The sequence below is a fragment of the Luteimonas campi genome, assembly GCF_051162505.1.
GTDB lineage: Bacteria > Pseudomonadota > Gammaproteobacteria > Xanthomonadales > Xanthomonadaceae > Luteimonas.
The window spans coordinates 8,842-65,012 of sequence record NZ_JBNWEM010000001.1 but is presented as its reverse complement, the minus strand read 5'-3'; the positions used below and the strand labels follow the sequence as shown (position 1 = coordinate 65,012).

Genomic DNA, 56,171 nt, shown 5'->3' with positions numbered 1-56,171 from the left:
CACCCTGGTTCTGCGCCAGCCGCTGCAGCGCGGCGATCATCTTCTCGCGGCCGGCCAAGGCAGCACCACCGGCGTCGGCGCGGAACTCGCGATGGCGCGAGAACCACATCGCGATCATGCTGGCGAACAGGCCGAACACCATGTCCAGCACGAACACCACCGCGAAATAGCCCAGCCCGCCACCGCCGTTGTCGCGGCCGCCGCTGAGGTAGCCGTCCACCACCCGGCCGACCACGCGCGCCAGCACGATCACGAAGGTATTGAGCACGCCCTGCAGCAGGGCCATGGTCACCATGTCGCCATTGGCCACGTGGGCCACCTCGTGGGCGAGCACGGCCTCGGCCTCGTCCTTGTCCATCGAGCGCAGCAGGCCGGTCGACACCGCGACCAGGGCGTTGTTGCGGTTGGCGCCGGTGGCGAAGGCATTGATCTCGGGGGCGTCGTAGATCGCGACCTCGGGCATGCCGATGCCGGCGGCCTGGGCCTGCCGCGCGACGGTGTCCACCAGCCAGCGCTCGACCTCGTTGCGCGGCTGCTCGATCACGTGCGCGCCACTGAAGCGCTTGGCGGTCCACTTCGACATGAACAGCGAGATCAGCGAGCCGCCGAAGCCGAACAGTGCGGCCATGATCAGCAGGCCGCCGAAGGTGGACGGGTTCACGCCGAGGATCGACATGACGATGCTGACCAGGGCCAGCACCGCGAGGTTGGTAAGCAGGAACAGGGTGATGCGCTTGAACATGGAGTGTCTTCCGGAGGCCGGCGTCATCGGGCGCCGGTCGTGGGGATCGATTATGGTTCACCACCCTGAATTTCAAGTCATCGACTCGCACGGCCCCGCGCCTGTTCAGCCATGTCCGACCGCATCGCCTACCGGGGCCGGTTCGCGCCCTCGCCCACCGGCCCGCTGCACCTGGGCTCGCTGGTCGCCGCCCTGGGCAGCTGGCTGATGGCGCGCCGCGCGGGCGGACAGTGGCTGGTGCGGATCGAGGACCTCGATCCACCGCGCGAAGTGGCCGGCGCGGCCGATGCGCAGCTGCGCACGCTCGCTGGCTTCGGCCTGCGCAGCGACGGGGCGGTCCGGCAGCGCGATCGCGAGCCGGCCTACCGGGCGGCGCTGGAGCGGCTCCTGGCCAGCGGTGACGCTTTCGCCTGCCACTGCAGCCGCGCGGCGCTGGCGGATAGCGGCGGCATCCACCGCGCCTGCATCCCGGGCGCACGCCGCGACCACCCGGCGATCCGCCTGCGCGTGCCGGCGGGCACCGTGATCGGTTTCCACGACGCGGTCCATGGACGCATCGAGCAGGACCTGGCCGCCAGCGTCGGCGATGTCGTACTGCGCCGCGCCGATGGCCTCTGGGCCTACCAGCTGGCCGTCGTGGTCGACGATGCCGACCAGGGCATCGCCGAGGTGGTGCGGGGCGCCGACCTGCTCGATTCCACCCCGCGCCAGATCCTGCTGCAGCAACGCCTGGGGCTGCCCACCCCGCGCTACCTGCACCTGCCCCTGGTGCTGGACGACAGCGGACAGAAACTGTCCAAGTCCCTCGCGGCACTGGCCGTCGACGCCACCGCGCCGATGGGGCCGCTGCACGTGGCCTGGCGCATCCTCGGCCAGGCGCCGCTGGCGAACGACGCTGCAACGCCCGGCGAGTTCCTGGCCCTGGCCGCGGCCGCGTTCGACCCCGGGCGCATTCCCCGCGGGCCGGTCCCGCTTCGCGCCGCGATGCACAACACCACTGTCGTCTGCCGCGACTAGACTGGAGCCGGTGCCGCAACGGCGGCGGAAGAGGACGAGACGACATGACCACGCGCGTGGCTCTGGTGACCGGCGGGACGGGGGGAATTGGCACGGCGATCTGCAAGAAGCTTGCGGACCAGGGCCACAAGGTGGCGACCAATTACCGCAGCGAGGAGAAGGCCCGCGCCTGGCAATCGCAGATGCAGGCCGAGGGTTACGACTTCACCCTGGTCAAGGGCGACGTCACGTCCCCGGAGGACGCGGCGGAGATGGTCCGCCAGGTGGAGGAGAAGCTGGGCCCGATCGAGATCCTGGTCAACAACGCCGGCATCACCCGCGACGGCACCTTCCACAAGATGAAGGCCGAGCAGTGGACCGATGTGATCAACACCAACCTCAATTCGGTGTTCAACGTCACCCGCCCGGTGATCGACGGCATGCGCGAGCGCAAGTGGGGCCGCATCATCCAGATCAGTTCGATCAACGGCCTCAAGGGCCAGTACGGCCAGGCCAACTACGCCGCGGCCAAGGCCGGCATGCACGGCTTCACCATTTCGCTGGCGCGCGAGAACGCCAAGCTCGGGATCACCGTCAACACGGTTTCGCCCGGCTATGTGGCCACCGACATGGTGATGGCGGTGCCGGAGGAAGTGCGCGCCAAGATCGCGGCCGACATCCCCACCGGCCGGCTGGGCAAGCCCGAAGAGATCGCCTACGCGGTGTCGTTCCTGGTCGACGAGCAGGCCGCCTGGATCACCGGCTCCAACCTGGACATCAACGGCGGCCACCACATGGGCTGGTGACCGCCGGCCGCCCCACCCCCGCGAAAGGCCGGCCCGTGCCGGCCTTTCCTTCGATCCCATCCCCGCGTCCCGTCCCGCCCGGCGGTCCGCCTGCGCGGCCGGCAGGGGCCCGCGGCCTCGGCTTGCAAGCCGTGCTGCGCTGCGCCATGCTGCGAGGCATCATCCTTCGAGCAGTTGCTCCATGGCCTCGACCCGGATCATCAAGAAATATCCCAACCGTCGTCTCTACGACACCGAGATCTCGAGCTACATCACGATCGAGGATGTGCGCCAGCTGATCGTCGACGGCGAGGAGTTCGAGGTCCGCGACGCCAAGTCCGGCGAGGACCTCACCCGGTCGGTGCTGCTGCAGATCATCGCCGAGCACGAGTCCGACGGCGAGCCGGTGCTGTCCACCCAGTTGCTGAGCCAGATCATCCGGTTCTACGGCGATTCGATGCAGGGGTTCATGGGCAGCTACCTCGAACGCTCGATGCAGGTCTTCCTCGACCAGCAGCAGCAGTTCCGCCAGCAGATGGGCGGCATGCTGGGCCAGACGCCCTGGGCGATGATGAACCAGCTCACCGAGCGCAACATGGAAATGTGGAAGGAATTCCAGAAGAACCTGATCGGCGGCGGCGCCGGCCAGAAGCCTGATCCGGAGCGCCGCGGCCGCTGACCGCGCACTCCCGCGGCGCGCACCGCGCCGCCTCCGCTCCCCGCTCCCCACCCGGATATTCCATGGACAATCGCGTCGCCGTCGTGACCGGCGGCATCGGCGGGCTCGGCTCGGCGATCTGCCTCGAGCTCGCCCGCGCCGGGCGGCGCGTCGTTGCCGCCGACCTGGGCACCGACCCTGCGCGCATCGCACGCTTCGAACAGCAGGTCTCCGGCTTCGACATCCGTTTCGCGGCGCTCGACGTGTCGGATTTCGACGCCTGCGCGGCGTTCGTGGCCGAGGTCGAGCAGGCGCATGGCGCGCTCGACATCCTGGTCAATGCCGCAGGGATCACCCGCGACACCACACTGCGCAAGATGGAGCGGGCGCAGTGGGATGCGGTGCTGTCGGTCAACCTCGACAGCGTCTTCAACCTGTGCCGGCATGTGGTCGAAGGGATGATGTCTCGCGGCTTCGGCCGGATCGTCAACATCAGTTCGGTCAACGGCCAGACCGGCCAGTTCGGCCAGACCAACTATTCCGCCGCCAAGGCCGGCATGCACGGTTTCACGATGGCGCTGGCTCGCGAAGTGGCGCGCAAGGGCGTGACCGTGAATTCGGTCTCGCCGGGCTACTGCGAGACGGCGCTGGTGGCGGCCATTCCCGAAGAGATCCGCCGCGACATCGTCGACCGCGTGCCGGTCGGCCGGCTCGGCCGGCCGGAAGAGATCGCGCGCACGGTGGCCTTCCTCAGCGACGATGCGGCCGGCTACATCACCGGCACCAACATCCCGGTCAACGGCGGCCTGTACATGGGGTTCTGACAGGCTGCGGCGCGCCGCGCCGTTCCCGCGGAAACACCGGCCCGGGCCGGCGGCACGAAGACCGTCAGCGCTGGCCTGCGCCCTGGGCAGCGCTGCAGAAGCGCTGGCGGTACTCCAGCGCCTTGGGCATCAGCGACTGCAGGTTGGCGATGCGGGTGCCCGGATTGGGATGCGTGGACGAGAACTCCGGCGGCGCCTGGCCGCCGCTCGCCTCGCCCATGCGCTCCCACAGCGGAACGGCCTCCTGTGGATCGAAACATGCGGCTGCGGCCAGCATCAGCCCGACCTCGTCCGCCTGGGTCTCGTGCTTGCGCGCGTAAGGCAGCAGGTAGCCGTAGCCCATCGCGGCCATGATCATCTGCTGCTGCTGCGGATCCATGCCGCTCATCGCGCCAGCCATCTGCCCCACCTGGCTGAGCTTCTGCTGGGCCATGCGCTGGGCCCCGTGCCGCAGCAGGGCGTGGGCGATCTCGTGCCCCATGACCACGGCCATCGCGTTCTCGTTCTGCGCCACCGGTACCAGGCCGGTATAGACCGCCATCTTGCCGCCGGGCAGGCAGAAGGCGTTGGCCTGGTCGGACTCGATGACGTTGACCTCCCACTGGAAGCTCTGGGAGAAGGTCGGGGCCGGCTGCCCGTTCTCCGCGGCGAGCGCGGCCTCCACCTCCGGCACCTTGTCCACCAGCCGGCGGGCGATGTCCTGGACCTGGCGGGCGATCTGCGAGTCCGCCGCGACCGGCCGCTCCTGGGCCAGGATCTCCTGGTAGGCCTGCAGTCCCAGCGCCTTCTCATCCTCGATCGACAGGCTGCGGTCGATCAGCACCGATTCGCCGGTGACCGCGTCCACCGACTGGTTGGAAAACCAGTAATAGGCGCCGTAGCCGGCGAACAGCAGCAGGATGATGAAGCGGGGGTTGATGCCGCGCCTGCCCGCGCCCGGCTGCTGCCGGTGGCGCCCACCAAACGGATCGCGTCGCATCGTCTACTCCTCCTCCCCTCGGAACCAGCCCTTAAAGATCGCGCACCACGCGGAAGCCGAGCCGCGCGTTGGTCGTGTCCACCGACGCCGGCGCGCGCCAGGCCGAACGCGTCTGCGCGGGTGAGCTGGCCCAGGAACCGCCGCGGATCACCTGGTCGCGGCAACCGGGGTTGATCCAGGCCGAACCATCTCCCGGCGCCCGCCGGTAGCCATCATGCCAGCAGTCGGCCACCCATTCGCTGACGTTGCCCGACAGGTCGTGAAGGCCCCATGGATTGGCTTCCATGCTGCCGACCGGCGCCGGACCCCAGTAGCCGTCGCCGTAGCCGGCGAAGGCATTGGTCCACGTGCGGCCGGCCGGGGAGCGGTCCAGCGCCCCGGTGGTGTTGGCCGCGCGCGGAGGTGGCTCGCCCTCGCCCCAGGGGAAGCGCGCGCGGTTGCCGGCCCGCAGCGCGTACTCGAATTCCGCCTCGCTGGGCAGGCGGTAGCGCCGCCCGGTCTGCGCGGACAGCCAGTCCACGTAGGCCTGGGCATCGCGCGCGCTCACGTGCACCACCGGCAGGCCGTCGTCGGCCGGACGGCCGAGGTAGTCGGTATGCCAGTCGGCGCCGCTGCTGCGCACGAAGTTGTTGCTGCGCTCGTCGTAGACCATGGAGAAGCCGCGCCGCGAAGCGCGCGTGCGATGGCCGGTGGCCGCGATGAAGCGTCGGTACTGGCCCACGGTGATCTCGCGGATCGACATGCCGAAGCCGCGCGCGAAGCGGATCGGATGGGCGGGCCGCTCATAGTCGCTGGCCTCGCGCTCGCCCTCCGGCGCGCCCATGGTGAACGCCCCATGCGGCACCACCGCCATCTGCGGGCCGCGACCGCCGGTCTGCAGCGCATCGGTGAACACCTGGCCGGGGGCGTACAGGCCGTAGTGCACGGCCAGGTCGATGCGCTCGCGCAGTTCCGCCGCGGCGGGATCGCCCGGACGCGCGATGCGCAGCAGTTCGGCCAGGTGGCGGCGGGCCAGGTCGATGCCGCCGAAACGGGGCAAGGCCTCGATGCCGAGGTCGCGCAGGCGGGCGATGCGCGTGGCGCGCATGCCGGCGACCCGCTCGCGCGCATCGGCCACGGTCTCGAGCCCGTCGTCGGGCCGCACTTCGGTGGCGTGGGCGAGCCAGCGCGCCGCGAGGTCGAAGTCGGCCGCGAGGGCGGCGTCTTCGGCGCGCCGGATCAGCGCGCTTTCCACCGCCGCCAGGCCCTGCCGGGCCCGCGGCTGCCCCGGCACCAGGTCGAGCGCGGCGCGGAATGCGGCCAGGGCGCCTCCTCCGTCCTCGCCCAGTTCGCCGACCGCCAGCGCCCGTTCCCCGGCCTGGTTGAAGGCGGACACGCGCTCGGCCAGGTCGACGCCGGCGAGGAATTCCTGCACGGACCCGTCCTGCGGATCGATCGCGCGCAGGATGGTGGCCAGCTCCAGCGCCTCGCCCAGCGCGGCATCGTCATCGCCCGCGCGCGCCAGCGACGCGGCGCCCGCCTGCAGCAACTGGCGCTGCGCGCGCCGCAGCCCGGCCTCGGCGAAGGCGCTGTGTTCGGGCAACGTCGACAGGGCCAGGTAGATGGGCACCGCGGCATCGGCATCCTCGTACAGCCGCCCTTCGGAGAGCGCTGCACTGGCGCGGGCGCGCAGTTCGTCCGGGTCGGTGCCTGCGAGGTCCACGGCCGGAGCGCGCCAGGTGAGGTCGGCCGCGCCGCTCTCGTCGCCGCTGATGGTGACGTTGCCGCTGGCGACCTCGGCCGCGGCAACCGGGACCTCGGAACTCGCCTCGTCGCGTGCACAGCCGGCGCACAGCGCTGCGCCGAACACGCACGCGATCCAGGCCCAGCGCAATCGGGACTCGCTCGACGACATCCGCGCCAGATTAAGCGATCGGAGCAGGCGGCGCGAAGGCGCCGCCGTCGCGCATTCCCGCCCGGGACACTTCCGCCATTGCCACGTCCGCCCGCGCGCCGTTAGGCTGCCGACCCATGTCGTCTTCGCCTCATTGGGTCACCGACCCCGCCGTCCTCCGCACGCATCTCGCCTCCGCCACCGCGCGCGTGGGCGTCGATACCGAGTTCATCCGCGAACGTACCTACTGGCCGCAGCTGTCGCTGGTGCAGGTGGCGATCGAGGTGCCGGACGCGCCGGAGCCGCGGATCCTGCTGCTGGACATGCTCGCCGAGGGCATGACCCAGGCGCTGGCGCCGCTGCTGTCCGACCGTTCCGTGCTCAAGATCATGCACAGCGCCAGCGAGGACCTGGTGGCGCTGCGGCAGGCCTGCGGCGTGGTGCCCGACCCCCTGTTCGATACCCAGATCGCCGCCTCGCTGGCGGGCATCGGCGCGGGCGTCGGCTACCAGCGGCTGGTGCAGGAGCTGCTGGGCATCGCCGTGGACAAGGGCGAGACCCGGTCGGACTGGATGAAGCGACCGCTCTCGCCGTCGCAGCTGGCCTATGCGGCCGAGGACGTGCGCCACCTGTTCGCCATGCACGATGCCCTCGACGCCAGGCTGCGGTCGCTGGGACGCGCGGACTGGTTCGCCGAGGACTGCGCGCGGATGCTGGACGGCGCGCGCCGCGACGAGGTCGAGCGCTGGCCGCACCTGACCCTGCGCAGCGCCCAGTTCCTCGACACGGACGGACAGCATCGCCTGCTGCGCCTGCTGCGCTGGCGCGAACAGCAGGCCAGGCACAGCGACCGCCCGCGCAACTGGGTGCTGGACAACGAACTGGCTGCCGCGCTCGCCCGCGACGCGCCGCGCGACGCGGCCGCGCTCGAGCGCCTGTTCGCCGCCCATCCCAAGGCGCCGCGCAAGCTGGCCGATGCGGTGCTGGCCGCCCTGTGGACGCCGCTGGAGGACGAGGCCGATGCGCCGGCGCCACGCACCAGCGAGCGCGACCGCAAGGCCCTGCGCCGCCTGCAGGACGCGGTGGCCGTGCGCAGCACCGAGCTGGGCCTGCCCGACGGCGTCCTCGCCTCGCGTCGCTGGCTGGAAACGCTGCTCGACGGCGAGGACTGGCCGGGCATGCTCTCGGGCTGGCGCCGCGCCGAACTCGAACCGGCCCTTTCGCCGCTGCTGGCCGTTGGCAGCGAGGCGGCGGCGCCGCTATAATGCGCCGCTCGTGGGGCCATAGCTCAGCTGGGAGAGCGCGTCGTTCGCAATGACGAGGTCGGGAGTTCGATCCTCCCTGGCTCCACCAATCGATTCAAGGACAAGGACAAGGCCGGGAAACCGGCCTTTTTCTTTGGTTCTTCTCCCAAGTGAGGGGATGTTGGGCGTCGTTGGAGCGTTCCGATCGGGGCTCCCGACGGACGCCGCGCCCTGCCGGCCGGGGATCGCTCTCCGCTCGGACGGGGCATCCTGCCCCGACTCGCGCGCAGAACATCCCTGTTTTGCTTGCCGCGATCCCCGGCCGGCAGGGCGCGGCTCACCGCTGCTGTTCGTTCGGTGCTCCGGCAGCTGGAAGTGTCCTGCTGATCGAAGCCGCGACAGAGACAGGCCCAGGGCCGTCCCGCTCCGGGGGTGCGGACAGCAGCACATGGATGTGCTGCGGCGGCGAGTGCGGCCATGGATGGCCGCCCAGGCCGGGGAGCAGCCCCCGGAGCGGGGCGGCCTCGGTCCGCAAGCCCCGATCCAACCCATCCCGGTCGCCAGGTTCCCCTCAAATAGGAGAAGAACCTTTTCTTTGCCCGCGCCGCGCCGCGACAGGGCGCCGCCCCGCCAGCGGCCTGCCTGTTGGGCCCGACCCGACGCCAGGCGGACGCGGGGATCGGGGCGCAGGCGCGCCTGCTTCAGCCGGGGACAGGCCGGTGGCCGCTATGCTCGGTCGCTGTCCACGGATGCCGCCATCCAGCGGTTCCGGTCGCTTCGCAACCCACCATCGCTTCGCCCATGTTCCCGATCGCATCCCTGCCCCGCCTGCTTCCTGCCGGCCTGCTGCTGGTGGCGCTGGCCGCCTGCGGCGGCGGCAAGGCTGTCCGCGACGTGGCCGCTGCGCCTGCCGACACGCCCGCAGCGCCGGCGCCGCCCCCGCTGCGGATCGGTCTGGCGCTGGGCGGCGGCGCGGCCAAGGGCTTCGCCCATATCGGTGCGATCAAGATGCTCGAGGCCAATGGCATCCGCGCCCACGTGGTCGCCGGTACCAGCGCCGGCAGCGTGGTCGGCGCCCTGTACGCCAGCGGCATGGATGCGTTCGAGATGCAGCGCCGCGCCGCCGCGCTGGACGAGTCGAGTCTGCGCGATGTGCGCCTGTTCGCCGGCGGGCTGGTGCAGGGCCAGGCGCTGCAGGACTACGTGAACCGCGAGATCGGCGGCAAGCCGATCGAACGGCTGGCCAAACCCTTCGCAGCCGTGGCCACGCGCCTGGACACGGGCGACCGGGTCGTGTTCGTGCGCGGCAATACCGGCCAGGCGGTGCGCGCCTCGAGCAGCGTGCCCGGCGTGTTCGAGCCGACCCGGATCGGCGACCGCAGCTATGTCGACGGTGGCGTGGTCAGTCCGGTGCCGGTGGACGCGGCGCGCCAGCTCGGCGCCGACCTCGTCATCGCCGTGGACATTTCCAGCAAGGCCGGCGGGACCACGCCCACGGCGCTTGCGGGCATCGTCAACCAGTCGATCACGATCATGGGCCAGACCCTGGGCCGGCAGGAGCTGGCGCGCGCTGACGCCGTGATCCGGCCGCAGGTCAACGACATCGGCCCGGTGAGTTTCGAGCAGCGCAATGCCGCGATCCTCGAGGGCGAGCGCGCCGCGTTGGCGGCACTGCCGGCGATCCGCGAGCGCATCGCCGCTGCCGAACGGGCGCGCCGCGACGAAGCCAGCCGTCGCAGGGCCGAAGCCGAAGCGGCGCGCACGCCCACCGACATCGACTGCGGCGACAGCTGGGTGCGCCGTCTCAACCCGTTCGCGAAGGACCGCCCCTGCGGTTGAGCCGGCCGCGCGCTTGATCCATGTCAAGCCGTGGACAGTTGGGTGCGGAAAACTTCCGTACGCAGGCGTGCGGTTGATTTCAATCAAATGCAGGAGGGCGCCCCGCGCCCACGATATCCCCGAACCCAACGTGGATATCGAGGAACCTCCTCATGAAACTGCTGCACACGAGTCTTCTTGCTTCGGCCCTTGTCCTGGCGATCGGTGCCGGCGCCTCCACTCCGGTCCACGCGGTCGACGCGCTGGAGCTGGTGAACGCGACGCTCGATGAGGCGTCGGACCTCGCATCCCTGCCCCGCCAGCAGGTCACCCTGCTGCGCCCGCCGTTCGTGCATGAGCACGACCAGGTCGCCAAGGGCGGTCCCAAGGTGGTGCAGTTCACCCTGCCCATCGTCGAGAAGGAAATCGTCATCGACGGCGAAGGCACCAGGATGCACGCGATGACCTTCGGCGGCTCGATCCCCGGCCCGCTGATGGTGGTGCACGAGGGCGACTACGTCGAGGTGACGCTGGTGAATCCGGCCACCAACACGATGCCGCACAACATCGACTTCCACGCGGCCACCGGCGCGCTGGGCGGCGGCGACCTGACGGTGATCCAGCCGGGCGAGGAAGTGACCCTGCGCTGGAAGGCCACGCGCGCCGGCACCTTCGTCTACCACTGCGCTCCCGGCGGCCCGATGACGCCCTGGCACGTGGTGGCCGGCATGCACGGCACGATCATGGTGCTGCCACGCGAAGGCCTGACCGACGGCAACGGCAAGTCCCTGAAGTACGACCGCGCCTACTACATCGGCGAGACCGAGTTCTACATCCCGCGCGATGCAGACGGCAAGTTCAAGGCCTACGGCTCGCACGCCGAATCCTTGCCCGACACCCTCGAGGCGATGCGCAGCCTCACCCCCTCGCACGTGGTGTTCAACGGCGCAGTGGGCGCCCTGGCCGGGGAGAACGCGATGACCTCGAAGGTCGGCGAGACGGTGCTGCTGGTGCACTCGCAGGCCAACCGCGATACGCGCCCGCACCTGATCGGCGGCCACGGCGACTACGTCTGGGAAGAAGGCAAGTTCGCCAATGCCCCGCTCAAGGACCTGGAGACCTGGTTCATCCGCGGTGGATCGGCAGGCGCGGCGCTCTACACCTTCCACCAGCCGGGCCTGCACGTGTATCTCAACCACAACCTGATCGAGGCGGTCCTGCTCGGCGCGGCGGCGCACATCAAGGTCGAAGGCGACAAGTGGAACCACGACCTGATGACCACGCCCTCGCCGGTCGGCCCGATCAAGCCCGACACCGACCTCTCGCTTCCGGTCGGCAAGTAAGACGGCGAATTACGGCGCACTCCCCTTCGCCGTCAGGCCACCCCCGGTTCGCCGGGGGTGGCCTTTTTTCTGGGCTTTCTCCCAATCGGGCGGTCAGCGCACCCGGCCGGCGGCGCGCGCGCCCGCCGTCCAGATCGAATGTCGTCCTGCAATCGGGGCACGATTCCGTTCGTGCCGCCGGGACCACCGGTCGACGCAGACGCCTGTTGTGGCCACGCCCGGCATTCGCGTGGTCCCGCCGGCCGGACCGGCAAAACATGCACGCGGCGGAAACCAGTGTCCTGCCCGGAATTCCCCGCTGCCCGCGCTCCAGCTGCGATGATGTCGCCTCCCGCATCAGCGAACGGCAGGAGCCAGGCGCATGATCGAACTCCTCATCCACCAGCGCTCCCGCGACCTGGGCAGCTTCGAGGTCGGAAGGGTGCTGCCCTTCGCGCGGCGGCGCATGGTCGGCCCGTACATCTTCTTCGACCGCATGGGCCCCAAGCTGGTCGAACCCGGACTGCCGCGCGAGGCCGACGTGCGCCCGCATCCGCATATCGGCCTGTCCACCATCACCTACCTGTTCGACGGTGAGATCATGCATCGCGACAGCGTCGGCTCGGAGCAGGCGGTACGCCCGGGCGAGGTCAACTGGATGACGGCTGGCCGCGGCATCACCCATTCCGAGCGCTTCGAGCGCCTGCGCGCGCAAGGCGGCCCGATGGATGGCATCCAGGCCTGGGTGGCCCTGCCCGTGGAGCGCGAGGAAACCGATCCGGGCTTCTGGCATTACCCCGCGGACGCCCTGCCCGCATTCGAGGAGGACGGCGTTGCGGGCCGCCTGATCGCCGGTCGGCTGGCCGGCCTGGAATCGCCGGTGCGCGTGGACTCGCCCCAGTTCTACCTGCACTGGCAGTTGCGCGCGGGCGCGCGGGCTTCGCTGCCGCCCGACTATCCCGAGCGCGCCCTCTACGTCGCCCGTGGTGCCGTCGCGATCGCCGGCCAGCGGGTGGACGCCGGCACCATGGCGGTGCTGCTGCCCGGCGATGCGGTCACGATCGAAGCACTCGACGATGCGGTGCTGATGGCGCTGGGCGGCGAGCCGGTCGGCCCCCGCTACATCGACTGGAACTTCGTCTCGTCCTCGAAGGAGCGCATCGACCAGGCGCGTGCCGATTACGCGGCGGGGCGCATGAAGCTTCCCGACCTGGACGATGGCGAGTTCATCCCGCTGCCGCCGCCGCTCGCCGGCAAGCGCGATCCGGAACCGATGTCATGACATCAGCCGCTCCAGCGATCTCCAGCGCTCTTCCGTGTCCGCTGCGCACGCCATGACCTCGACCTTCGTCGCGCTGATCGATTTTCTCGGCACCTTCGCCTTCGCGATCAGCGGCGGGCTGGTGGCCGTGCGCCACCGGCTGGATCTGTTCGGCGTGCTGGTGCTGTCGTTCGCGGCGGCCACCGCAGGCGGCATCATCCGCGACGTGCTGCTGGGCCTGGTGCCCGCCTCGGTGGTGGACTGGCGTTATCTCGCGGTGTCGGTGGCCGCCGGCCTGGTCACCTTCTGGTGGCACGACACGGTCGAGCGGCTGCGCAATCCGGTGCAGATCTCCGATGCGATCGGCCTGTCGCTGTTCGCGGTGCTCGGTGCAGGCAAGGCCCTGGCCGCCGGCCTGGGGCCCACCGGCGCGGTGATGCTCGGCATCCTTTCGGGCGTGGGCGGCGGCATCGTCCGCGACGTGCTGGTCGCCACGATCCCCGGCGTGCTGCAGCGCGAGCTCTACGCGGTCGCGGCCTTCGTTGGCGCCCTGGTGGTCGTGCTCGGACACCTGTTCTCGCTGCCGGCCGCGCCGGTGGCGGTGGCGGGCGCGGTGGCTTGCTTCGTACTGCGCTGGCTTGCGATCCGTCGCGGCTGGCGGCTGCCGCAACCGCGCGGCCGCGGCCCGGCGTGAGCTGCACGGCGCCCCGCCCCGCTGCGTGCCGCTCGCTGGCAGGCGACGCCGGCCAGGCGGCGGCGGCTGGCGGGTCCTCGCCAGGCCGGGTCCGCGGCGCGCAGCGCACCCGGCCCGGATGACCATGCCGCCGTCGACCAGGGACGCTTCCCCGGAAACCGCGGCGGGAGGATCGGCGGGGGAGGTATTCGCCACCTTCCTGCGGCTGGGCCTGACCTCGTTCGGTGGGCCGATCGCGCATCTGGGCTATCTGCGGCGCGAGTGCGTGGTCCGCCGTGGCTGGCTGGGCGATGCGCGTTTCGCCCAGCTCGTCGCGCTGTGCCAGTTGCTGCCGGGGCCGGCCAGCAGCCAGCTCGGGTTCGCGCTCGGCCTGCTGCGTGCGGGCTGGCGCGGCGGCCTTGCCGCCTTCGTCGCCTTCACCCTGCCCTCTGCGCTGGTCATGGCTGGATTCGCGACGCTGCTGCCGACACTGGCGCACCAGCGCTGGCTGCCGCCCGCCATGCACGGACTGAAGCTGCTGGCCGTGGCGGTGGTCGCCCATGGCCTGGCCGGCATGGCGCGGCGGCTCACGCCCGACCTGCGCCGGGTCGGGATCGCGATCGCGGCCGCGACGCTGGTCCTCGCGCTTCCCGGCGGGCTCTGGCCGCAGCTGGCCGCGATCGCCTTCGGAGCTGCGGCAGGGCTGGTCCTGTTCCGCGCCGGCGACGCGGCCGAGGTCCGGTGGCCCACGCCCGCGGGGCGATGCAGCCAGGCCATGTCGTGGCTGCTGCTGGCCGCGTGGCTGGGGCTGCTCGTGCTGGCGCTTCTGTGGCCGCCCGGCGCGACGCCGGACGCGGCCTCGGTGTTCGCGGCGTTCTATCGCGCCGGATCGCTCGTGTTCGGCGGTGGGCACGTCGTGCTGCCGCTGCTGCACGAGGCGGTGGTCGAACCGGGCTGGGTGGATGCCGACACGTTCCTGGCCGGATACGGCGCTAGCCAGGCCGTGCCCGGACCTATGTTCAGCATCGCCACCTTCCTCGGCGCGAGCCTGCCCGGTGGACTGGCAGGCGGCGCGGGCGCGGTGCTCGCGCTGTGCGCGATCTTCCTGCCGGGCCTGCTGCTGGTAGCGGCCCTGCTGCCGCTGCAGGCGCGCTTTTCCGGCGCCGCTTCCGCCAGGCGCGCGATCTCGGGCGTGAACGCGGCCGTGGTCGGTGTGCTGGCCGCGGCGCTGTACGACCCGCTATGGCGCGAAGGCATCCGCGACCTGCCCGACCTGCTGCTGGCCGCTATCGCGCTCGCGCTGCTCGCGAGCGGCCGGGTGCCGGTTCTGCTGGTGGTGCTGTGGTGCGCGCTCGCGTCGCTGGGGGTCGCGGCGCTGCGCTAGCCGACGGCGGCCGTCACCCCAGCAGGGAGAGCGCGCCCAACGGATGGTGGGTGCGGGCGATGAAGTACACCTGCGCGAACACCAGCAGCGCCGCCACATAGCAGGCCGCGCGCACGCCGCGGCTGCGGCCGCGACGCAGGGCGAACACGCCCAGCACCACGTAAGCCACGATCAGCGCCACCTTCACCGCCAGCCAGCCATTGGCGTAAAGGCCGGCCGGCAGGATGGTCAGCAGCATCAGCGCGGCGGTCAGCAGCGCGGTGTCGATCGCATAGCTCACATAGCGCACCGGCGCGGCGTTGGGCCAGCGTGCACCCAGGAGCAGCAGCAGTCCACGCAACGCGAACAGCCCGCCGCTGAGCAGGGCGAAGCCGATGTGGGCATGCTTGATCTGGGGGTAGAACTCGATCATCCGGAACCTCGGAACACAGTCGTCGACGAAAAGCGCGCGCAAGGATAAGCGCAGGCGCGGTGCGCCGGGTGGGGGCCAGGCTCAGCCGGGCTTGCCGTCGGCGCGCGGCGACAGGTAGACCCTGCCGATGCGCAGCACCCAGGGCGAGAGCGCCAGCAACCAGCCCAGGGCCGAGAGCGCCTGCCAGGCCAGCATGTCGGGCAGCAGTTCCGCGGCGATGCGCATCGCCGCCACCAGCTGGATGCCGACGAAGGCGAGCCAGGCCAGGCCATACATCTTCAGCGGCCGCCCGGAATGGCCCTCGGTGACGCGGCTGACCATCGCCACCAGCACGCTGCCGAACAGGCCGATGAACAGCGCATGCGCCGGTGCGCGGCCCAGCGCGACCACGCCCGACTGCAGGTACACCAGGCTCTGCAGCGAGAACAGCGCGAAGGTGGCCGGCCACCACAGCAGCCCCAGGAACAGCACCCGCAGCAGCCCCGGCGCCGCGGCGCGTGGCCACCAGCGCCACAGTGCATACAGCGACAGGCCCAACGCCGGCAGGTCCACCAGCCACAGCCAGGCGTAGGCATGCGCCAGCTCCAGGGCCAGGTGCGCGATCGCCAGCGCCCAGATCGCCGCCAGCAGCCACATCGGCCGCCAGGCGACGTAGCCGGGCACGACGTTGCCGGCGAAGAACGGGAACATGCGGTGCGCCACCGTGAGGTACACCGGCAGCAGCAGGCCGAACGTGCCGAGCTTGATCGACACGAACACCCACCACGGCGAGCCGGTGAGCAGGAATGCGCCGAAGCACAGCACGCCCACCAGCCCCAGCAGCATCGCGGCCAGGCACGAACGCGCGTGCCAGGTGGTGCCGCGCTCGGACAGCAGCAGCCGGGCCAGGATCCACACCCCCGCCCCCCAGCCCGCCAGGGTCATGAACAGGCCCACGACCAGCGCGACCTCCAGACCCAGCGCGCCCAGCAGCATCGCCGCCTGCCCGCCGAACATGCCCACGCCCACCGGCACATAGCGCCAGCGCGGGATGTCGGGCAGGCCGAGCCAGCGCGGGAACACGGTCAGCAGGAAGCCGAAGAAGAAGCTGGGCAGCACCTGGTACTGCATCACGAAGGCGTGCAGCCAGCCGGGGAACGTTGCCGCCTGCGGCACCTGCAGCAGGCCTGGCCAGCGCTGGGCGGCCAGCCACGCGGCCCACCAGGCCATCGCCAGCAGCAGGTTGCCGGCCCCGATGAAGAACATCAGCCGGTGCGGCGCCGCGGCCAGCAGGCCGGGCGAAGGTACGGAAGCGGTCCTGGTCATGCAGGCTATCCTAGTCAAAGCACGCCATCGCGACGTTGACCCAGGTCAAGCCGGGCCGGATCGGCATCGGACGTCACTGGCATGCCAGCCGCCAGCGCCTGCGGGCCCGCTGCGCCGGCCGGCGGCAGCCGCGGCGGCAGCCGCTACGGGCCAGTGATCGGCGTGCCGCTGGCGTCGACCACCAGCCGCGCGCGGCGGTCGCCGTAATAGAAGCTCGCGCGGTACAGCCCTTCGTCCTCGCCCGTGCCGCGTTCGCACAGTACCGAGATCCGGCGCTCCGCCATCAGCCGGCGGAACTCGCCAGGTTCCATGTCCAGCGCGGCTGCCACGAGCGCGCCGTCGATCTCGATCTGCGGGTTGAGCGCGATCCCGATGCGCTTTCCTGTTTCCATGCCTGCTCCATCCGATCGTTCCATCGCGCGCGGTCCGGCGCGCCCTTGTCCCATCAGGGTCCTGCAACGCGCAGGGCCCGGTGCTCCGCCGAGGAACACCGGGCCTGCGCGTCACGCGGTGACGGCCGGCGTCAGCCGCGCGCCTCCACCACCTTGGCTGCGACCGGCAACGCCTCGCGACGTGGCGCGATCCACAGCCGCAGCATGAACCAGGCCAGCGCCAGCGCGCCGACGCTGAAGATCGTGTCGCCCGGCACCCGCATCCACACCAGCATGTCGATCAGCGGCTGCTGCATGAACTCCGCCGAGCGCGCGTACCAGTACCCGTGCTCGAGCGCGGCGACCAGCTGCATCACGCCGATCGGCAGCAGGGTCAGCAGGGCCATCAGCGCCAGGCCGATGTTGAACGACCAGAACGAGACCTTCAGCGCCCGGTCGTCCCAGGCCACGTCCGGCTTCAGGCCGCGCAGGCAGAACAGCATCAGGCCGACGCCGAGCATGCCGTACACGCCGAACAGCGCCGTGTGCCCGTGCAGCGGAGTCAGGTTGAGGCCCTGCATGTAGTACAGCGGCAGCGGCGGGTTGATCAGGAAGCCGAACAGGCCGGCGCCGACGAGGTTCCAGAACGCGACCGCGATGAAGAACATGATCGGCCAGCGGTACTTCTCCATCCACGGCGTGGCCTTGCCCAGCTTGTAGCTGTGGTAGGCCTCGAAGCCCACATAGGCCAGCGGCACCACTTCCAGCGCCGAGAAGCTCGCGCCGATCGCGATCACCGCCGTGGGCGTGCCGGTGAAGTACAGGTGGTGCAGCGTGCCGAGCACGCCGCCAGCCATGAACACGATGGTGGCGAACAGCACCGCGATCGTCGCCGACTTCACCTGCAGCAGGCCCAGGCGGGTGAACAGGAAGGCGATCACCGCCACCGCGAACACCTCGAAGAAGCCCTCCACCCACAGGTGCACCACCCACCAGCGCCAGTACTCGACCATCGACAGGTGGGTGTGCTCGCCCCACATCAGGCCGGCGGCGTAGAAGATGCCGATCGCCACCACCGACAGGAACAGCAGGCTGACGATCGACCGCGATTCGCCGCCGTGCCGGATCGCCGGCCACAGCGCGCGGCCCACCAGGGTCAGCCACAGCATCAGGCCCACGAACAGGAACCACTGCCAGAAGCGGCCGATGTCGACGTATTCCCAGCCCTGGTGGCCGAACCAGAAGTTCTTCGCCAGCCCGAGCTTCTGCATCACCGCGAACCACTGCCCGGCGAACGAACCGACCACGATCACGATCAGGCAGATCCACAGGAAGTTGACGCCCAGCCGCTGGAAGCGCGGTTCATGCCCGGAGATCGCCGGGCCGATGTACAGGCCCATGCCCAGCCACGCGGTCGCGATCCACAGCACCGCCAGCTGCGTGTGCCAGGTGCGCGTGAGCGAGTACGGCAGGATTTCCGACAGCGCGAAGCCGTAGGCTTCCTGGCCTTCGACCTGGTAGTGCGCGGTGGTCGCGCCCAGCAGGATCTGCACCAGGAACAGCGCCATCACCACCCAGAAGTACTTGGCGGTGGCGCGCATCGACGGCGTGACCTTGATGCCGGCCAGCGGGTCGGACTTGGGCAGCACCGGCGCCATCTCGTCGCCATGGCTCACCGCGTAGTGCCAGCCGAGCAGGCCGACGCCGGCGATCAGGAACAGCACGCTGAACACCGTCCACAGGAACGCGCTCGGCGGTGGCGTGTTGCCGACCAGCTCGTCCGCCGGCCAGTTGGCAGTGTAGCTGATCTCCTGGCCGGGGCGCTCGGTCACCTGCGACCAGGACACCCACCAGAAGAACGCGGTCATGGCCTCGCGATGCGCCGCCTCGCCCACCGTGTCGTTGCGCATGGCGTAGGCTTCGCGTAGCGCCGCGGTTTCCGGCTCGTTGCCGAACAGGCTGGTGTAGTGCGTGGCCACCTGCCGGATCGCCGCGACGCGGTCGGCGTCGAGGGTGATCGTCTGGCTGGCCTCGTCCCAGGTGTTGGGGCGCAGCAGCGCCTGCAGGCGCGCGCCGTACGCGGCCTGCGTGGCCGCGTCGAGCGACTTGTGGCTGTCCGCGCCGTGTTCGCGCGCGGCCCAGATGTCGAGGATGGCCTCGGCCTCGCGATGCATCCAGTCCGCGCCCCAGTCGGGCGCGACGTAGGCGCCGTGGCCCCAGATCGAGCCCAGCTGCTGGCCGCCGATCGACTGCCAGACCTGGCGGCCCTTCTCGATGTCGGCGCGGGTGTAGACCACGCTGCCGTCGGTGGAGACCACCTGCTCCGGCATCGGGGGCGCCTGGCGGTGGACTTCGCTGCCCACCCATAGCAGTACGGCGAATGAACTGATCAACAGGATCGCCAGTCCTGTCCAGAGTTTGCGTGTCGAATCCATGGTGCGAAAGCCTCTTGCGGGGTCCGCGGCATCGTCTTGCTATGGCCCCGGGCGCACCTTGACCTGCGTCAAGCGCGCGCGAATGCCAATGGTCACGCGGATTGCTCATGCAGCCCGGCCGCGCCCTGAGCGGGCCTGCGGCGCGACGGCCGCGCGTCGACACGCACGCATGCCGGCGGGAACAGCGCCCATGTCGGACCGGGCCAGGACGCCATGTCGATGGCCCGGTCGCAGCGGCAATGCTGAAGCCGGGCGCCCGTCTTCCGCCGGCGGAAGATGGGTCAGGCGACCTCGATGCGATTCACGATGCGCCGGCAGGCGAAGCAGGACGCCGCACGCACCTTCGGTTGGCGGCGATGAACGTCCGCGCGACCTGCCCGCCATCCATCCCGGCAGAGGACGCGCAGGGCCTGCGGTTGATCCATGTCAGCGCGACCGGGCCCGGTCGGGCGCAACCTGCACGCATGCCGCCGTACCCTGCCCTGCTGGTGCTGCACCTGCTCGCCGCGCTGCTGTTCGTCGGCACCGTGTTCTTCGAGGTGCTGATCCTGGAACGGGTGCGCCGGTACGTGCCGAAGAACGCGATGCACCTGGTGGAGGGGGGAATCGGGCGGGTGGCGCGCCGGATCATGCCCTGGGTGCTGCTGGTGCTGTACGGCAGTGGCGCAGGCATGGCCTGGCGCTACCGGGACGCGCTGGCGCAGCCGTTCTCGAGCGGATTCGCGATGATGTTGACGGTGAAGATCGCGCTGGCCCTGGGCGTGGCCGGACACTTCGCCTACGCGATGCTGCAGCTGCGCCGTGGCCGCCTGCGCGGCAGCCTGTCGCGACGCCTGCACCTGAGCCTGTTCTGGCACATGGTCGGCATCGTGGTGCTGGCCAAGGCGATGTTCCACCTCGGCTGGTGAGTGCCGCGACCCTGCGCCGGCGGGGTCCGCGGGTCGCGAACCGGCCAGGCGGCGCCGGCGCACTGCTCCAGCATCCAGACGAGGTGGCCCGTTACGGATGCAAGTCCAGCGACGCCTCCAGGACGGGGACCCGGCCCGGCCGACGATGCCGGCCGCTGCGCCGCCTCAGTCGCGCAGCACGTGGTGCGCCAGTTCGTCCAGCACCTCGGGCTGGAGGATCTCCATGTCGCGCCGGTCCACCTTGAGCACGCCCTCGTCCTGCAGCCGGCGCAGCACGCGGCTCACCGTTTCCGGCGCCAGGCGCAGGTAGTTGGCGATATCGGTGCGGGCCATGGTCAGGCGCATGCGGTACGGCGAGAAACCGCGCTCGGCGAAGCGCCGCGAGAGCATCACGATGAAGGCCGCCAGGCGCTCGTCGGCGGTGAAGTTGCCGGCCAGCACCGATGCCTTGCCGATGTCCTGGCTGAGCAGGTTGAACAGGTGCCGCTGCAGGCCCGGCATGCGTCCGGCCAGGGTGGCCATCATCGGGAACGAGAACCGGCACAGCATCACCGTATCGAGCGCCACCGCATTGCAGGGATAGCGCGAGGCGTGGATGGCGTTGAGACCGATCACCTCGCCAGGCAGGAAGAAGCCCAGCACCTGCTCGCGCCCGCTGGCGTCGTTGACGTAGGTCTTGACCGTGCCGGCGCGCACCGCGGCGATGGCGTTGAAGGGATCGCCTTCGCGGAAGATGTGGTCGCCCTCGCGGAACGGGCCGACGTGCTCGACCAGCACGTGCAGGTCGCGCAGCACGCTCTTGTCGTAACCCTCCGACAGGCAGGCCTGGGAGAAGGCACAGGTGCTGCAGAAGGTGAAATCGTCGCCATCGTCGGCGATCGGCGTGCCGCCCAGCACCTTCATCGGTTGTTCCTGCACGCTGCCGCCCCGTCGTTGCCCAATGGCTCTCAGATGGCCTTCGAGTAGCGCACTCCTTCCGGCTGCGCACCGAGGTACCGGTCGAAACACATGGCAATGATACGCAACAGGGCGCGGCCGCGGGGCGTGGCCCGGATCCAGCCCGGGGGGCACTGCACCAGGCCGTCGTCCTGCAGCGGCTTCAGCGCGGCCAGCGCATCGCTGAAATACGCGCCGAACGAGATGCCGTAGGTCTTCTCGACCTTGCGCACGTCGATCTCGCCCTGGCACATCAGCTGCTGGATCAGGTCGGCGCGCAGCACGTCGTCGTTGCCCAGCATCAGCCCGCGCCAGATCGGCAGCCTGCCCTGGTCCACCGCAGCCTCCCAGCTCGGCAGGTCGCGGTGGTTCTGGGTGAAGCTGTCGCCGACGTGGCTGATCGCGCTGACCCCGAAGCCCACCAGGTCGGTCTGCGCATGGGTGGTATAGCCCATGAAGTTGCGGTGCAGCCCGCCCTCGCGCTGGGCGCGGGCCAGTTCGTCGCCGGGCAGGGCGAAATGGTCCATGCCGATGTATTCGTAGCCGGCGTCCCCCAGCCGTTGCACGGCCAGTTCCAGCAGGGCCAGCTTGCCCTCGGGGCTGGGCAGATCGGCGTCCTCGATCTGGCGCTGGGCCTTGAACAGGCGCGGCATGTGGGCATAGCCGTAGATCGCCAGCCGGTCGGGGCGCGCGTCGATCACGGTGTCGAGGGTGCGGCCGAAGCCCTCCAGGGTCTGCTTGGGCAGGCCATAGATGAGATCGACGTTGACCGAGCGCATGCCGAAGCGCCGGCAGGCGTCGATGATCGCCAGGGTCTCGTCGATGCCCTGCACGCGATTGATCGCCTTCTGCACCTCGGGGTCGAAATCCTGCACGCCCAGGCTGGTGCGGTTGAAGCCGATCGCGGACAGCAGTTCGATGTCGTCGGGGGTGACGAAGCGCGGATCGAGCTCGATGGAGAAATCACGGTCCGCGGCATGGCTGAAGCTGAAATGGCGGCCCAGGCTGCCGACCAGCTCGCCCAGCAGTTCGGGCGTCAGGAAGTTCGGCGTGCCGCCGCCCAGGTGCAGCTGCACCACCTCGCGGTCGCGGTCGAACAGCGGCGCGACCGTCGCGATCTCGCGCTGCAGGCGATCGAGGTAGATCCGGCCGCGCGCCACGTCGCGGGTGATGATCCGGTTGCAGCCGCAGTAGAAGCACGGGCTCTGGCAGTACGGGATGTGCACGTACAGCGAGAGTTGACGCGGGATCGGATCCTGGTTGCTGCGTCGCGCCAGGTCCCGGAAGTCGTCCTCGCCGAAGCCTTCGGCGAAGTGCGGCGCGGTCGGATAGGAGGTGTAGCGCGGCCCGGGACGGTCGTAGCGGCGCAGCAGTTCCGCGTCGAAACGCCAGGTCCTTGCCGGATCGATGGGGGAGATGGTCTGCATGGGAAGGCAGTTTCCGCAGTTTCGGCGCGGGCGCCTTGACCCGGATCAAGCCGGCTGCGTGAAGGTGGGCAATTTGTCCACCGGCGCGCGGCGTGCGGCGGGCGGACACCCGGTCGCGGCTGGGGGATAATGATCCCCGACTCCGTCCCCGACCTTTCCTGCCCTGTCGCGCGCCCCGTCGCGCCCGGAGCACGGGCCATGGCGCATCGCACGGACGCCTTGATCGCAATCAAGGCCCCGCCGCCCAGTCCACCCTATCCTTCATCCGTTCAACCTCAGGACGCGCCATGCAACAGGCCGCTACAGCAACTTACAACGACAAGGTGGTCCGCCAGTTCGCGGTCATGACCGTGGTCTGGGGCATCGTCGGCATGGCCGTGGGCGTGCTGATCGCCGCCCAGCTCTACTGGCCCGATCTCACCCAGGGGATCTCCTGGCTCAGCTACGGCCGCCTGCGGCCGCTGCACACCAACGCGGTGATCTTCGCCTTCGGCGGCAGCGCGCTGTTCGCCACCAGCCTGCACGTGGTGCAGCGTACCTGCCATGTGCGGCTGATCTCCGACCGGCTGGCCGCCTTCGTGTTCTGGGGCTGGCAGGCGGTGATCGTGGCCGCAGCCATCACCCTGCCGCTGGGCCTGACCCAGGGCAAGGAGTACGCCGAACTCGAATGGCCGATCGACCTGCTGATCACCGTGGTCTGGGTGGCCTACGCGGTGCTGTTCTTCGGCACCATCGCCAAGCGCCGGGTCAAGCACATCTACGTCGCCAACTGGTTCTACGGCGCGTACATCATCGCCATCGCCCTGCTGCACATCGTCAACAACATCTCGATCCCGGTGGGCCTGGGCAAGTCCTACAGCATCTACACCGGCGCGGTCGACGCGATGGTGCAGTGGTGGTACGGCCACAACGCGGTGGGCTTCCTGCTGACCGCCGGCTTCCTGGGCATGATGTACTACTACGTGCCCAAGCAGGCCGAGCGCCCGATCTACTCCTACCGCCTGTCGATCGTGCACTTCTGGGCGCTGATCGCGGTCTACATGTGGGCCGGCCCGCACCACCTGCAGTACACCGCCCTGCCCGACTGGGCGCAGAACCTCGGCATGGTGTTCTCGCTGATCCTGCTGGCGCCCAGCTGGGGCGGCGCCATCAACGGCATCATGACCCTGTCGGGCGTGTGGCATAAGCTGCGCACCGACCCGATCCTCAAGTTCCTCATCGTCGCGCTGTCGTTCTACATGATCGCGACCTTCGAGGGGCCGATGATGTCGATCAAGACGGTCAACTCGCTCTCGCACTACACCGACTGGACCGTCGGCCACGTGCACGCCGGCGCCCTGGGCTGGGTGGCGATGATCTCGATCGGCTCGATCTACGCGCTGCTGCCGCGCCTGCTCGGCCTGCGCGAGATGTACTCCACCAAGTGGATCGACCTGCACTTCTGGCTGCACACCATCGGCGTGGTGCTGTACATCGCCTCGATGTGGATCGCCGGCGTGATGCAGGGCCTGATGTGGCGCGCCACCAACGACGACGGCACGCTGACCTACAGCTTCGTCGAGGCGCTCAACGCCACCTACCCCTACTTCCTGGTGCGCCTGCTGGGCGGCGTGGTGGTGCTGGCCGGCATGTTCCTGATGGCCTTCAACGTCTGGAAGACCTACCGCCAGGGCCAGGCCGTCGCCGCCGACCAGCCGGTGCTGGCGCCCGATCCTTCCCATTCCATTGCCGCCGTGGGCCAGGCCCGCGCCGGAGGCCAGGCATGAGCGAGAACAACAAGCCGCACGCGCACGAGAAAGTCGAGAAGAACGTCGGTCTGCTGGCGGTGCTGATCGCGGTGGTGGTCTCCTTCGGGGGCCTGGCCGAGATCGTGCCGCTGATGTACCAGGCCGAGGCGATCGAGCCGCTGCCCGGGGTCGAGCCCTACCCGGCGCTGGAACTGGCCGGTCGAGACGTCTACGTGCGCGAGGGCTGCTACAACTGCCATTCGCAGATGGTGCGCACCTTGCGCTTCGAGACCGAGCGCTACGGCCACTACTCGCTGGCCGGCGAGTCGGTCTACGACCGCCCGTTCCAGTGGGGCTCCAAGCGCACCGGGCCGGACCTGGCGCGCGTGGGCGGCCGCTACTCCGACGACTGGCATCGCGTGCACCTGATCAACCCGCGCGACGTGGTGCCCGAATCGAACATGCCGGCCTACCCATGGCTGGCGTCGAGCAAGGTCGACGGCGAGCAGACCGTGCGCCGCATGCGCGCCCTGCAGCGCATCGGCGATCCCTACAGCGACGAGGACATCGCGCAGGCGCCCGACGCCCTGGCCGGCAAGACCGAACTGGACGCGGTGGTGGCCTACCTGCAGGGCCTGGGGCGCCACGCGCCGCGCTCGGGCGAAGCCCAGGGAGGTGCCCAGTGATCTCAGGCATCGTCACCGCCGTGCTGCTGGTGTGTTTCATCGGCGGCTGGATCTGGGCCTGGAGCCCGAAGCGCAAGCACGAATTCGACGAGGCGGCCCAGCTGCCGCTGAATGAGGACCAGGAGTCTTCCCGATGAGCAATGCGTGGTCGTGGTACGTCATCGCACTGGTGGCGCTCAACATCGGCGGCTGCGCCTGGCTGCTGTGGTGGACGGCGCGCCGCCGGCCCGGCGACCCGAAGCCGGAAGAGACCAGCCATGTCTGGGACGGCAACATCACCGAGTACAACAAGCCGCTGCCGAAGTGGTGGATCAACGGCTTCTACCTGACGATCGTGTTCGGCATCGGCTACCTGGTCTGGTACCCGGGCCTGGGCAATTTCGCCGGCACCTCGGGCTGGACCTCGGCGCGCGAGCACGACGCCGACAAGGCGCGGCACGGCCGCCTGCTCGAGGAGACCTTCGGCGTCTACGCCAACCAGCCCTTCGCAGCGCTGGCCGCCGATCCGGCGGCGATGGAACTGGGCCGCTCGATCTTCGCCAACACCTGCGCGGCCTGCCATGGCTCGTCCGCCCAGGGCGCGGCCGGCTATCCCGACCTGACCGACGCCACCTGGAACTGGGGCGGCGAACCCGAGCAGATCCTGGCCTCGGTGCTGGACGGTCGCCAGGGCATCATGCCGCCGCTGGGCAACGTGCTCGAGGGCATCGGCGGCGACGTCGCCGTGACCCAGGCCGCGACCTACGTGCGGGCGCTGCGATCCGACGACATCGAGGCCACCCTGCGCAACGACTACATGGCCGCGCGCGGCAAGAAGTACTACGACAGCCTGTGCGTCGCCTGCCACGGCCCGGACGGCACCGGCAACCAGGACCTGGGCGCGCCGAACCTGACCGTGCGCAACACGCTCTACCCCAACACGCTGGACAGCATCCGCACCACGATCATCGAGGGCCGCCACGGGATCATGCCCGCGCACCGCGAGCTGCTGGGCGAGACCCGTGGACGGCTGGTGGCGGCTTATGTATGGTCGCTGTCGAACGCCCGGGGGACGGACGCCGCGTCAGGACAGCAATGACCGATTTCACTCAGCCGCGGTTCGATCACCCGCCGCGCCCCATGGCGCAGCGGGTCGGTGCGATCGCCTGGCCGAGTTTCTTCGCAGCGGGCGTGTGCACCATGGTGTTCTTCGCCTTCATCGACCCGATCGAACTGCGCGACATGACCTTCCCGGACCTGCCGCTGACCCGGGAGCTGGGCTATTCGATCGGGTTCTTCATGTTCTGGCTGGCGACGTCGGCGTCCAGCCTGTTCACCTGGATCCTGCTGCGGCCGGCGAGCCGCTTCAACCGGGCCCTGCCGCCCGACTGAGTCCCGTCCCGGACACGCGCATCGCGCGCCTGGGACATTCTGTCGCTTTAGCCCCGCGCGCCGATCCCCATACTGGCGGGTGCGCCGGCGCCGCCGCAGCTGTGCCGCGGCGCGAACCGGTGGAGCCTTTCGCAACATGACCTTCCGCACCCGCAAACCGCCTTCCAGCACTTGGCCTGCCCGGTCCGGGAACGCGCGATGAGCCGCAACATTCCCATCGACGTGGTCGACGACGGCGGCTCGCTGTACGTCAAGGAACGCAAGGTCTATCCGCGCGACGTGTCCGGCCCGCTCAATCGCCTGCGGGTGGCGGCGGTGGTCTGGCTGCTGGGCATGTTCTACGTCTTCCCGTGGCTGCGCTGGGACGGCCGCCAGGCGGTGCTGTTCGACCTGCCGGCGCGCAAGTTCCACGTGTTCGGGCTGACCTTCTGGCCGCAGGACTTCCTGTTCCTGGCGCTGCTGCTGATCATCGCGGCACTGGCCCTGTTCTTCTTCACCGCCCTGGCCGGGCGCCTGTTCTGCGGCTACGCCTGCCCGCAGACGGTGTGGACCGAAGTGTTCCTGTGGATGGAGCGCTGGACCGAGGGCGACCGGCCGAAGCGGATGAAGCTCGACGCCGGCCCGTGGACCCGCGAGAAGATCCTGCGCAAGGGCGCCAAGCACGCGCTGTGGGCGGTGTTCGCGCTGTGGACGGGCTTCACTTTCGTCGGCTTCTTCACTCCCATCACCGACCTCGGCGCGCGCCTGGCCACCCTGTCCTGGGGCGGCTGGGAGACGTTCTGGGTGCTGTTCTACGGCTTCGCCACCTGGGGCAACGCCGGCTTCCTGCGCGAACAGGTGTGCAAGTACATGTGCCCCTACGCGCGCTTCCAGAGCGCGATGTTCGACCGCAACACCCTGATCATCGCCTACGACCCGATGCGCGGCGAGCCGCGCGGCCCGCGCAAGCGCGGGCTGCCCAGCGTGTTCGAGCGCGTGCGCGGCCTGCTCGACCCGAAGACCGCCTACGACTACGTGTTCCGCGCCGGCCGGCATCCGTCCGCCGCCACCCAGGCCGCGCACGCCACCGGCACGATCACCTGGGACGGCGATCTCGGCGAGGTCCAGCCGCTGCCCAAGTTCAAGTTCGAGGAGCTGGGCGACTGCATCGACTGCACCATCTGCGTGCAGGTCTGTCCGACCGGCATCGACATCCGCAACGGCCTGCAGTACGAGTGCATCGCCTGCGGCGCCTGCATCGACGCCTGCGACGAGGTGATGGACAAGATGGGCTACCCGAAGGGGTTGATCCGCTATTCGACGCAGAACGCGATCGACGGCAAGGCCTCCCGGGTGTTGCGTCCGCGCATCTTTGCCTACGGCCTGCTGCTGCTCGGCCTGATCGCCGCCTGGGCGGTGGGCGTGGGCACCCGCAGCGACCTGATCGTGGAGGCGCTGCGCGACCGCAATGCGCTCTACCGCGAGACCGCGGGCGGCGCTGTCGAGAACGACTACACCCTCAAGCTGGTCAACAAGACCGATCGCGACCGCAGCTTCCGCATCCGCATCGAATCGTCCAGCCCCGGCATCGAACTGCGCGACAATGCCGCCGCCGTGAACGCCCGCGCCGAGGCCGTAGTGTCGGTGCCGGTGGTGCTCATCGCACGCGACGGCGCAGGCGGCCGCTACGACGTGCGCTTCATCGTGGAAAGCGATGATGGCGCCAGCCGCGAAGTCGTGGACAGCAGCTTCTTCGGACCCATGTGATGGACAAGCCCAAACAACCGTTCTGGAAGACCCCGATCATGTGGCTGGTGATCGCCCTGCCGCTGGCCTCGGTGATCGCAGGGGTCACCCTGGTGATCGTGGCTTCGCGCAGCGGCGGCACCGACGTGGTGACCGAGGACGTGCGCCGCGTGTCGCAGATCCAGACCACGGACCTCGGCCCCGACGCGCGGGCGCGCAACCTCGGACTGAGCGCCGTGCTGCGCGCCGACGAGGGCGTGCTGGAAGTCATCCCGGCCACCGGCGAGTTCGACCGCGCCGCGCCGCTGCGCCTGGTGCTGCAGCACCCCAGCCGCGGCAGCGAGGATCTCTCGTTCGACCTGCCCCCGACCGAGACCGGCTGGCGCCTGCAGCGCGAACTCGACCACGACCACGACTGGATCGTGGAACTGGCGCCTGGCGACGGCGCGTGGCGCCTGCACGGGCGCCTGCCCCGGCAGCAGCTGGCGACGCGCCTGGCCCCGTCGCTGGCGCAATAGCGCGGTTCCGTGGCGGGGACTGCCTGCCACCATTGCGGTGAAACGCTGCCGGACGATCCGCGCCAGCGCGCGGCCGACGACGCCGGCCACGCCTACTGCTGCGACGGCTGCGCCACGGCCGCGCGCTGGATCCGCGACGCCGACCTGGGCGACTACTACCGCCTGCGCACCGCCGCCGCAGGCCGCGTCGGCACCGACGCGGTCGACCTGTCGGCCTGGGACCGCGAGGACCTGCTGCGCGAGCACGCCCACGCGGTGCCCGGCGGCCGCCGCATCACCCTGCTCACCGACGGCATGCGTTGCGCCGCCTGCGCCTGGCTGATCCAGAACGCGCTGCAGCGCGAAGACGGCGTAGCCGAGGTGACCGCCAACGCGGTGACCGGCCGCATCCGCATCGACTGGGATCCGCAGCGCACGCCGCTCTCGCGCGTACTCGACCGCCTGGTCGCGCTGGGCTATCGCCCCTGGCTGGCCGGGGGAGACGCGCGCGAACGCGCCCGCACCGCCGAGCGCAACCGCTGGCTGCTGCGCTTAGGGATCGCCGGCATCGGCATGCTGCAGGCGATGATGATGGCCGAGGCGCTGTACCTCGACTTCGACAGCACCATGCCGCCGGCCACGCGCGACTTCTTCCGCTGGCTGACCTTCCTGCTGTCCACGCCGGTGGTGTTCTATTCGGGATGGCCGTTCCTGGCCGGCATGTGGCGCGAGCTGCGCGCGCGCCATGTCGGCATGGACACGCTGATCGCAACCTCCACCCTGCTGGCCTACTTCGCCAGCCTGTTCGAGACCATCCGCGGCGGCCAGCACGTCTGGTACGACGCGGCGGTGATGTTCGTGTTCCTGCTGCTGGCCGCACGCATGCTCGAGCAGCGCGCGCGCAACGTCGCCACCGCCCAGGTCGATGCGCTGGCGCGGGCGCGCCCGGCGTTCGCCACCCGCGAGAAGCCCGACGGCAGCCGCGAGTCGGTGCCGCTGGGCGATCTGCGCGAGGACGATATCGCCTGCATCGCGGTGGGCGACGCGGTGCCGGCCGACGGCGTGCTGCTGGACGCGGAGGCCTGGTTCGAGGAATCGCTGCTGACCGGCGAGTCCGGCGCGGTGCGCAAGGCGCCGGGCACGATCGTCTATGCCGGCACCGTGGGGCGCGAGGCCCCGGCCCGGATCCGCGTCACCTGTACCGGACCGCAGACGCGTCTGTCGCAGCTGACCCGGCTGGTGGAAGAAGCGCAGTCGCACCGGCCGCGGCTGGCGCGGCTGGCCGACGACATCGGCAGTCGCTTCGTGTCTTCGCTGCTGTTCGTGGCGGTGCTGGTCTACATCGCCTGGCGCCTGTACGACCCCTCCCGCGCCTTCGAGGTCACCCTCGCCCTGCTGGTGATCAGCTGCCCCTGCGCGCTGTCGCTGGCGGTGCCGACCGCGCTGGCCGCGGCGCACGGCAGCCTGGCCCGCGCCGGCGTGCTGGCCACCCGCAGCGATGCGATGGAGACCCTGGCCACGGCCACCGATGTCGTGTTCGACAAGACCGGCACCCTCAGCGACGACCGGCCGATGCTGGCCACGGCCCGGGCTTTCGACGGCCTCGACCCGCCCGCGGCGCTGGCCATCGCCGCAGCGCTGGAGCGCGACGCCGGGCATCCGCTGGCGGCCGCCTTCGCCGGCGCCGGCGAAGGCCTGCAGGCGGCGGACGTGCGGGCGGTCCCGGGACTGGGCGTGGAAGGCCGGGTGGACGGACAGCACTGGAAACTCGGCCAGGCCGGCTTCGCGGCCCGCGGCGAAGACGACGGCGCGATCTGGCTCGGCGATGGCCTTCGTGCCGCGGCGCGTTTCGAACTGCGCGAGCAGGTGCGCGGCGACGCGGCCGAGGCGCTCGACGGCCTGCGTGCACTGGGCCTGCACGTGCACCTGTCCAGCGGCGACGCCGCCCCGCGGGTACAGGCGCTGGCGCAGCCGCTGGGCATCGACGCCGCGCACGCCCGGCAGCGGCCCGAGGACAAGCTGGCCCTGGTGCGCGGGCTGCAGCAGCAGGGGCGGATCGTGGCGATGGTGGGCGACGGGCTCAACGACGCGCCGGTCCTGGCCGGGGCCGACGTGTCGCTGGCGATGGACAAGGGCGCCGCGCTCGCGCAGCGCGCGGCCGACCTGGTGATGACCGGCCCCACCCTGCTGCGCATCCCCGCGGCAGTGCGCATCGCGCGCGCCACCCGCCGCATCATCCGCCAGAACCTGGGCTGGGCGCTGGGCTACAACCTGCTGGCGATCCCGCTGGCGGCCAGCGGCCTGGTCACGCCTTGGATCGCCGCGCTGGGCATGGCCGGCTCCTCGCTGGTGGTCACCCTGAACGCGCTGCGCCTGGCGAGGCTGGCGTGAGCCCGCCTCCGCTTGCCGCGGCGCGGGGGCGGCGCCATGTCACAGTGCCGGCAGCGTCCGTACGCCGCCCCGCCGCCCGCCCGGAGCCATGTCGATGAGGATCCTGCTGCTGCTCGTGCCGATCAGCCTGGTGCTGCTGGGCCTGGCGATCTGGGCCTTTGTCTGGGCCGTGCGACGGGGCCAGTTCGACGACCTGGATACCCCCGCGCTCGACATCCTGCGCGACGACGGCCCGGCGCCGCCCAAGCGCTCCGAGCCCCCCCGCCAACCGGACCCGCCGCATGCCGATTGACTGGCTGGTGCTGCTGGCCGCGCTGACCAGCGGGCTCCTCGGCGGCCTGCACTGCGCCGCCATGTGCGGCGGCATCGCGACTGGACTGTCCTCCACCGCGCCCGGCGGCGGCTGGCCGGCGGCACTGCAGCTCAACCTCGGCCGCGTCGGCGGCTATGTGCTGGCCGGCGCGATCGTCGGCGCCTTCGGCCATGGTCTGCTGGGGGTGCTGCGCGAACCCTGGATCGGGATCGTCCTGCGTGGCCTGGTGGGCGCGGCGCTGGTGGTGGTGGCGCTGCGGCTGCTTGGGCTGCGCGCCCTGCCCGGCTTTCTGTCGCGGCCCGGCACCCGCGCCTGGGGCTGGCTGCGTCCGCTGCAGGCGCGCCTGCTGCCGGCCGACACGGCGGCGCGCCGCCTCGGCATCGGCGCGCTCTGGGGCTGGCTGCCGTGCGGGCTGAGCTTCAGCCTGCTCACCGTAGCCTGGCTGCAGGCGCATCCGCGCAACAGTGCGCTCACCATGCTCGCCTTCGGCCTGGGTACGCTGCCGGTGATGCTGCCGCTGACCTGGTCGGGGCAGCGCATGGGACGCTGGCTGCAGCGCCCGGGCCTGCGCCGCGGAGCCGCGGGCCTGGTGCTGGCGATGGGCGCGCTGACCATCGCCGCGCCCTGGCTGATGCACATCCCGGCGCTGCACGGTGTACTGGCGGCGCTGGGATGCGCACCCGCGCCGTTGTGAACGCCATGGCGGCGGGCAAGGGCCCGTACGGTGGCGTCCGGATGATCCAGATCAAGGCAGGCAAGGCGCGCGTCGGCGATGATGGCGCCAAGTCGACAAACAGACGATCCCCACGGAGAAGACCGCAATGAACGTCCGCAAGACCCTGTTCGCACTCGCCCTCCTCGGCGCCGCCGGCGTGGCCCAGGCCGCGCCCAACTGCACCGTCAAGATCAAGGGCGGCGACAACATGCAGTTCGACCTCAAGACCGCGACGGTCTCGGCCGCCTGCAAGAGCATCAGCTTCGAGCTGCAGCACACCGGCAAGCTCCCGGTCGCGGCGATGGGCCACAACATCGTCCTGACCGAAACCGCCAACGCGGCCGACGTGGCCAAGGATGCGGTCAAGGCGGGCGCTGCCGCGGGCTACGTGCCGGCCGGCGACGCGCGCGTGCTGGTGGCCACCAAGATGATCGGTGGCGGCGAGACCGCCAGCGCTTCGCTGCCCGGCAGCAAGCTCAAGGCCGGCGGCGACTACACCTTCTTCTGCTCGTTCCCGGGCCACTCGGCCCTGATGCGCGGCAAGCTGGTCGTCACCCCGTAAACCGCCACCACGCTCCCTGCTCCGCCGGAGGCCCGCGCAGCGTCGCGGGCCTTCGCCGTTTTGGCATGTGCGCGCGCGACATGCGAAAATCGGCCCACCTGCTGCCCCCGTAGCTCAGCTGGATAGAGCGTCCCCCTCCTAAGGGGAAGGTCGTGCGTTCGAATCGCGCCGGGGGCGCCATTCTTTTCGCATTCGCGCCCACCTGCCGCCCCGCGGCCCCGCGGCGCACAGGAGTCCTGCAGCATGACCCACCCCGTCCTTTCCGCACTCGGCCTCGGCGCGAGCGAATCCGGCACCTGGCTCGGCAACGGCGAATGGTCCAAGACCAGCGACGCCGGCGTGCTGGAACCGGTCAACCCGACCACCGGCGAGGTGCTCGGCCGCGTGCAGGCCTCGTCGCAGGCCGACTACGAGCTGATCGTCGAGCGCGCCCAGGCCGCGTTCAAGGTCTGGCGCACCACCCCGGCCCCGCGCCGCGGCGAGGCGATCCGGCTGTGCGCCGAGGCGCTGCGCACGCACAAGGACGCGCTGGGTTCGCTGGTCGCGCTGGAGATGGGCAAGTCCAAGCCCGAGGGCGACGGCGAAGTGCAGGAGATGATCGACATCGGCGAGTTCGCCGTGGGCCTGTCGCGCCAGCTCTACGGCCTGACCATGCATTCGGAGCGCCCCGGCCACCGCATGTACGAGCAGTGGCACCCGCTGGGCATCGTCGGGATCATCTCGGCCTTCAACTTCCCGGTCGCGGTCTGGGCCTGGAACTCGTTCGTGGCCGCGGTCTGCGGCGACATCTCGATCTGGAAGCCCTCGGGCAAGACCCCGCTGTCGGCCATCGCCTCGATGAAGATCTGCAACGAGGCGCTGCGCAAGGGCGGCTTCCCGGACATCTTCTTCCTGTTCAACGACACCGACAATTCGCTGGCCGAGCGCATGGTCGACGACAAGCGCGTGGCCCTGGTCAGCTTCACCGGCTCGACCCGCGTGGGCCGCATCGTCGGCGAGCGCGTGGCGCGGCGCATGGGCCGCTCGCTGCTGGAGCTGGGCGGCAACAACGCGATCATCGTCGACCCGTCCGCCGACCTGAAGCTGGCGATCCCGGCCATCGTGTTCGGCGCGGTCGGTACCGCCGGCCAGCGCTGCACCACCACCCGCCGACTGTTCGTGCACGAGTCGATCTACGACGAGGTGCTGGCCAAGCTCAAGGCCGCCTATGCGCAGGTGGAGAAGAAGATCGGCGATCCCACCGACCCGGCCAACCTGATGGGCCCGCTCAACAGCCAGGGCGCGGTCGACGCCTACCTGGACGCCATCGAGCGCGCCAAGGCGGCCGGCGGCACGGTCGAGAGCGGCGGCGCCGCGCTGACCGACCGCAAGGGCTTCTTCGTCCTGCCGACCCTGGTCACCGGCCTGTCCAACGACGCCGAAGTGGTGCAGACCGAGACCTTCGCCCCGATCCTGTACGTGATGAAGTACAGCAGCCTGGACGAGGCCATCGAACTGCAGAACGCGGTGCCGCAGGGCCTGTCGTCGGCCATCTTCACCACCAACCTGCAGGCGGCCGAGGCCTTCCTGTCGGCGGCCGGTTCGGACTGCGGCATCGCCAACGTCAACATCGGCACCTCGGGCGCGGAGATCGGCGGCGCCTTCGGCGGCGAGAAGGAAACCGGCGGCGGCCGCGAGTCCGGTTCGGACGCGTGGAAGGCCTACATGCGCCGCCAGACCAACACCATCAACTACTCCGACGCGCTGCCGCTGGCCCAGGGCATCAAGTTCGACCTCTGAGGCCTGCGCGGCGTCGCACCCGATATGCGATGCTGCCCCGCAGCGCGCCGTGCCGGCCGGACCGGCGCGCTGCATCCACGGACCGGCGCGACGCCGCGCTCCCAAGATCCGGAGACCGGAGAATGACCGTTGCACCCCGCCAGACCAGTTCGCTCGCCATCGTCAGCCTGGTCTCGGGCATCCTGGGCTGGACCCTGCTGCCGCTGATCGGCAGCATCGTGGCGATCATCACCGGCCACATGGCGCGCGGCGAGATCCGGCGCGCGCCCGAACGCATGGAAGGCGACGGCCTGGCGCTGGCCGGCCTGATCCTGGGCTACACGATGCTGGTGCTCGGCACGATCGGCATCTTCCTGGCCCTGGTGTTCTTCGGTGGCCTGATCTGGCTGGGGCTCGCCAGCTGACATGTACGGCCTGCTCCGCCCGCTCCTGTTCGGCCTCGACGCCGAGCGCGCGCACCTGCTTGGCCTGGGTGGCCTGGATACGCTGCAGCGCCTGCACCTGGGCGCCCTGCTGGGCGCGCGGCCAAGGCCGTTCCCGACCCGGCTGCTGGGGCTCACCTTCCCCAACCCGGTCGGCCTGGCGGCCGGCCTGGACAAGAACGGCGCGCACATCGACGCGCTGTTCGGGCTGGGCTTCGGTTTCGTCGAGATCGGCACGATCACGCCGCGCCCGCAGCCGGGCAATCCCGCGCCGCGCATGTTCCGGCTGCCCCGCCACAAGGCCCTGATCAACCGCCTGGGCTTCAACAACGAAGGCGTGGACGCGCTGGTGCGCAATGTCGAGCGCGCGCAGCGCCGCACCGGGCCGCTGGGCATCAACATCGGCAAGAACAAGGACACGCCCAACGAGGACGCCGAGCGCGACTACCTGCACTGCCTCGAGCGCGTGTATCCGCTCGCCGACTACATCACCGTCAACATCTCCTCGCCCAACACCGCCGGACTGCGCGAACTGCAGGAAGAGCAGGCGCTGCGGCGGCTGGTGTCGAACCTGCGCGAGGCGCAGGAGCGGCTGGGCGCGCAGCACGGCAGGCGCGTGCCGATGCTGGTCAAGATCGCGCCCGACCTCTCCGACGAGGACGTGCACGCCTGCGCGCGGGTGCTCGGCGACCTGCAGGTGGACGGCGTGATCGCGACCAACACCACCGTCTCGCGGATCAGCGTGCAGGACGATCCGCTTTCGCGCGAGACCGGCGGGTTGTCCGGCGAGCCGCTCATGAACAAATCCACCGCCGTGCTGCGCATGCTGCGCACGCGCCTGCCCGAGGCCATCCCGCTGGTGGGCGTGGGCGGCATCCTGTCCGGTGCCGACGCGGTGAAGAAGATGGCTGCCGGCGCCTCGCTGGTGCAGGTCTATACCGGACTCATCTATCGGGGCCCGGCGCTGATCGGCGAATGCGTCGAGGCGATCCGCCGGCGCAAGGAAGCGCCCAGCCGCGGCAACCTGCCCAGCCTGTGAGCCCGCGATGAGTGCCGGTTACCGGATCGTCGAAGGCGCCGACCTGCGCGCGCGCAACAGCTTCGGCGTGGGCGCGCGCGCGCCGCTGCTGCTCGAGGTCGACGATCCAGCCACCCTGCCCGAGGTGTTCGCCAGGCACGTATCGCCCGCGAAGCCGCCGCTGGTGCTGGGCGGCGGCAGCAACCTGCTGTTCGCGGGCGACTTCGACGAGCCGGTGCTGGCGTTGCGCGGCGAGGCCGTGGAAGTGCGCGAGGACGATGGCGACTGCGCGATCGTGCGCGCAGGCGCCGGCGTGCAGTGGCACGGGTTCGTGCGTGCGACGCTGGAACTTGGCCTGTGCGGCCTGGAGAACCTGGCCCTGATCCCGGGCACGGTCGGCGCCGCCCCGATCCAGAACATCGGTGCCTACGGCGTGGAGGTGGGCGACGCCGTGCACACGGTCGAGGCCTTCGAACCCGAGAGGGGCCGCTTCGTGCGCCTGTCGCGCGGGGACTGCGGCTTCGGCTACCGCGACAGCCTGTTCAAGCGCGAGCCCGGCCGCCACGTGGTGACCGCGGTTGAATTCCGCCTGCCGCGCGAAGCCGCGGTGCGCACCGGCTACGCCGGGGTGGCCGAAGAACTGGCAAAGGCCGGCATCGACTCACCCACCCCGCGACAGGTGTTCGATGCGGTGTGCGCGATCCGCAGCCGCAAGCTCCCCGACCCGGCCGTCATCGGCAACGCCGGCAGCTTCTTCAAGAACCCGATCGTGCCCCGGACGCAGGCAGCGGCCTTGTCCGATGCGCATCCGGGCATGCCGGTGTTCCCCGCTGCGGACCCCGGCAGCCGCAAGCTGGCCGCGGCCTGGCTGATCGAAGCCTGCGGCTGGAAGGGTGCGCGCGACGGCGATGCCGGCGTCTCCCCCGCGCATGCCCTGGTCCTGGTCAACCACGGCGCCGCAAGCGGCGCGCAGCTGCTCGCGCTGGCGCGACGCATCGCCAGTTCGGTGCAGGCGCGTTTCGGTGTCGCCCTGGAACCCGAGCCACGGATCGTGGGCGCACGCTGGTGAACCTGTCGCGCCCGCGCTGGTGGCCGCAGTCGGTGTACGCACGCGCCGCCTTGCTGATGCTCGGCAGCACGATGGCGTTCGCGGTGATGGCGCTGACCATCCGCTATGCCACGCAGACCATCCCCACCACCGAGATCGCCTTCTTCCGCAACCTGTTCGGCCTGCTCACCCTGTTGCCGCTGGTCCTGCGCCGCGGCGCGGGTGTGCCGCGCACCCGTCATCCGGGCCGCTACCTCGCGCGCACCACGGTCGGCCTGGCGGCGATGCTCTGCGGCTTCTGGGCGGTGGGCCACCTGCCGCTGGCGCAGGCGATCTCGCTTTCCTACGCCACGCCCCTGTTCGTGACCATCGGCGCGGCCCTTTGGCTGGGCGAGCGCGTGCGCATCCGCCGCTGGATGGCGGTGGCGGCCGGCTTCCTCGGCGTGCTGGTGATCCTGCGCCCGGGCACGGGCTTCACCCCCGGGATGATCGTGGCCCTGCTGGGCGCGCTGTTCGCCGGCATCGTGGCGATCCAGATCAAGCAGCTCTCGCGCTTCGATTCGCCCGATACGGTGGTGTTCTACACCTACGTGTTCTGGGTGCCGATGTCGCTGGTGCCGGCGCTGCTGCAGTGGGTCTGGCCCACGCCGATGGGCTGGCTGTGGCTGGTGGCAACCGGGGTGATGGGCACCTTCGGCCAGCTGCTATGGACCCGCGCGATCGCCCTGGGCGAGGTCTCGGCGCTGCAGCCGATCAGCTTCGTGCAGCTGCCGGTGCTGGTGGTGTTCGGCTGGTGGCTGTTCGGCGAAACCATCGACGCCTGGACCGTGATGGGGGCGGCCATCGTGCTGGCCGCCAACGGCTATATCGCGCATCGCGAGGCGATGCTGCTGCGCCGCGCCGCGACGCAGGCGCCGGTCGAGGCCGCCAAGCCGGGCGAATGATGGCTGCGCCTCAGCGGCGTTGCGCAGGCGCGCCTGCGGCGCCCGCCAGGCTGTCGGCGATCGCCTCGCGCAGGCTCTGCATTCGCGGATCCAGGCTGTCCTGCGGGGCGGCAAGCAAAGGATCGACCAGGCGTGCCTGCAGCGCGTCCGCCTCGGCCCTGCCCGGGGCGCCGGTGTCGCGCAGCACCCCGATCAGGGTCCAGGCGGTGTCGACCACCTGGTGCGAACCGGCCGGCTGGAACTGCTCGCGCAGCGCGAGCGCCGCGCGCAGCTGGTCGACCGCACCGGCCAGGTCGCCCGCATCGCGCAGCGCATGGCTCCAGGCCACCATGCCCAGCTGGTACTGCGGATGCCTGGTGCCCAGCACCGCCAGCGCGCGCGGCATCGTGTCGGCGAACAGCGCCTGCGCGCGCACCAGTTCGCCAGCCCGGGTCAGGGTCATGGCGTGGTTGAGCGCGACGAACAGCGTGTCCGGATGATCCTCGCCGAGCAGCCGGATCCGCGCCTGCAGCACCTGTTCCTCCAGCGGCAGCGCCGCCTCGAAATCGTCGAGCCGCGCGCGCAGGCTCGCCAAATTGAGCAGGCCGCGCAGCGTCATCGGATGTTCGTCGCCGAGCACGCGCCGTCGCGCCTCGGCCACCGCCGCCGCTTCGCCGACCGCTTCGGCGGTATCGCCGCGGTCGCTGAGCATGTTGGCGAGGTTGCCGCGCGCGGCCAGCGTATCCGGATGCTCGCTGCCCAGCCGCCGCGCCTGCACCTCCGCCACCGTGCGCTGCAGGTCCACCGCCGGAACGAGGTCGCCCTGCATCGCCATCGTAGTCGCCAGCGCGCTCATGCTCGCCACGGTGCCGGCGTGCTCGTCGCCCAGCACCCGGCGGCGCGCGGCCAGCACCTCTTCCAGCAGCGCCCTGGCCTCGGACAGCTCACCCATGCGCGCCATCTGCGTCGCCAGCCCCGACTGCACCCGCAGGATCAGCCGCTCCTCGGCAGACGCGGACTGCAGTCGCTCGAGCAGCGCGCGCCTGGCCGCGACCGCGCCCGCCAGGTCGCCCTGCAGCCCCTGCACTTCCGACAGTTCGTACTCGATCAGGGCCCGCGTCTCGTCGCCGGCGGGCAGGCCCGCCGCATCGGCGCGCGCGGATTCCAGCAGCGCCCGCGAGGCGTCGTAGCGCGAGAGCTGGCGCAGGGCCTCGGCGCGGGCATGGCGCGCACGCAGCGTGGCCGGATCGCGCGGGCCCAGCGCCGACATCCGCCAGTCCATCACCGCCGCCTGGGCGCGCTCGGCCTCGGCATACGATCCCAGCGCCTCGTGCACGCGCCCCGAGGCTTCGCGCAGGTCGGCCGCGAGCGCAGGCTGGTCGGCGAAGTCGCGTTCGATCGCCTGCTCGGCGCGCGCAAGCACGCCGGTCTCCATCAGCGAGCGCGCAAGGTCGGCCGTGCTCACCTTGGCCAGCAACTGTTCCATCGACCCCGCCATCTGCGGCGCGCGACGCACCACCTGCTGGCGCAGGCCCTGGCCCAGGCGCAGCCCCATGCCCTCGACGTCGATCTCCTCGAGCATCGACTGCTGGAAGGCGGCGACCCGCTCGAGCTGTCCGCTGCGCTGTTCGGCCAGCGCCCGCTGCGCCCGGGCCTCCATCATCCCGTGCAGCGACAGGGCCAGCCCGCCCAGCAGCGCGCACAGGGCCACGGCCGCGGCGGCAATGCCGGCGCGATGGCGCAGCGCGAACTTGCGCCAGACATAGCCGCGCCCTGGCGGTACCGCCAGCAGCGGCAGCCCGTCGAGGAAACGGCGCAGGTCCTCGGCCAGCGCCGCAGCGGAGGGATAGCGCCGGTTGCGATCGTGCTGCATGGCCCGCGCCACCACCCAGTCCAGCTCGCTCCTGAGCGCCCTGCGCAGCGCAGGCAGGCGCTGGCCATGGCCCTGGGCGATCCGTTCGGCCTCGCCTGGCGCGAGCGTGCGCAGCTGCGCCGACGGCAGGCGCAGGGTCTGCCCGTCGGCGGTATGCGTCTCGCCGCGGGCCAGCGGCCGCCGCCCGGTCAGCAGTTCGCTCAGCACCACGCCCAGCGAGTACACGTCGCTGCGCGTGTCCAGCAGGGCCTGGTCGCCGCCCGCCTGCTCGGGACTCATGTAGTCGGGCGTGCCCGCGATCTCGCGCGTGCCGGCACGCTCGGCAGCGGTCGCGATGCCGAAATCGATGATCCTGGGCCGTGCCCGGCCTTCGCTGTCGTCGACCAGCAGGTTGCCCGGCTTGAGGTCGCGGTGGATCACGCCTTTCTGGTGCGCGTGCTGCACGCCCTCGCACACCTCGATGAACAGGCGCAGGCGCTCGGCCAGCGGCAGCGCGCGCGACTCGCAGAACGTGGTGATCGGCTGCCCGTCGATGAATTCCATGGCGAAGAACGGATGGCCGTCCGGCGTGGTGTCCGCATCGTGGATCTGGGCGATCGCGGGATGACGCATCTGCGCCAGCACCTGCCGCTCGATTTCGAAATGCGCCTTGCGCCTCGCATCGAGGGCCTGGCCGCGCAGCAGCTTCAGCGCCACCGTCCGGCGCACCGGTTCGAGCTGCTCGGCACGATAGACCTCGCCCATCCCGCCGCGGCCAAGCAGCGACTCGATCCGGTAACGCCCCAGGCGCGTGCCGCGCGGCAGGTCGCCGTCCTGGATCGGGGCGTCTCCCGGCGCACGGGTGGCGAGCAGTTCGGTGCGATCGGGATCGGGATCCGGCGGAGTCGTCATGGCGCCCCCCTGTCGGCGCATCGCGGCGGGCATGGTAGCGGAAGCGTCACGCCACCGCGCACGGTTACACTGGAAGGCCGCCAGCCCGCGCCGCCATGTCCAGCCACGACGACCCGGCCCACACCACCCAGCGCACCGTGCTCAGCACGGGACCCGACCAGCCCTCGCCGCGCCCGGCCTGCCTGGTGGTGATCCTGGGAGAAGGGCTGGGCGCGCGGGTCGATGTCGGCACCGCTCCGGTGCTGGTGGGCCGCACGCAGGAGGCCGACCTGGTGATCGCCCACAGGAGCGTGTCGCGCGAGCACTGCCGCATCTGGCTCGACCACGACACTTTCCGCATCCGCGACCTGGGCGCCACCAACCCCACCCGGGTCAACGACGTACCGGTGCAAGAAGCGACGCTGGCCGACGGCGACCACATCCTGGTCGGCGAGAGCCTGCTCAAGTTCATCGGCCAGACCAGCGTCGAAGCCCGCTACCACGAAGAGATCTACCAGCTCGCCACGCACGATGCGCTGACCGGGCTGTACAACCGGCGCCATTTCATGGACGTGCTGGACCGGGAGATCGCCCGCGCCCTGCGCCACGGCCGCGATCTGGCCCTGTGCATCCTCGACGTCGACCTGTTCAAGCCGGTCAACGACACGTTCGGCCACATCGCCGGCGACGAGGTCCTGCGCCGGATGGCCGCCGTGCTGCGCCAGCACCTGCGCGGCGACGACATCGCCGCACGCATCGGCGGCGAGGAGTTCGCGGTGCTGTTGCCCGAAGGTGGCGCCGCCGGTGCGGTGGTCTTCGCAGAGCGGCTGCGCGAGGCCATCGCCGCCACGATCTTCTCGCCCGGCGGCACGCCGCGGCAGATCACCGTCAGCGTGGGCGTGGCGCCGCTACAGGCGCCCGACACCAGCCGCTCGCAGCTGCTGGCGGCGGCGGACGCCGCGCTCTACCGCGCAAAGCACGAGGGCCGCAATCGGGTGCACGCCAAGGCCTGAGCCCGCTTGCACGACCGATCGCGCCCTTGCGCGGGTCCCGACGGGCCATCCAGTCGCCCCCCGGACATGCGAAGGGCCGGTTGCCCGGCCCTCCGCCCTTCACCATCCGCGATGCCGCTACGGCGTGACCGTGAGCCGGATCGCACCCGCGCGCTTGGGCGTCACCGGATCGTTGCTGCCCACGCAGTAGAACGCGTCGCGCACGCCCGCGGGCAAGCCCGCCGCGCTCAGCTGGATGTTCGACGCGCGCGAGGCCCCGGCGGCCAGCGTGCCCATCGGCGGCGTGACCGCACCCATCCACGGCGCGCCACAGGCGACCTCGCCGACTACGCGCATCGCAAGCCCTGGCGCGGCGGTGTTCGCCGTCCAGGTGCCGGCGCCGGCGGTGGACACATTGAGCCCGGCGAAGCCGCCATTGCCGAGCGTGGACGAGGCATACCAGGCCCAGCGGTTGGCGAAGGTTGCGTTGGTGTGCACGACCAGCCAGTAGCGGCCCGGCGCGAGGTCGGCGGCGATGCCGGCCGCCGCCAGGTCGAGCGTGATCGCTGCCCCGGTGGTATCCACGCCCGGCGCGGTGGCGGCCGCCGTATGCGTCCACACCGCCGCACCCGGCGAGCGCAGCGGATCGCCGGCGGGCAGGCCGCCGGCATCGGGGTAGATCGCCCAGGTCAGCGTCGGCGAGACCGCGGCCAGCGCCGAGCCGCTGACCACGAAGCCCTCGGCACGCAGCGACACGAGCCGGGTCTGTGCGGCCAGGCTGAAGTCGTCGGCGCTGAACTGCGCGGCGAAACCGGCGACCGCCGGATCCCCGTAGCGGGTGGCGCGATAGCCCGTGGTCGCGTTCTGCCCGAGGGCGTTGGCCAGCGTGGCCAGGCCCGAACCGCTGTTGTCGAAGCTGTAGCTGAGCGGCGAGCCACCGGCGTTGGCGACCGTGGTCGTGGCGCGTCCGCTGCGCCCGGACTGCAGGGCCGCCGACACCAGATCGGGCAGCTGGATCACCGGCGGCGGCACCACCACCGCGATCGGCAGGTGCAGGGCCGGCGGCGGCGCATTGCCTCCGCCGACGGGGCTGAGCACCAGCTCACCGAAGTTCCAGCTGCCGTCCGCCGGCAGCGCGGCCCCGTCCACCAGCACCCGCACCGAGACGGTGCCACCCGCCGGCACTTTCAGGTTGGCCGGGGTCACCCGCCCGGGCAGGCCCTGGAGCTGCGCGCGATAGCCCTGCGCCACGCCGAGCGTGTTGCGGAAAGTACGCACGAACACGCACTGCGGCGCGCAGTTGCGGCGGATCATGTTCGGCTGGTTGAGCGTGGCCGGATCGCCGCCGGTGGCGGGATTGGCGGCGCTGTAGTTGGCAGCGGTTTCGTGCAGCACCAGGCCGGCGGCGACCGCGCGGTCCACCCGGATCCGGCCCGAACCGCCGGCATGCGGATTGGCCGGAGTCGTGCCGTCTTCCAGCAGCACGGTACGGTCGGCCGTCATCGCCAGCGCCGACTTGATCTCCGGCGGCGTCCAGCCCGGACGCACCTGGCGCACCAGGCCAGCCGAGCCCGCCTGGTGCGGCGAGGCCATCGAGGTGCCGTTGTACAGGCCGACGTCGTTCTCGAAGCCGGTGATGGTGGTGCCCGCGACCGCCGCCAGGATGCGCACGCCCGGGGCGGTCACGTCCGGCTTGAGCAGGTCGAAGCTGCCGGCCGGCCCGCGCGAGCTGGACGCGGCCAGCACGTCGGGCTGGTTCTCCAGCACGATCGCCGGATACGGCACGCCGGCGGTGACCGCTTCATTGCCGGCGGCGAAATCGCGCAGCGCGTCGCCGTCTTCCTGGAGGATGCCGAAGGCCGGCACCGTGGTCGCGGGGACCGAGGGGATGATGCCGCCGGCGGCGTTGTTGGCGATCACCACCGCGACCGCACCCGCGGCGGCGGCGTTGTCGACCTTGATGCTGAAGGAGCAGCTGCCGCGGCGGACCACGGCGATCGCGCCGGCGAAGCTGCCCGCCGGATAGGCGTTGCAGGCATCGTCGGGCGAATCGATGCCGGGGCTCACCACCAGCGGCGTGTCGCCGGGGATCGCGGCCTCCTGGCTGACGCCGTTGCTGCCGGGGCTCATCTCGATCGTGGACAGCGCCTCGGGCACCGGCTGCGGGCCGGTGACCTGCAGCACCACCACGAAGTCGCCGCGGCCGTGCTGGGCCGAGGCGGTCGACGACACCCAGGGTTCGACATGGCCGAGCGTATTGGGCGCGGGGCCGCTGTTGCCGGCCGAGGCCGCGATGTAGATGCCCGCCTCGACCGCGTTGAGGAAGGCGAGCGACACCGCCTCGCTCCACGGCGAGGCGCCGCCACCGATCGAGTAGTTGATCACGTCGACCACGCCGTCGGCGATCGCCTGGTTGACCGCCGCCACCGCCGAGACGTTCGGGCATAGGCCCTGCCCAGTTGCGGTGTTGGTGTAGCAGATGTCGAAGGCCACGATGTTCGCGCGCGGGGCCACGCCGGAGATGCGGCGCACATTGCCCAGCAGTTCGACGTCGCGCCGGTTGCCGGCGGCGGTCGAAGCGACGTGGCTGCCGTGCCCGTTGCTGTCGCCGAAGCCGGGTTCCTCGCGGATGTTGGCCGCGCCGCAGGTGTTGCCGGGTGCAGCGCAGACGAAGTCGTAGCCGCCGATCAGCTTGTCGTTGCAGCGGCCTTCGTCGATGCCGCCGGCCGCGCAGCTGCCCAGGTAGTTGCCGGCGCCGAGCGGATTGGCGTGCACGTGGCCGTCGACCGGATCGACCGCATCGAACGACGGGCTGCCGAAGTTGATGCCCGAGTCGAGGATACCGAACACGATGCCCTCGCCCTGCTGGCCGGCGCCTCCGGTGGCGCTGCCATCCCACACCGCCGGCGCGCCGATCAGCGCCGGGCCGGTGTCGGTGTCGAGCGGATATTCGCGATACTCATCCACCATCAGCACATCGGGCAACGCGCGCACGCGCTCGGCCTCGGCCGCGCCCAGTTCGACGACCACGCCGTTGATCGCATGCTGGAAACGCTGCGAGACCTGGGGCTGGCGACCGATCGCCTGCGCCATGCCGCGTTCGGCCTGCGCCTGTCGGCCCTGCAGGTAGCGTGCGTATTCGCGCGCCTGCGGGCTGCGCATGTCGGGACGCTGCACGCCTGCGGCCTTTGCGCGCCGCATGGGCGCCGCCGCGATCCCGGCGATGCCGCCGCGGTAGGCTGCGACCGCCGGTTCCCGCAACATCACGATGTAGGTGCCGCGGGCGCTGTCGTCCTCGCGGGCGCGGGTCGCGACCGCGCCCGTGCCGGTCAGCGATGCCGCAGCCGTCGTGACCACCGCCGCCTGGTTCTGCACGGCAGACAGCCATGCACGTGCGGTACTGCGTCCCTCTCCCGTCGCGGCTGCGGCCAGGACCGCCCCGCCAGCCACACACAGTCCTACGACCCACCCCCACCGCGCCCTGCTGTCCATGCCGCCTCCGGAAACGTCGATACCCCGCGGAAATCGACGGCCGGCCCGCGCAAACCGCCCGGACCACCGCCGAAGCTGTTGCGAAGGATCCAGGGGCGCATGCCCGTGCGGACCTTCCGGAGCGGATGCCCCGAGATCCACACGACAATCGCCCCTGTCCGATTGCGCATCCCTGTGCCCAACGCCTGCACTCTACGCCAGCGGGCGCGGGGCGCAAGTCGGGCGGGACGTCCCGGCCGGACGCCCGCTTCAGTGCGGGGACGGATGGCGCGCGTTGCCCCGGTGCAGCAGCAGCCAGGCGCCCACCGTCCACAGCGCGGCCGCGGCCCAGCCAGCGAGGATGTCGGACGGGTAATGCACGCCCAGGTAGACGCGCGACAGCCCCACCATCGGCACGAACACCAGCATCGCCGCCGCCACCCACCAGCGCAGCCGCGTCGGCCAGGCCAGCAGCACCAGCACCAGGGCCAGGGTCATCGACCCCATGGCGTGGCCGCTGGGGAAGCTGAAGGTCGCTTCGGGCGCGATCGAGTCCCACAGCGCCGGCCGCTCGCGCGAGAACAGCCGCTTGGCGGCCATGTTCAGCAGCGCGGATCCCCCCGTCGCCACGGCGGCGAACAGGCCCTCCCGCCAGCGTCGCCGCGCCAGCAGCACCAGCACCAGGCCGATGTCGACCGGTACCACGCCCCAGGCGTAGCCGATCTCGGAGAAGAACAGGAACACCCGGTCCAGGCTCTGGCTGGCGATCGACTGCGCATACAGCAGCAGCGGCTCGTCGAACGGGATCGCCTCGGCCTCGTGCACTTCGTCGGCCAGTTCCAGGAACACCCAGAACGGCAGCAGCACGCCACCGAACAGCAGCGCCAACCGCAAGCCATGGCGACGCAGGAAGCCGCTGCTGGCGGCTGCGGCGTCCCTGCCCCAGCCCGTCTCAGGCATCCGCGCCCCGGCCCCAGGTGCGGTCGACGTAATCGTCCACCAGCGCCACGAATTCGCTGGCGATGTGCTCGCCCCGCAGGGTCACGGCCTTCTGGCCGTCGATGAACACCGGCGCCGAGGGCGCCTCGCCCGTCCCGGGCAGCGAGATCCCGATGTTGGCGTGGCGCGACTCGCCCGGCCCGTTCACCACGCAGCCCATCACCGCCAGGGTCATGTTCTCGGCGCCGGGGCGGGTGATCTTCCACTCCGGCATTTTCGCGCGCACGTGCTCCTGGACCACCTTGGCCAGTTCCTGGAAGAACTCGGAGGTGGTGCGACCGCAGCCCGGGCAGGCGGTGACCATCGGCGTGAACGCGCGCAGCCCCATGGTCTGCAGCAGCTCCTGCGCGACGATCACCTCGTTGGTCCGCGGCGCGCCCGGCTCCGGCGTGAGCGAGATGCGGATCGTGTCGCCGATGCCTTCCTGCAGCAGCACGCCCAGCGCGGCGCTGGAGGCGACGATGCCCTTGCTGCCGATGCCCGCCTCGGTCAGGCCGAGATGCAGGGCGAAATCGCTGCGAAGGGCCAGGTCGCGATAGACGGCGACCAGCTCCTGCACGCCGCTGACCTTGGCGCTGAGCACGATCTTCTCCCGCGCCAGCCCGAGTTCGACCGCGCGCTCGGCCGAGTCGACCGCCGAGCGGATCAGGGCCTCGCGCAGCACGCGGCCCGCGTCCCAGGGTTCGGCGCGCTGCGCGTTCTCGTCCATCAGCGCCGCGGCCAGCGACTGGTCCAGCGAACCCCAGTTGGCGCCGATGCGCACCGGCTTGTCATGGCGGATCGCGAACTCGATCAGCTGCGCGAACTGGGTGTCGCGCTTCTTGCCGAAGCCGACATTGCCCGGATTGATCCGGTACTTGGCCAGTGCCTGCGCACAGGCCGGCTCGCGTTCGAGCAGCTGGTGGCCGTTGTAGTGGAAGTCGCCGATGATCGGCACCTCGATGCCCTGCATCGCCAGGCGCTCGACGATACGCGGCACCGCGGCCGCGGCTTCATGGGTGTTGACCGTGATCCGCACCAGTTCCGAGCCCGCACGCCATAGTTCGCCCACCTGCTTCGCGGTCGAGGCCACGTCGGCGGTGTCGGTATTGGTCATCGACTGCACCACCACCGGTGCGTCGCCGCCCACCGCCACCCCGCCGATGCGCACCTGCCGGGTCGGCCGTCGCGACAGCGGACCGAAGGCGGGGGGCGCCGGGTCGGCGTGGCAGGGCGGCAACGGCTGGGGCTGGGCGGACATGCGCGCATTTTAGCCGTGAACCCGTGAGCGCCGCCTGTCGCTTGAGATGGCGGCGGTCCGGCAACGGCCCGCTGCAGTGACGGCGGCTGCAGAAGGGCGTGCGGCCCCGCCAGCAGCAGGCGGTCTGGGCTCAGCGGATCGGCGTTGAGAGGCCGCCCGGGTGTCATTCCGCGGGCAGCGAGCGGGTTCGGGAACGACCGCGTCGATCGACCACGGTGAACGCCACTCGCCGCGCCCGGGCGAACGGCGGCAAGCGCCTGGCCACGACTGGACGACGCCCCGGCCCGCACCGGATGGACGGGGCCGGCCTTCGATCACCGCCGGCATGCCCCGTCGCCCGGGATCGCGTACGGTCCCAGGAGATTCTCTCCGGCCACCTGCAGCGGATTGCGCGGGCCGGCGAGCTGTCGATCCAGTGGCAACCGGCCGTGGCGTGATGGGCTGCACGCCTCGCCGCGGCTATCCTGCCGGGTATGAACGACGCGACGACCGGCGAGATCCTCAGCCCCAGCCAGCTCAACACCCTCGCCCGCAGCCTGCTCGAGGATGCGTTCCCGCTGGTGCTGGTGGAAGGCGAACTCGGCAATGTGTCGCGCCCGGCTTCCGGGCATCTGTATTTCACCCTCAAGGACGCGCGCGCACAGGTGCGCTGCGCCCTGTTCAAGCCCAAGAGCCAGTGGCTTCGTTTTGCGCCGCGGGAAGGCCTGAAGGTGCTGGCACGCGGACGGTTGACCCTGTACGAGGCGCGCGGCGACTACCAGCTCATCCTGGATTCTCTGGAGGAAGCAGGCGAAGGCGCGCTGCGCCGCGCCTTCGACGAACTCCGGGCGCGGCTGCAGGCCGAAGGCCTGTTCGACGAATCGCGCAAGCGCCCCCTGCCCGCCTTCGTGCGCCGCCTGGCGGTGATCACCTCGCCTTCCGGCGCGGCGGTGCGCGACGTGCTGAGCGTACTGGCGCGCCGCTTCCCGCTGGTCGAGGTGGACGTGCTGCCGGTCCCGGTGCAGGGCGAAGCCGCCGCGGCGCAGATCACGACCATGCTGCGGCGCGCCGGTGCCGCCGGGCACCACCACGCCATCCTGCTGGCGCGCGGGGGCGGCTCGCTGGAGGATCTGTGGGCCTTCAACGATGAGGCGCTGGCGCGCGCGATCGCCGCCTCGCCGGTGCCGGTGATCTCCGCGGTGGGCCACGAGACCGACTTCAGCCTCTCGGACTTCGCCGCCGACCTGCGCGCGCCCACGCCTTCGGCCGCGGCCGAACTGCTGGTGCCCAGCCGGATCGACCTCGGCCAGCGCCTGGCCGGGCTGCATCGGCGTGCCGCGGCGCTGCAGGCCAACCACCTGCGCCAGCTGGCCCAGCGTGCCGATCGCGCCGTGCTGCGGCTCAATGCGCAGCGCCCCGAGGCGCGCCTGCAGGCGCATGCGCGGCGTCGCGACGAGGCGCTGCGGCGGCTGCGCTCGGCCCTGCATCAGCGCCTGCAGGCGCACGCAGCGAGCCTGCGCCATGCCCGTGCGGTGCTGCAGGCCACGCGCCCGCAGCGCCGCCTGCAGCAGTTGCGCCAGCAGTTGGCCGATACGCGGCCGCGCCTGCAGGCCGCCATCGCGCGGCGGCTGCAGCGCGATGCGCTGCAGTTGCGCGGCCTGGCCCGCTCGCTGGAAGCGGTGAGTCCGCTGGCCACCATCGCCCGCGGCTACAGCATCCTGCATCGCGAAGACGGCCAGGTCGTGCGCGACACCCGCGACGTGTCGCAGGGCGATCGCCTGACCGCGCGCGTGTCCGACGGCCGCCTCGACCTGCGCGTGGAGGCCGTGCAGGCCGGTGCGAAGCCGGAGAACCCCTAGGCGTGCGCCACGCCATGGGCCCGCATGCGGGGAGGCGCGGGGCCAGGCGACTCCGGCGGACCGCGCTCGCACCGGAGCATCCCGCATGCGGGACATCGCGCTAACGCCATCCGTGTGAGACTCGCCTCATGACCAAGGCCTCCGATCTCTTCGTCCAGGCGCTGCAGGCCGAGGGCGTGGACCATGTCTTCGGCATTCCCGGCGAGGAAACCCTGGCGCTGCTCGAGTCGCTGCGCAGCTCCGGAATCCGCCTGGTGCTGACTCGTCACGAACAGGCCGCCGGTTTCATGGCGGCCACCTGGGGGCGCCTCACCGGCCAGCCGGGCGTCAGCCTGGCCACGCTCGGGCCCGGTGCGACCAACCTCGTCACCGCGGCGGCCTACGCCCAGCTCGGCGCGATGCCGATGCTGATGGTCACCGGCCAGAAGCCGATCCGCAGCAGCAGGCAGGGTCATTTCCAGATCGTCGATGTGGTCGACATGATGCGGCCGCTGACCAAGTACACGCGCCAGCTGGTGAGCGCGGACGCGATTCCGGCCAAGGTCCGCGAGGCGGTGCGGCTGGCGCGCGAGGAGCGACCCGGCGCCACCCACCTTGAGCTGCCGCAGGACATCGCTGGCGACGACACCGACGCCATCGTGCTGCCGCCGGTCTACAGCCGCCGCCCGCTCGCCGAGGACAAGGCCCTGGCCGCGGCCGCCGACGCGATCGCGCGCGCCCGCCGCCCGCTGCTGATGATCGGCGCCGGCGCCAACCGCAAGACCACCTCCAAGATGCTGCACGCCTTCGTGGACAAGCTCGGCATCCCCTTCTTCTCCACCCAGATGGGCAAGGGCGTGCTCGACGAATCCGGCCCGCTGTGGCTGGGCACCGCGGCGCTGTCGGACGGCGATTTCGTGCACCGCGCGATCGACGCCGCCGACTGCATCATCAATATCGGCCACGACGTGATCGAGAAGCCGCCGTTCTCGATGCACCGCGGCCGCCGCACCGTGATCCACGTGAACTATTCGCCGGCGGTGGTCGACCAGGTGTATTTCCCGCAGATCGAAGTGGTGGGCGACATCGCCCACTCGGTCTGGGCGCTGGCCGAGCGCCTCGCACCACAGCCGCACTGGGATTTCGCCTTCTTCGACCGCGTGCGTGCGGCGCTGTGCCGCAACGTGGCTGCGCTCGCGGACGATGCACGCTTCCCGATGGCGGTGCCGCGCCTGGTCGCATCGCTGGCTAGCGCGCTGGCACCGGACGACATCACCTGCCTGGACAACGGCCTGTACAAACTCTGGTTTGCGCGCCATGCGCGCTGCCGCCGGCCCAATACCCTGCTGCTGGACAATGCGCTGGCGACGATGGGCGCCGGCCTGCCTTCGGCGATCGCGGCGGCACTGGCCCGGCCCGGCAGCCGGGCAGTGGCGGTCTGCGGAGACGGCGGCTTCATGATGAACTCGCAGGAGCTGGAAACGGCGGTCCGGCTGGGCATCGACCTGGTGGTGCTGGTGCTGCGCGACGACGCCTACGGCATGATCAAGTGGAAGCAAGCGCACGACGGTTATCCGGCCTACGGCATGGACTACGGCAATCCGGATTTCGTGCGCTATGCCGAAAGCTATGGCGCGCGCGGGCACCGCGCGGGTTCGGTCGAGGAGTTCGAAGCCCAGCTGCGCACCGCGCTGGAGCGGCCGGGCGTGGACCTGATCGAGGTGCCCGTCGACTACGCACGCGACGACGCCCTGCTCAACCGCGAGATTCCCGAACTGGCGGCGGCCGTCGACTGAGCGTTCCTGCCGTCCCGACCTGCCTGCGGAGTGCCCGATGACCCGAAACAAACCCGGCGGCAAGTCCGGCGCCCTCGCCCGGCGCTATCCCTGCTACCTGGCCAACCGGCCGATCCAGCCCAACGCCGACCTCGAGGTGCTGGACAAGTACAGCGGCGAGGTGGCCACCCGCACGGCCTTCGTCGATGCCGCCACCGTCGACCGCGCCATCGCGGCCGCGCATGCCGCGCGCGGCCCGATGGCGGAGTTCACCCCCGACCGCCGCCGCGACGTGCTCGAACACTGCGTGCGCCGCTTCGGCGAGCGCGCCGAGGAACTGGCGCGGGCACTGTGCATCGAGGCAGGCAAGCCGATCCGCGATGCGCGCGGCGAAGTGACGCGCCTGATCGACACCTTCCGCATCGCGGCCGGCGAAGCCACCCGCATCGAAGGCGAGAGCATCGAGATGCAGATCTCCGAGCGCACGCGCGGCTACCGCGGCATGGTCAAGCGCGTGCCCATCGGCGTGTGCAGCTTCATCACCCCGTTCAACTTTCCGCTCAACCTGGTTGCGCACAAGGTGGCGCCCGCGATCGCCGCCGGCTGCCCCTTCGTGCTCAAGCCGGCCGCCAAGACGCCGGTGGGCGCGCTGATCATCGGCGAGGTGCTGGCCGAGACCGACCTGCCCGAGGGCGCGTTCTCGATCCTGGCCTGCAGCAACGAGGACGCCGCGGCGCTGACCGAGGACGAGCGCATCGCCCTGCTCAGCTTCACCGGCGGCCTGGTCGGCTGGGAGCTCAAGTCCCGCGCCGGGCGCAAGAAGGTCACGCTGGAACTGGGCGGCAACGCGGCCTGCATCGTCGATGCCGATCCGGGCCTGCCGCTGGACGAGGTGGTCGAGCGCCTGGTGTTCGGCGCCTACTACCAGTCGGGCCAGAGCTGCATCAGCGTGCAGCACATCCTGGCCCATCGCGAGTTGTACGAGCCGCTGCGGCGCAAGCTCAAGGCGCGCGTGGGCAAGCTGGTCATGGGCAATCCGCGCGACGAGGGCACCTTCATCGGCCCGGTGATCGACGAGGCCGCGGCAAAGCGCATCGAGGGCTGGGTGGAGGCCGCGCGCAAGGGCGGCGCAAAGCGGCTCGCCGGCGGCGCGCGCCAGGGCAACATGCTGCCGGCCACGCTGATGGAGCACGTACCCGCCGACAGCGACCTCTACCGCCAGGAAGTGTTCGGCCCGGTGGCCTGCCTGCAGGCCTTCGACGATTTCGACAGCGCGCTCGACACCGTCAACGCCAGCGACTTCGGGCTGCAGGCGGGGGTGTTCACCGCCCGCCTCGACCACGCCATGCGCGCCTGGGACCGGCTGGACGTCGGTGGCGTGGTGGTCGGCGACGTGCCCAGCTTCCGCGTCGACAACATGCCCTACGGCGGGGTGAAGCAGTCCGGCCTGGGCCGCGAAGGCGTGAAGTATGCGATCGAGGACATGACCGAGCCGCGCCTGCTGGTGATCCGCGATGCGCCGCACTGAGCACCTGCGGCACCGCCGCCGCTGCGCGGGACTTTCGCCCGCTCCGGAAGACGGCCCGGCATGTGCCTGATCGCCATCGCCTGGCGCGCGCACCCGCGCTGGACGCTGGCCCTGCTCGCCAACCGCGACGAGGCGCATGCGCGGCCCGCCGCACCCGCGGGCTACGATCCCGAGGCGGCCGAAGTGTACGGCGGCCGCGACCTCGTCCAGGGCGGCGGCTGGCTGCAGGCGCGCGGCGATGGACGGCTGGCGGCGGTGACCAACGTGCGGGCCGGGCTCTCGACCGAGGTCGCGCCGCATTCGCGCGGCTGGCTGGTGCGCGATTTCGTCAGGGGCGACGACAAGGCCGCAGCCTTCTCCGCGGCATTGGGCGCCACCGCGAGCCGGTATGGGCGCTTCAACCTGCTGGTCCATGACGGCCGCCAGCTGTACCGGGCCAGCAACCACCCGGCGTTCGATGCAGGACCGGTGGCCCCCGGCCTGCACGCGATGTCCAACGGCCCCTTCGATGCCGCCTGGCCCAAGAGCGTGTTCGCCACGCGCGCCCTCCAGGCCTGGCTCGATTCGCCGCTGGCCGAGGCCGCTTGGCCGGGCGTGGACGCGATCGAGCCGCTGTTCTCCGCGTTGCGCGATACCACCCGCGCGCCCGACGCCGCGCTTCCGGACACCGGCGTGGGGCTCGATCTCGAGCGCATGCTCTCGCCGCCGTTCGTGCTCGATCCCCGTTACGGCACCCGCTGCAGCAGCGTGGTCCTGGTGGGAGCGGACGGCGTGGTGTTCGCCGAACGGCGTTACGCGGCGGACGGCACGGTAATCGGCACCTCGATGGCCACCCTCTCGCCGGACTCCTGACACTCCTCAGGGCGCAGCCGCCGGCGCCTCCACGCAGGCCACCGGCGCATCGTTCTCCAGCTGCTGTTGCCAGCCGTTCTCGTCGCGCAGGGCGATGGTGCCGTGGATGCAGGCAGCCGGTGCACCGTCGCGGCGGGCCAGCATGGCGCCCGGCAGCGCGGGCGGTGCGTCCGCATCGGCTGGCGGCTGTGCCTGGTTTTGCGCGACCGGGTGCGCTCCGGGCACGGGAGCCGTCTCCGTCGCCGGCGCCGCTTCGGTGTTCGGCACGGCCCGGCCGGCTTCATGTGTTGCGGTCTCTGCGCCTGCCTTGGCCGACGCGGTCGCTGCCGACGCTTCCCGGTCGTCGGGGGCGGCGTCCAGGCCACGCAGGATCAGTCCGGCGATCACACCGCCCACCAGGACGGCCAGCGCGATCGGGACGAAGAACGACCAGGGCGACGTCGCCGCAGGGACCGGGCCTTCTTGCATCTCCGCCTCCTTCAGGACAGCGGCTGGCAGCACCCGGCTGCGACGGCCGCTAGACTCCAATCCCCCCCGGCACGCAGGGTACGCCATGAAAGCTTCCGCGCCCGTGTACGTCGCTGCCCTCTGCATCGCGTGGCTGGGCGGCGCCTGCTCCCGCTCCGAGCCACCACCCATCGACGAGGCCTTCGCCTGCCAGGCGGGCGCCTGGGCGCTGGAGGACGGCACGCTGATGGCGATCACCCCGGTCACCGGCGGGCTGCGCTACCGGCTGCTGGACGGACGCAGCGGCAATCTCGAGGTCGAAGGCAAGACCCCCGGCGATACCCTGACCGCGCGCGAGGGCTGGCGCGAACAGGGCCCGGAGATGGCCAGCGCACGATTCGAACCCTGCCCGGCCGGCCGCGCGACGTTCTCCCTGACCGATGGCCCGGAAGGTGCGGCGAAGCGCCTGCCGCTGCAGGTCACCGACACCCGCTTCGTCAGTGATGGACTGCAGTTGCGCGGCCGCCTGCTGCTGCCTGCAGGCGCCGACGCCCAGGTGCCGCTGACGGTGCTGGTGCACGGTTCTGAACGCTATTCGGGCGTCGACAGCTATCCCCTGCAGTACCTGCTGCCGGCGCGCGGCGTGGCGGTCTTCGTCTACGACAAGCGCGGTACCGGCGGTTCGGAAGGCGAATACACCCAGGATTTCCATGCACTGGCCGGCGATGCGATCGCCGCGCTGGCCGAGGCGCGGCGCATGGCGCCCGGTCTTGGCCGCGCGGGGTTCGTTGGCTCCAGCCAGGGCGGCTGGATCGCGCCGCTGGCCGCATCGCGCAGCGACGCCGACTATGCCGTGGCGCTGTTCGGCCTGGCCGAGAACGCATTGGCCGAAGACCGCGAACAGGTGATGGACGAGCTGCGGGCCAAGGGCCACGGGGACGACGTGCTGGCGCAGGCGCGCGAGGTCACCGATGCCACCGCCACGCTGATGGCGTCGCGCTTCACCCGCGGCTTCGAGCAGTTGCAGGCGGTCCAGGACAAGTACGGCGATGCCCCCTGGTTCCAGGAGATCCAGGGCGAGTACAGCGGCCAGATCCTGCGCTTCCCGTCCTGGGCCCCCCAATGGGCGGCGCGCGCCGTGGCGTCGCGACGGGACCTGGGTACCAGCTGGGACTACGAGCCCCTGCCCGTGCTGCAGTCCCTGGCCGTGCCGCAGCTGTGGGTCGTCGCGGCCGAGGACCGCGAGGCGCCCAACGTGGAAACGCTGCGCCGTATCCGCGCACTGCAGGCCAAGGGCCGCCCGATCGACCTGGCCGTGTTTCCCGACACCGACCACGGCATGCTCGAGTACGAGGAGCGCGATGGCGAGCGGGTGATGCTGCGCCATGCGGATGGCTATTTCCGGCTGGTGGCCGACTGGATCGCCGGCGGCGAACTGGACGCGCCCTATGGCCGCGCGACCCTCGAGCGGGCCAGCAACGTGCAGGCAGACGGCGGAGCCGTGCCTGCAGATGCGACCGGTCGGGAACGGCCCGCCGGCGAATGAGCGCGGCACAGGCCGGTCGAAAAGCAGAAGGCCCAGTCTTCCGGAATGTTCCGGTCGGCTGAGCCTTCCTTGTCGGAGCGGTTGCATCCCGGCTGGTGCCGTTCCGCTGTCTGCTTCGACGGCCCCAAGGTAGCGCGGGCGCCGTTATCGCGCCGTCAAACCACGCGACCGTTCGTCGGCAGCCGCGCTCATGCCGGCCACGGCCACCAGCCGCGCCCCGTCTGCGCGTAACGGTCTGCGGCACGCTCGAAACGATTGCGCACGCTGATGCCACCGCACACCAGGTACAGCGGCAGGAACAGCGGCCCGAGCGTCATGTACTGGTACACATGCGCGCGTTCGTGGTTGCCCAGCACGATCCCGGGTTCGCTGCACAGCCCGGCGCGATGCGCATAGGTCGTGCAGGTGGCATCGAGGCTGTCACCGGTGTGCAGGATCACGTTGCCCAGGGTCATGGCCCCACCGGGCCCCCAGGGCCAGCGATGGAACACCAGCGCGCGCTCGCGACGATTCAGCCGCGCACGCGCGCCGAACGGCAGCGCCGCGGCGCCGGCGGCCAGGCCGAGGACGGAGTTGGGCAAGGTCCACAGCACGCCGAGCGCGAGCACCAGCGTTGTCCATAGCGGCGCCGCGTCGCGCGCGGCACGCGGCTCGATCAATCGTTGCCTTCCGGGATCAGCAGCCACAGCACCAGATACACCAGGATGCCGGGGAACGCGACAGACAAGGTCGAGCCCACGACGTACAGGATCCGCAGCAAGGTCGGACTCCAGCCATAGCGGCGGGCGATGCCGCCGATCACCCCCGCCAGCACGCGGTCGTGGATCGAACGGGTCAGGCCGTGACGGCCGGCAGTCTGGCGCATGGAAAGGATCCGTATGGGCGCGGGCAGTCTAGCGCCGGTTCTGTGAAGAATCCGCTGCGTTCGGCTTCTTGCGCGAGGGCAAAGATCCGGGCGCCAGCTGATCCCGGCAGGCCCATCAGATCGCTATGCAGCACATCGAAGACGTTGCGCATGACGTATTGCCGTCGCCACTACTGTCGATCACGACACGCGAGGCCGATCGACCTACCTGCATCTCCTGCCCTGCTTCCTTCCGATCGACCTACCTGCATTTCCCGGCCTGCTTCCCCCGAATCCGGCCAGGCACAGCCTGTCGGGGTCAGTGGGCCTTCGCAGCGAAATCAAGGAGGAGGCCTGCGCCACCGGCGCAGGCCGGGGGACATTCGC

At 71.0% G+C, this 56,171-nt stretch carries 48 protein-coding genes, 2 tRNA genes and 1 pseudogene (1 of these 51 running past the window's edge); 35 read left to right on the top strand and 16 right to left on the bottom strand.

Features of this window, described 5'->3' with window-relative positions:
• Positions 1–742: the 5' portion of a protease HtpX gene (gene htpX / locus ACQYVW_RS00290; RefSeq protein WP_434945654.1), read on the bottom strand. Its footprint begins 158 nt before the window's first position; 742 of the gene's 900 nt are visible here — the first part of the coding sequence; it begins with the start codon at positions 740–742; its stop codon lies off the left edge, out of view.
• A gap of 111 nt (positions 743–853) precedes the next feature.
• Between htpX and gluQRS the strand changes: the two genes are divergently transcribed.
• From gluQRS to phbB, 4 genes and pseudogenes are all read left to right on the top strand, one after another.
• Positions 854–1,759: a tRNA glutamyl-Q(34) synthetase GluQRS gene (gluQRS, locus tag ACQYVW_RS00285; protein WP_434945653.1), complete on the top strand. Its 906-nt coding sequence runs from the start codon at positions 854–856 to the stop codon at positions 1,757–1,759.
• Between the two features lie 44 nt (positions 1,760–1,803).
• A complete protein-coding gene (locus tag ACQYVW_RS00280; RefSeq protein WP_434945652.1) occupies positions 1,804–2,544 on the top strand; it encodes a beta-ketoacyl-ACP reductase in 741 nt (246 codons plus the stop codon).
• A 181-nt stretch (positions 2,545–2,725) separates the two neighbouring features.
• Positions 2,726–3,184 (top strand): annotated as a pseudogene (gene phaR, locus ACQYVW_RS00275) (polyhydroxyalkanoate synthesis repressor PhaR); the annotation flags it as partial.
• An 80-nt stretch (positions 3,185–3,264) separates the two neighbouring features.
• The gene (gene phbB / locus ACQYVW_RS00270; RefSeq protein WP_434945651.1) at positions 3,265–4,005 is read left to right on the top strand and encodes an acetoacetyl-CoA reductase; all 741 of its coding nucleotides are present in this window, start codon (positions 3,265–3,267) and stop codon (positions 4,003–4,005) included.
• A gap of 64 nt (positions 4,006–4,069) precedes the next feature.
• Here phbB and ACQYVW_RS00265 read toward each other — a convergent pair whose 3' ends face one another.
• The gene (locus tag ACQYVW_RS00265) at positions 4,070–4,984 is read right to left on the bottom strand and encodes a M48 family metallopeptidase (RefSeq protein ID WP_434945650.1); all 915 of its coding nucleotides are present in this window, start codon (positions 4,982–4,984) and stop codon (positions 4,070–4,072) included.
• 31 nt (positions 4,985–5,015) lie between these two features.
• Positions 5,016–6,878 (bottom strand): formylglycine-generating enzyme family protein, encoded by a 1,863-nt coding sequence (locus ACQYVW_RS00260; protein WP_434945649.1) that lies wholly within the window; start codon positions 6,876–6,878, stop codon positions 5,016–5,018.
• Positions 6,879–6,994: 116 nt separating this feature from the next.
• Between ACQYVW_RS00260 and rnd the strand changes: the two genes are divergently transcribed.
• From rnd to ACQYVW_RS00225, 7 genes are all read left to right on the top strand, one after another.
• On the top strand, positions 6,995–8,122 hold the full coding sequence (gene rnd, locus ACQYVW_RS00255) for a ribonuclease D (protein WP_434945648.1): 1,128 nt from the start codon (positions 6,995–6,997) through the stop codon (positions 8,120–8,122).
• Between the two features lie 12 nt (positions 8,123–8,134).
• Positions 8,135–8,210 (top strand) — tRNA-Ala (locus ACQYVW_RS00250).
• A 692-nt stretch (positions 8,211–8,902) separates the two neighbouring features.
• Positions 8,903–9,940, top strand: coding sequence for a patatin-like phospholipase family protein (locus ACQYVW_RS00245; RefSeq protein WP_434934853.1), 1,038 nt, complete (start codon positions 8,903–8,905; stop codon positions 9,938–9,940).
• Positions 9,941–10,092: 152 nt separating this feature from the next.
• Positions 10,093–11,262 carry a copper-containing nitrite reductase gene (nirK, locus tag ACQYVW_RS00240; RefSeq protein ID WP_434934854.1) on the top strand — a complete coding sequence of 390 codons (1,170 nt, stop codon included), beginning with the start codon at positions 10,093–10,095 and terminating at the stop codon, positions 11,260–11,262.
• Positions 11,263–11,623: 361 nt separating this feature from the next.
• Positions 11,624–12,523 (top strand): pirin family protein, encoded by a 900-nt coding sequence (locus ACQYVW_RS00235; RefSeq protein ID WP_434934855.1) that lies wholly within the window; start codon positions 11,624–11,626, stop codon positions 12,521–12,523.
• Between the two features lie 52 nt (positions 12,524–12,575).
• On the top strand, positions 12,576–13,196 hold the full coding sequence (locus ACQYVW_RS00230; protein WP_434934856.1) for a trimeric intracellular cation channel family protein: 621 nt from the start codon (positions 12,576–12,578) through the stop codon (positions 13,194–13,196).
• A 124-nt stretch (positions 13,197–13,320) separates the two neighbouring features.
• Positions 13,321–14,559 (top strand): chromate transporter, encoded by a 1,239-nt coding sequence (locus ACQYVW_RS00225; protein ID WP_434935112.1) that lies wholly within the window; start codon positions 13,321–13,323, stop codon positions 14,557–14,559.
• A 13-nt stretch (positions 14,560–14,572) separates the two neighbouring features.
• On the opposite strand, the gene ACQYVW_RS00220 is transcribed toward ACQYVW_RS00225, so the two are convergent.
• The 4 genes from ACQYVW_RS00220 to ACQYVW_RS00205 form a co-directional block, all read right to left on the bottom strand.
• Positions 14,573–14,971: a SirB2 family protein gene (locus ACQYVW_RS00220; protein ID WP_434935114.1), complete on the bottom strand. Its 399-nt coding sequence runs from the start codon at positions 14,969–14,971 to the stop codon at positions 14,573–14,575.
• 81 nt (positions 14,972–15,052) lie between these two features.
• Entirely contained in the window at positions 15,053–16,276 is a 1,224-nt protein-coding gene (locus tag ACQYVW_RS00215; RefSeq protein WP_434945647.1) for an NnrS family protein, read from the bottom strand.
• Positions 16,277–16,419: 143 nt separating this feature from the next.
• Complete coding sequence (locus ACQYVW_RS00210) at positions 16,420–16,668, bottom strand: DUF6522 family protein (protein WP_434935118.1); 249 nt, start codon at positions 16,666–16,668, stop codon at positions 16,420–16,422.
• Between the two features lie 131 nt (positions 16,669–16,799).
• Entirely contained in the window at positions 16,800–19,082 is a 2,283-nt protein-coding gene (locus ACQYVW_RS00205; protein WP_434945646.1) for a nitric-oxide reductase large subunit, read from the bottom strand.
• Between the two features lie 464 nt (positions 19,083–19,546).
• Here ACQYVW_RS00205 and ACQYVW_RS00200 point away from each other — a divergent pair, with 464 nt between their 5' ends.
• On the top strand, positions 19,547–19,990 hold the full coding sequence (locus ACQYVW_RS00200) for a CopD family copper resistance protein (protein WP_434935122.1): 444 nt from the start codon (positions 19,547–19,549) through the stop codon (positions 19,988–19,990).
• A 165-nt stretch (positions 19,991–20,155) separates the two neighbouring features.
• Here the strand turns inward: ACQYVW_RS00200 and ACQYVW_RS00195 are convergent, their stop codons facing one another.
• Entirely contained in the window at positions 20,156–20,893 is a 738-nt protein-coding gene (locus tag ACQYVW_RS00195; protein WP_434935123.1) for a helix-turn-helix domain-containing protein, read from the bottom strand.
• 44 nt (positions 20,894–20,937) lie between these two features.
• Positions 20,938–22,353, bottom strand: a complete 1,416-nt coding sequence (gene hemN / locus ACQYVW_RS00190; protein ID WP_434945645.1) for an oxygen-independent coproporphyrinogen III oxidase — start codon at positions 22,351–22,353, stop codon at positions 20,938–20,940.
• A gap of 287 nt (positions 22,354–22,640) precedes the next feature.
• On the opposite strand from hemN, the gene ccoN reads away from it, so the two are divergent.
• From ccoN to ACQYVW_RS00105, 17 genes are all read left to right on the top strand, one after another.
• Positions 22,641–24,119, top strand: coding sequence for a cytochrome-c oxidase, cbb3-type subunit I (ccoN, locus tag ACQYVW_RS00185; RefSeq protein WP_434945644.1), 1,479 nt, complete (start codon positions 22,641–22,643; stop codon positions 24,117–24,119).
• On the top strand, positions 24,116–24,766 hold the full coding sequence (gene ccoO, locus ACQYVW_RS00180) for a cytochrome-c oxidase, cbb3-type subunit II (RefSeq protein WP_434945643.1): 651 nt from the start codon (positions 24,116–24,118) through the stop codon (positions 24,764–24,766). The genes ccoN and ccoO overlap by 4 nt, the downstream gene beginning before the upstream one ends.
• Complete coding sequence (locus ACQYVW_RS00175; protein WP_434945642.1) at positions 24,763–24,903, top strand: cbb3-type cytochrome oxidase subunit 3; 141 nt, start codon at positions 24,763–24,765, stop codon at positions 24,901–24,903. Before ccoO ends, ACQYVW_RS00175 begins: the two co-directional genes overlap by 4 nt.
• Positions 24,900–25,844, top strand: coding sequence for a cytochrome-c oxidase, cbb3-type subunit III (gene ccoP, locus ACQYVW_RS00170; protein WP_434935130.1), 945 nt, complete (start codon positions 24,900–24,902; stop codon positions 25,842–25,844). The genes ACQYVW_RS00175 and ccoP overlap by 4 nt, the downstream gene beginning before the upstream one ends.
• Positions 25,841–26,137, top strand: coding sequence for a hypothetical protein (locus ACQYVW_RS00165; RefSeq protein WP_434935131.1), 297 nt, complete (start codon positions 25,841–25,843; stop codon positions 26,135–26,137). The genes ccoP and ACQYVW_RS00165 overlap by 4 nt, the downstream gene beginning before the upstream one ends.
• A 198-nt stretch (positions 26,138–26,335) precedes the next feature.
• The gene (locus ACQYVW_RS00160; RefSeq protein ID WP_434945641.1) at positions 26,336–27,883 is read left to right on the top strand and encodes a 4Fe-4S dicluster domain-containing protein; all 1,548 of its coding nucleotides are present in this window, start codon (positions 26,336–26,338) and stop codon (positions 27,881–27,883) included.
• Complete coding sequence (locus tag ACQYVW_RS00155; RefSeq protein WP_434935134.1) at positions 27,883–28,380, top strand: FixH family protein; 498 nt, start codon at positions 27,883–27,885, stop codon at positions 28,378–28,380. The genes ACQYVW_RS00160 and ACQYVW_RS00155 overlap by 1 nt, the downstream gene beginning before the upstream one ends.
• A 9-nt stretch (positions 28,381–28,389) precedes the next feature.
• On the top strand, positions 28,390–30,750 hold the full coding sequence (locus tag ACQYVW_RS00150) for a heavy metal translocating P-type ATPase (RefSeq protein ID WP_434945640.1): 2,361 nt from the start codon (positions 28,390–28,392) through the stop codon (positions 30,748–30,750).
• Between the two features lie 94 nt (positions 30,751–30,844).
• The gene (gene ccoS / locus ACQYVW_RS00145; RefSeq protein WP_434945639.1) at positions 30,845–31,042 is read left to right on the top strand and encodes a cbb3-type cytochrome oxidase assembly protein CcoS; all 198 of its coding nucleotides are present in this window, start codon (positions 30,845–30,847) and stop codon (positions 31,040–31,042) included.
• Complete coding sequence (locus ACQYVW_RS00140; protein ID WP_434945638.1) at positions 31,032–31,757, top strand: sulfite exporter TauE/SafE family protein; 726 nt, start codon at positions 31,032–31,034, stop codon at positions 31,755–31,757. The genes ccoS and ACQYVW_RS00140 overlap by 11 nt, the downstream gene beginning before the upstream one ends.
• A gap of 127 nt (positions 31,758–31,884) precedes the next feature.
• The gene (azu, locus tag ACQYVW_RS00135; RefSeq protein ID WP_280941796.1) at positions 31,885–32,340 is read left to right on the top strand and encodes an azurin; all 456 of its coding nucleotides are present in this window, start codon (positions 31,885–31,887) and stop codon (positions 32,338–32,340) included.
• 103 nt (positions 32,341–32,443) lie between these two features.
• Positions 32,444–32,520: transfer RNA gene (locus ACQYVW_RS00130), tRNA-Arg, on the top strand.
• A 63-nt stretch (positions 32,521–32,583) separates the two neighbouring features.
• Complete coding sequence (gene amaB, locus ACQYVW_RS00125) at positions 32,584–34,119, top strand: L-piperidine-6-carboxylate dehydrogenase (RefSeq protein WP_434945637.1); 1,536 nt, start codon at positions 32,584–32,586, stop codon at positions 34,117–34,119.
• Between the two features lie 122 nt (positions 34,120–34,241).
• Positions 34,242–34,523: a DUF4190 domain-containing protein gene (locus ACQYVW_RS00120; RefSeq protein ID WP_434935008.1), complete on the top strand. Its 282-nt coding sequence runs from the start codon at positions 34,242–34,244 to the stop codon at positions 34,521–34,523.
• A 1-nt stretch (position 34,524) separates the two neighbouring features.
• Positions 34,525–35,580, top strand: coding sequence for a quinone-dependent dihydroorotate dehydrogenase (locus ACQYVW_RS00115; RefSeq protein ID WP_434945636.1), 1,056 nt, complete (start codon positions 34,525–34,527; stop codon positions 35,578–35,580).
• 7 nt (positions 35,581–35,587) lie between these two features.
• Positions 35,588–36,628, top strand: a complete 1,041-nt coding sequence (gene murB / locus ACQYVW_RS00110; RefSeq protein ID WP_434945635.1) for a UDP-N-acetylmuramate dehydrogenase — start codon at positions 35,588–35,590, stop codon at positions 36,626–36,628.
• 56 nt (positions 36,629–36,684) lie between these two features.
• On the top strand, positions 36,685–37,551 hold the full coding sequence (locus ACQYVW_RS00105) for a DMT family transporter (RefSeq protein ID WP_434946239.1): 867 nt from the start codon (positions 36,685–36,687) through the stop codon (positions 37,549–37,551).
• A 10-nt stretch (positions 37,552–37,561) separates the two neighbouring features.
• Here the strand turns inward: ACQYVW_RS00105 and ACQYVW_RS00100 are convergent, their stop codons facing one another.
• Complete coding sequence (locus tag ACQYVW_RS00100; protein WP_434945634.1) at positions 37,562–40,294, bottom strand: serine/threonine-protein kinase; 2,733 nt, start codon at positions 40,292–40,294, stop codon at positions 37,562–37,564.
• A 95-nt stretch (positions 40,295–40,389) separates the two neighbouring features.
• On the opposite strand from ACQYVW_RS00100, the gene ACQYVW_RS00095 reads away from it, so the two are divergent.
• Positions 40,390–41,286, top strand: coding sequence for a GGDEF domain-containing protein (locus ACQYVW_RS00095; RefSeq protein WP_434945633.1), 897 nt, complete (start codon positions 40,390–40,392; stop codon positions 41,284–41,286).
• A 117-nt stretch (positions 41,287–41,403) separates the two neighbouring features.
• Here the strand turns inward: ACQYVW_RS00095 and ACQYVW_RS00090 are convergent, their stop codons facing one another.
• From ACQYVW_RS00090 to ispG, 3 genes are all read right to left on the bottom strand, one after another.
• Entirely contained in the window at positions 41,404–44,757 is a 3,354-nt protein-coding gene (locus tag ACQYVW_RS00090) for a S8 family serine peptidase (RefSeq protein ID WP_434945632.1), read from the bottom strand.
• A 249-nt stretch (positions 44,758–45,006) separates the two neighbouring features.
• Positions 45,007–45,696, bottom strand: coding sequence for a phosphatase PAP2 family protein (locus ACQYVW_RS00085; protein ID WP_434945631.1), 690 nt, complete (start codon positions 45,694–45,696; stop codon positions 45,007–45,009).
• Positions 45,689–46,975 carry a flavodoxin-dependent (E)-4-hydroxy-3-methylbut-2-enyl-diphosphate synthase gene (gene ispG, locus ACQYVW_RS00080; protein WP_434945630.1) on the bottom strand — a complete coding sequence of 429 codons (1,287 nt, stop codon included), beginning with the start codon at positions 46,973–46,975 and terminating at the stop codon, positions 45,689–45,691. Before ispG ends, ACQYVW_RS00085 begins: the two co-directional genes overlap by 8 nt.
• A 473-nt stretch (positions 46,976–47,448) precedes the next feature.
• Between ispG and xseA the strand changes: the two genes are divergently transcribed.
• From xseA to ACQYVW_RS00060, 4 genes are all read left to right on the top strand, one after another.
• Positions 47,449–48,813 (top strand): exodeoxyribonuclease VII large subunit, encoded by a 1,365-nt coding sequence (gene xseA / locus ACQYVW_RS00075; protein ID WP_434945629.1) that lies wholly within the window; start codon positions 47,449–47,451, stop codon positions 48,811–48,813.
• Between the two features lie 128 nt (positions 48,814–48,941).
• On the top strand, positions 48,942–50,588 hold the full coding sequence (locus ACQYVW_RS00070; protein WP_434945628.1) for an acetolactate synthase large subunit: 1,647 nt from the start codon (positions 48,942–48,944) through the stop codon (positions 50,586–50,588).
• Positions 50,589–50,625: 37 nt separating this feature from the next.
• On the top strand, positions 50,626–52,095 hold the full coding sequence (locus tag ACQYVW_RS00065; RefSeq protein ID WP_434945627.1) for an aldehyde dehydrogenase family protein: 1,470 nt from the start codon (positions 50,626–50,628) through the stop codon (positions 52,093–52,095).
• Between the two features lie 60 nt (positions 52,096–52,155).
• A complete protein-coding gene (locus tag ACQYVW_RS00060; RefSeq protein ID WP_434945626.1) occupies positions 52,156–52,947 on the top strand; it encodes an NRDE family protein in 792 nt (263 codons plus the stop codon).
• Between the two features lie 6 nt (positions 52,948–52,953).
• Here the strand turns inward: ACQYVW_RS00060 and ACQYVW_RS00055 are convergent, their stop codons facing one another.
• Positions 52,954–53,502 (bottom strand): hypothetical protein, encoded by a 549-nt coding sequence (locus ACQYVW_RS00055; RefSeq protein ID WP_434945625.1) that lies wholly within the window; start codon positions 53,500–53,502, stop codon positions 52,954–52,956.
• Between ACQYVW_RS00055 and ACQYVW_RS00050 the strand changes: the two genes are divergently transcribed.
• Positions 53,501–54,940: an alpha/beta hydrolase family protein gene (locus ACQYVW_RS00050; protein ID WP_434945624.1), complete on the top strand. Its 1,440-nt coding sequence runs from the start codon at positions 53,501–53,503 to the stop codon at positions 54,938–54,940. The genes ACQYVW_RS00055 and ACQYVW_RS00050 overlap by 2 nt on opposite strands.
• 188 nt (positions 54,941–55,128) lie before the next feature.
• Here the strand turns inward: ACQYVW_RS00050 and ACQYVW_RS00045 are convergent, their stop codons facing one another.
• Both ACQYVW_RS00045 and ACQYVW_RS00040 read right to left on the bottom strand, forming a co-directional pair.
• Complete coding sequence (locus ACQYVW_RS00045; RefSeq protein WP_434946238.1) at positions 55,129–55,596, bottom strand: hypothetical protein; 468 nt, start codon at positions 55,594–55,596, stop codon at positions 55,129–55,131.
• The gene (locus ACQYVW_RS00040; protein WP_434945623.1) at positions 55,596–55,805 is read right to left on the bottom strand and encodes a PspC domain-containing protein; all 210 of its coding nucleotides are present in this window, start codon (positions 55,803–55,805) and stop codon (positions 55,596–55,598) included. Before ACQYVW_RS00040 ends, ACQYVW_RS00045 begins: the two co-directional genes overlap by 1 nt.
• Between the last annotated feature and the right edge of the window lie 366 nt (positions 55,806–56,171).

What these genes read in the sequence shown, in the direction of transcription:
- ACQYVW_RS00215 (WP_434945647.1), bottom strand. Translation starts at nt 16,276, where the DNA reads ATGACCAGGACCGCTTCCGTACCTTCGCCCGGCCTGCTGGCCGCGGCG.
- ACQYVW_RS00280 (WP_434945652.1), top strand. Translation starts at nt 1,804, where the DNA reads ATGACCACGCGCGTGGCTCTGGTGACCGGCGGGACGGGGGGAATTGGC.
- ACQYVW_RS00070 (WP_434945628.1), top strand. Translation starts at nt 48,942, where the DNA reads ATGACCAAGGCCTCCGATCTCTTCGTCCAGGCGCTGCAGGCCGAGGGC.
- ccoS (WP_434945639.1), top strand. Translation starts at nt 30,845, where the DNA reads ATGAGGATCCTGCTGCTGCTCGTGCCGATCAGCCTGGTGCTGCTGGGC.
- ACQYVW_RS00100 (WP_434945634.1), bottom strand. Translation starts at nt 40,294, where the DNA reads ATGACGACTCCGCCGGATCCCGATCCCGATCGCACCGAACTGCTCGCC.
- ACQYVW_RS00260 (WP_434945649.1), bottom strand. Translation starts at nt 6,878, where the DNA reads ATGTCGTCGAGCGAGTCCCGATTGCGCTGGGCCTGGATCGCGTGCGTG.
- ACQYVW_RS00120 (WP_434935008.1), top strand. Translation starts at nt 34,242, where the DNA reads ATGACCGTTGCACCCCGCCAGACCAGTTCGCTCGCCATCGTCAGCCTG.
- ACQYVW_RS00265 (WP_434945650.1), bottom strand. Translation starts at nt 4,984, where the DNA reads ATGCGACGCGATCCGTTTGGTGGGCGCCACCGGCAGCAGCCGGGCGCG.
- ACQYVW_RS00095 (WP_434945633.1), top strand. Translation starts at nt 40,390, where the DNA reads ATGTCCAGCCACGACGACCCGGCCCACACCACCCAGCGCACCGTGCTC.
- rnd (WP_434945648.1), top strand. Translation starts at nt 6,995, where the DNA reads ATGTCGTCTTCGCCTCATTGGGTCACCGACCCCGCCGTCCTCCGCACG.
- gluQRS (WP_434945653.1), top strand. Translation starts at nt 854, where the DNA reads ATGTCCGACCGCATCGCCTACCGGGGCCGGTTCGCGCCCTCGCCCACC.
- ACQYVW_RS00245 (WP_434934853.1), top strand. Translation starts at nt 8,903, where the DNA reads ATGTTCCCGATCGCATCCCTGCCCCGCCTGCTTCCTGCCGGCCTGCTG.
- ACQYVW_RS00220 (WP_434935114.1), bottom strand. Translation starts at nt 14,971, where the DNA reads ATGATCGAGTTCTACCCCCAGATCAAGCATGCCCACATCGGCTTCGCC.
- ACQYVW_RS00115 (WP_434945636.1), top strand. Translation starts at nt 34,525, where the DNA reads ATGTACGGCCTGCTCCGCCCGCTCCTGTTCGGCCTCGACGCCGAGCGC.
- ACQYVW_RS00235 (WP_434934855.1), top strand. Translation starts at nt 11,624, where the DNA reads ATGATCGAACTCCTCATCCACCAGCGCTCCCGCGACCTGGGCAGCTTC.
- ACQYVW_RS00195 (WP_434935123.1), bottom strand. Translation starts at nt 20,893, where the DNA reads ATGAAGGTGCTGGGCGGCACGCCGATCGCCGACGATGGCGACGATTTC.
- ACQYVW_RS00090 (WP_434945632.1), bottom strand. Translation starts at nt 44,757, where the DNA reads ATGGACAGCAGGGCGCGGTGGGGGTGGGTCGTAGGACTGTGTGTGGCT.
- ccoO (WP_434945643.1), top strand. Translation starts at nt 24,116, where the DNA reads ATGAGCGAGAACAACAAGCCGCACGCGCACGAGAAAGTCGAGAAGAAC.
- nirK (WP_434934854.1), top strand. Translation starts at nt 10,093, where the DNA reads ATGAAACTGCTGCACACGAGTCTTCTTGCTTCGGCCCTTGTCCTGGCG.
- azu (WP_280941796.1), top strand. Translation starts at nt 31,885, where the DNA reads ATGAACGTCCGCAAGACCCTGTTCGCACTCGCCCTCCTCGGCGCCGCC.
- ACQYVW_RS00140 (WP_434945638.1), top strand. Translation starts at nt 31,032, where the DNA reads ATGCCGATTGACTGGCTGGTGCTGCTGGCCGCGCTGACCAGCGGGCTC.
- ccoN (WP_434945644.1), top strand. Translation starts at nt 22,641, where the DNA reads ATGCAACAGGCCGCTACAGCAACTTACAACGACAAGGTGGTCCGCCAG.
- ACQYVW_RS00210 (WP_434935118.1), bottom strand. Translation starts at nt 16,668, where the DNA reads ATGGAAACAGGAAAGCGCATCGGGATCGCGCTCAACCCGCAGATCGAG.
- murB (WP_434945635.1), top strand. Translation starts at nt 35,588, where the DNA reads ATGAGTGCCGGTTACCGGATCGTCGAAGGCGCCGACCTGCGCGCGCGC.
- ACQYVW_RS00040 (WP_434945623.1), bottom strand. Translation starts at nt 55,805, where the DNA reads ATGCGCCAGACTGCCGGCCGTCACGGCCTGACCCGTTCGATCCACGAC.
- ispG (WP_434945630.1), bottom strand. Translation starts at nt 46,975, where the DNA reads ATGTCCGCCCAGCCCCAGCCGTTGCCGCCCTGCCACGCCGACCCGGCG.
- xseA (WP_434945629.1), top strand. Translation starts at nt 47,449, where the DNA reads ATGAACGACGCGACGACCGGCGAGATCCTCAGCCCCAGCCAGCTCAAC.
- ACQYVW_RS00230 (WP_434934856.1), top strand. Translation starts at nt 12,576, where the DNA reads ATGACCTCGACCTTCGTCGCGCTGATCGATTTTCTCGGCACCTTCGCC.
- ACQYVW_RS00105 (WP_434946239.1), top strand. Translation starts at nt 36,685, where the DNA reads ATGCTCGGCAGCACGATGGCGTTCGCGGTGATGGCGCTGACCATCCGC.
- ACQYVW_RS00225 (WP_434935112.1), top strand. Translation starts at nt 13,321, where the DNA reads ATGCCGCCGTCGACCAGGGACGCTTCCCCGGAAACCGCGGCGGGAGGA.
- hemN (WP_434945645.1), bottom strand. Translation starts at nt 22,353, where the DNA reads ATGCAGACCATCTCCCCCATCGATCCGGCAAGGACCTGGCGTTTCGAC.
- amaB (WP_434945637.1), top strand. Translation starts at nt 32,584, where the DNA reads ATGACCCACCCCGTCCTTTCCGCACTCGGCCTCGGCGCGAGCGAATCC.
- phbB (WP_434945651.1), top strand. Translation starts at nt 3,265, where the DNA reads ATGGACAATCGCGTCGCCGTCGTGACCGGCGGCATCGGCGGGCTCGGC.
- ACQYVW_RS00050 (WP_434945624.1), top strand. Translation starts at nt 53,501, where the DNA reads ATGAAAGCTTCCGCGCCCGTGTACGTCGCTGCCCTCTGCATCGCGTGG.
- ACQYVW_RS00085 (WP_434945631.1), bottom strand. Translation starts at nt 45,696, where the DNA reads ATGCCTGAGACGGGCTGGGGCAGGGACGCCGCAGCCGCCAGCAGCGGC.
- ACQYVW_RS00060 (WP_434945626.1), top strand. Translation starts at nt 52,156, where the DNA reads ATGTGCCTGATCGCCATCGCCTGGCGCGCGCACCCGCGCTGGACGCTG.
- ACQYVW_RS00160 (WP_434945641.1), top strand. Translation starts at nt 26,336, where the DNA reads ATGAGCCGCAACATTCCCATCGACGTGGTCGACGACGGCGGCTCGCTG.
- ACQYVW_RS00200 (WP_434935122.1), top strand. Translation starts at nt 19,547, where the DNA reads ATGCCGCCGTACCCTGCCCTGCTGGTGCTGCACCTGCTCGCCGCGCTG.
- ACQYVW_RS00155 (WP_434935134.1), top strand. Translation starts at nt 27,883, where the DNA reads ATGGACAAGCCCAAACAACCGTTCTGGAAGACCCCGATCATGTGGCTG.
- ccoP (WP_434935130.1), top strand. Translation starts at nt 24,900, where the DNA reads ATGAGCAATGCGTGGTCGTGGTACGTCATCGCACTGGTGGCGCTCAAC.
- ACQYVW_RS00165 (WP_434935131.1), top strand. Translation starts at nt 25,841, where the DNA reads ATGACCGATTTCACTCAGCCGCGGTTCGATCACCCGCCGCGCCCCATG.
- ACQYVW_RS00065 (WP_434945627.1), top strand. Translation starts at nt 50,626, where the DNA reads ATGACCCGAAACAAACCCGGCGGCAAGTCCGGCGCCCTCGCCCGGCGC.
- ACQYVW_RS00205 (WP_434945646.1), bottom strand. Translation starts at nt 19,082, where the DNA reads ATGGATTCGACACGCAAACTCTGGACAGGACTGGCGATCCTGTTGATC.
- ACQYVW_RS00055 (WP_434945625.1), bottom strand. Translation starts at nt 53,502, where the DNA reads ATGGCGTACCCTGCGTGCCGGGGGGGATTGGAGTCTAGCGGCCGTCGC.